This is a genomic window from Marinomonas polaris DSM 16579, from assembly GCF_900129155.1.
In the GTDB taxonomy this organism is placed as follows: Bacteria; Pseudomonadota; Gammaproteobacteria; order Pseudomonadales; family Marinomonadaceae; genus Marinomonas; species Marinomonas polaris.
Genome location: NZ_FQVF01000025.1, coordinates 1 through 56,137, shown reverse-complemented (window position 1 = coordinate 56,137; position 56,137 = coordinate 1). Strand labels below are relative to the sequence as shown.

The 56,137-nt window shown below is 44.7% G+C and carries 61 protein-coding genes (1 of these 61 cut by a window edge); 56 read left to right on the top strand and 5 right to left on the bottom strand.

All coding sequences use genetic code 11. The features are described from left to right. The 38 genes from rplK to rplQ all read left to right on the top strand — a co-directional run. Positions 1 to 184: the 3' end of a 50S ribosomal protein L11 gene (gene rplK / locus BUA59_RS21065; RefSeq protein WP_012071947.1), read on the top strand. The gene continues 251 nt to the left of window position 1, outside the view; the window shows 184 of its 435 coding nt (coding positions 252-435); its start codon lies off the left edge, out of view; it ends in the stop codon at positions 182 to 184. Beyond that, positions 184 to 885 (top strand): 50S ribosomal protein L1, encoded by a 702-nt coding sequence (gene rplA, locus BUA59_RS21060; RefSeq protein WP_072841847.1) that lies wholly within the window; start codon positions 184 to 186, stop codon positions 883 to 885. The genes rplK and rplA overlap by 1 nt, the downstream gene beginning before the upstream one ends. A gap of 231 nt (positions 886 to 1,116) precedes the next feature. Continuing rightward, positions 1,117 to 1,617: a 50S ribosomal protein L10 gene (gene rplJ, locus BUA59_RS21055; RefSeq protein ID WP_072841845.1), complete on the top strand. Its 501-nt coding sequence runs from the start codon at positions 1,117 to 1,119 to the stop codon at positions 1,615 to 1,617. Positions 1,618 to 1,698: 81 nt separating this feature from the next. Further along, positions 1,699 to 2,070, top strand: coding sequence for a 50S ribosomal protein L7/L12 (gene rplL / locus BUA59_RS21050; RefSeq protein ID WP_072841843.1), 372 nt, complete (start codon positions 1,699 to 1,701; stop codon positions 2,068 to 2,070). Between the two features lie 188 nt (positions 2,071 to 2,258). After that, positions 2,259 to 6,359, top strand: coding sequence for a DNA-directed RNA polymerase subunit beta (gene rpoB, locus BUA59_RS21045; protein ID WP_072841841.1), 4,101 nt, complete (start codon positions 2,259 to 2,261; stop codon positions 6,357 to 6,359). A gap of 65 nt (positions 6,360 to 6,424) precedes the next feature. Beyond that, on the top strand, positions 6,425 to 10,627 hold the full coding sequence (gene rpoC / locus BUA59_RS21040) for a DNA-directed RNA polymerase subunit beta' (protein WP_072841839.1): 4,203 nt from the start codon (positions 6,425 to 6,427) through the stop codon (positions 10,625 to 10,627). A 137-nt stretch (positions 10,628 to 10,764) separates the two neighbouring features. Next, positions 10,765 to 11,139, top strand: a complete 375-nt coding sequence (gene rpsL / locus BUA59_RS21035; protein WP_012071941.1) for a 30S ribosomal protein S12 — start codon at positions 10,765 to 10,767, stop codon at positions 11,137 to 11,139. A gap of 99 nt (positions 11,140 to 11,238) precedes the next feature. Further along, complete coding sequence (rpsG, locus tag BUA59_RS21030) at positions 11,239 to 11,712, top strand: 30S ribosomal protein S7 (protein ID WP_012071940.1); 474 nt, start codon at positions 11,239 to 11,241, stop codon at positions 11,710 to 11,712. 21 nt (positions 11,713 to 11,733) lie between these two features. Beyond that, complete coding sequence (fusA, locus tag BUA59_RS21025; RefSeq protein ID WP_072841837.1) at positions 11,734 to 13,827, top strand: elongation factor G; 2,094 nt, start codon at positions 11,734 to 11,736, stop codon at positions 13,825 to 13,827. A gap of 35 nt (positions 13,828 to 13,862) precedes the next feature. After that, on the top strand, positions 13,863 to 15,086 hold the full coding sequence (tuf, locus tag BUA59_RS21020; protein ID WP_072841835.1) for an elongation factor Tu: 1,224 nt from the start codon (positions 13,863 to 13,865) through the stop codon (positions 15,084 to 15,086). A gap of 207 nt (positions 15,087 to 15,293) precedes the next feature. Further along, positions 15,294 to 15,605, top strand: a complete 312-nt coding sequence (gene rpsJ, locus BUA59_RS21015) for a 30S ribosomal protein S10 (RefSeq protein ID WP_012071937.1) — start codon at positions 15,294 to 15,296, stop codon at positions 15,603 to 15,605. A 128-nt stretch (positions 15,606 to 15,733) separates the two neighbouring features. Continuing rightward, on the top strand, positions 15,734 to 16,372 hold the full coding sequence (gene rplC, locus BUA59_RS21010; RefSeq protein WP_072841833.1) for a 50S ribosomal protein L3: 639 nt from the start codon (positions 15,734 to 15,736) through the stop codon (positions 16,370 to 16,372). A 12-nt stretch (positions 16,373 to 16,384) separates the two neighbouring features. Then, positions 16,385 to 16,990, top strand: coding sequence for a 50S ribosomal protein L4 (gene rplD, locus BUA59_RS21005; RefSeq protein ID WP_072841832.1), 606 nt, complete (start codon positions 16,385 to 16,387; stop codon positions 16,988 to 16,990). Continuing rightward, entirely contained in the window at positions 16,987 to 17,283 is a 297-nt protein-coding gene (gene rplW, locus BUA59_RS21000) for a 50S ribosomal protein L23 (protein WP_012071934.1), read from the top strand. The genes rplD and rplW overlap by 4 nt, the downstream gene beginning before the upstream one ends. 14 nt (positions 17,284 to 17,297) lie before the next feature. Beyond that, the gene (gene rplB, locus BUA59_RS20995; RefSeq protein ID WP_012071933.1) at positions 17,298 to 18,122 is read left to right on the top strand and encodes a 50S ribosomal protein L2; all 825 of its coding nucleotides are present in this window, start codon (positions 17,298 to 17,300) and stop codon (positions 18,120 to 18,122) included. A 15-nt stretch (positions 18,123 to 18,137) separates the two neighbouring features. Further along, positions 18,138 to 18,413, top strand: coding sequence for a 30S ribosomal protein S19 (rpsS, locus tag BUA59_RS20990; protein WP_012071932.1), 276 nt, complete (start codon positions 18,138 to 18,140; stop codon positions 18,411 to 18,413). 14 nt (positions 18,414 to 18,427) lie between these two features. Next, positions 18,428 to 18,760 carry a 50S ribosomal protein L22 gene (gene rplV, locus BUA59_RS20985; protein ID WP_012071931.1) on the top strand — a complete coding sequence of 111 codons (333 nt, stop codon included), beginning with the start codon at positions 18,428 to 18,430 and terminating at the stop codon, positions 18,758 to 18,760. Between the two features lie 14 nt (positions 18,761 to 18,774). Continuing rightward, a complete protein-coding gene (rpsC, locus tag BUA59_RS20980) occupies positions 18,775 to 19,455 on the top strand; it encodes a 30S ribosomal protein S3 (RefSeq protein WP_012071930.1) in 681 nt (226 codons plus the stop codon). Positions 19,456 to 19,465: 10 nt separating this feature from the next. Further along, on the top strand, positions 19,466 to 19,879 hold the full coding sequence (rplP, locus tag BUA59_RS20975; RefSeq protein WP_012071929.1) for a 50S ribosomal protein L16: 414 nt from the start codon (positions 19,466 to 19,468) through the stop codon (positions 19,877 to 19,879). Further along, positions 19,880 to 20,071, top strand: a complete 192-nt coding sequence (gene rpmC / locus BUA59_RS20970; RefSeq protein WP_012071928.1) for a 50S ribosomal protein L29 — start codon at positions 19,880 to 19,882, stop codon at positions 20,069 to 20,071. It abuts the gene before it with no gap. A gap of 1 nt (position 20,072) precedes the next feature. After that, entirely contained in the window at positions 20,073 to 20,333 is a 261-nt protein-coding gene (gene rpsQ, locus BUA59_RS20965; RefSeq protein WP_012071927.1) for a 30S ribosomal protein S17, read from the top strand. Positions 20,334 to 20,384: 51 nt separating this feature from the next. After that, positions 20,385 to 20,753, top strand: a complete 369-nt coding sequence (rplN, locus tag BUA59_RS20960) for a 50S ribosomal protein L14 (protein ID WP_012071926.1) — start codon at positions 20,385 to 20,387, stop codon at positions 20,751 to 20,753. 17 nt (positions 20,754 to 20,770) lie between these two features. After that, positions 20,771 to 21,088 carry a 50S ribosomal protein L24 gene (rplX, locus tag BUA59_RS20955; protein ID WP_012071925.1) on the top strand — a complete coding sequence of 106 codons (318 nt, stop codon included), beginning with the start codon at positions 20,771 to 20,773 and terminating at the stop codon, positions 21,086 to 21,088. A 17-nt stretch (positions 21,089 to 21,105) separates the two neighbouring features. Further along, a complete protein-coding gene (gene rplE, locus BUA59_RS20950; protein ID WP_012071924.1) occupies positions 21,106 to 21,645 on the top strand; it encodes a 50S ribosomal protein L5 in 540 nt (179 codons plus the stop codon). Between the two features lie 12 nt (positions 21,646 to 21,657). Beyond that, positions 21,658 to 21,963 carry a 30S ribosomal protein S14 gene (rpsN, locus tag BUA59_RS20945; RefSeq protein WP_072841830.1) on the top strand — a complete coding sequence of 102 codons (306 nt, stop codon included), beginning with the start codon at positions 21,658 to 21,660 and terminating at the stop codon, positions 21,961 to 21,963. A gap of 129 nt (positions 21,964 to 22,092) precedes the next feature. Further along, positions 22,093 to 22,485, top strand: a complete 393-nt coding sequence (rpsH, locus tag BUA59_RS20940; RefSeq protein ID WP_072841828.1) for a 30S ribosomal protein S8 — start codon at positions 22,093 to 22,095, stop codon at positions 22,483 to 22,485. Positions 22,486 to 22,493: 8 nt separating this feature from the next. After that, positions 22,494 to 23,027: a 50S ribosomal protein L6 gene (rplF, locus tag BUA59_RS20935; RefSeq protein WP_012071921.1), complete on the top strand. Its 534-nt coding sequence runs from the start codon at positions 22,494 to 22,496 to the stop codon at positions 23,025 to 23,027. A gap of 10 nt (positions 23,028 to 23,037) precedes the next feature. Then, on the top strand, positions 23,038 to 23,388 hold the full coding sequence (rplR, locus tag BUA59_RS20930) for a 50S ribosomal protein L18 (protein ID WP_012071920.1): 351 nt from the start codon (positions 23,038 to 23,040) through the stop codon (positions 23,386 to 23,388). Between the two features lie 10 nt (positions 23,389 to 23,398). After that, positions 23,399 to 23,899, top strand: a complete 501-nt coding sequence (rpsE, locus tag BUA59_RS20925) for a 30S ribosomal protein S5 (RefSeq protein ID WP_072841826.1) — start codon at positions 23,399 to 23,401, stop codon at positions 23,897 to 23,899. Positions 23,900 to 23,905: 6 nt separating this feature from the next. Further along, positions 23,906 to 24,091 carry a 50S ribosomal protein L30 gene (gene rpmD / locus BUA59_RS20920; protein WP_012071918.1) on the top strand — a complete coding sequence of 62 codons (186 nt, stop codon included), beginning with the start codon at positions 23,906 to 23,908 and terminating at the stop codon, positions 24,089 to 24,091. Position 24,092: 1 nt separating this feature from the next. Then, a complete protein-coding gene (gene rplO / locus BUA59_RS20915) occupies positions 24,093 to 24,527 on the top strand; it encodes a 50S ribosomal protein L15 (RefSeq protein ID WP_072841824.1) in 435 nt (144 codons plus the stop codon). Further along, positions 24,528 to 25,859 (top strand): preprotein translocase subunit SecY, encoded by a 1,332-nt coding sequence (gene secY, locus BUA59_RS20910; RefSeq protein WP_072841822.1) that lies wholly within the window; start codon positions 24,528 to 24,530, stop codon positions 25,857 to 25,859. A gap of 19 nt (positions 25,860 to 25,878) precedes the next feature. Continuing rightward, complete coding sequence (rpmJ, locus tag BUA59_RS20905) at positions 25,879 to 25,992, top strand: 50S ribosomal protein L36 (protein WP_012071915.1); 114 nt, start codon at positions 25,879 to 25,881, stop codon at positions 25,990 to 25,992. A gap of 128 nt (positions 25,993 to 26,120) precedes the next feature. Then, a complete protein-coding gene (rpsM, locus tag BUA59_RS20900; RefSeq protein WP_013797821.1) occupies positions 26,121 to 26,477 on the top strand; it encodes a 30S ribosomal protein S13 in 357 nt (118 codons plus the stop codon). Between the two features lie 65 nt (positions 26,478 to 26,542). Continuing rightward, on the top strand, positions 26,543 to 26,935 hold the full coding sequence (rpsK, locus tag BUA59_RS20895) for a 30S ribosomal protein S11 (RefSeq protein ID WP_012071913.1): 393 nt from the start codon (positions 26,543 to 26,545) through the stop codon (positions 26,933 to 26,935). A gap of 16 nt (positions 26,936 to 26,951) precedes the next feature. Beyond that, entirely contained in the window at positions 26,952 to 27,572 is a 621-nt protein-coding gene (gene rpsD, locus BUA59_RS20890) for a 30S ribosomal protein S4 (RefSeq protein WP_012071912.1), read from the top strand. Positions 27,573 to 27,605: 33 nt separating this feature from the next. Next, positions 27,606 to 28,610 carry a DNA-directed RNA polymerase subunit alpha gene (locus tag BUA59_RS20885; protein ID WP_012071911.1) on the top strand — a complete coding sequence of 335 codons (1,005 nt, stop codon included), beginning with the start codon at positions 27,606 to 27,608 and terminating at the stop codon, positions 28,608 to 28,610. A gap of 42 nt (positions 28,611 to 28,652) precedes the next feature. Continuing rightward, on the top strand, positions 28,653 to 29,030 hold the full coding sequence (rplQ, locus tag BUA59_RS20880) for a 50S ribosomal protein L17 (protein WP_072841820.1): 378 nt from the start codon (positions 28,653 to 28,655) through the stop codon (positions 29,028 to 29,030). Between the two features lie 130 nt (positions 29,031 to 29,160). On the opposite strand, the gene uvrA is transcribed toward rplQ, so the two are convergent. Beyond that, positions 29,161 to 31,983, bottom strand: coding sequence for an excinuclease ABC subunit UvrA (gene uvrA / locus BUA59_RS20875; protein ID WP_072841818.1), 2,823 nt, complete (start codon positions 31,981 to 31,983; stop codon positions 29,161 to 29,163). A 157-nt stretch (positions 31,984 to 32,140) separates the two neighbouring features. Here uvrA and BUA59_RS20870 point away from each other — a divergent pair, with 157 nt between their 5' ends. From BUA59_RS20870 to BUA59_RS20845, 6 genes are all read left to right on the top strand, one after another. Next, on the top strand, positions 32,141 to 33,499 hold the full coding sequence (locus tag BUA59_RS20870) for an MFS transporter (RefSeq protein WP_072841816.1): 1,359 nt from the start codon (positions 32,141 to 32,143) through the stop codon (positions 33,497 to 33,499). Positions 33,500 to 33,538: 39 nt separating this feature from the next. Then, positions 33,539 to 34,285 (top strand): single-stranded DNA-binding protein, encoded by a 747-nt coding sequence (gene ssb / locus BUA59_RS20865; RefSeq protein ID WP_072841814.1) that lies wholly within the window; start codon positions 33,539 to 33,541, stop codon positions 34,283 to 34,285. Positions 34,286 to 34,405: 120 nt separating this feature from the next. Then, the gene (gene smrA, locus BUA59_RS20860) at positions 34,406 to 34,987 is read left to right on the top strand and encodes a DNA endonuclease SmrA (protein ID WP_072841812.1); all 582 of its coding nucleotides are present in this window, start codon (positions 34,406 to 34,408) and stop codon (positions 34,985 to 34,987) included. A gap of 168 nt (positions 34,988 to 35,155) precedes the next feature. Further along, a complete protein-coding gene (locus BUA59_RS20855; protein ID WP_072841810.1) occupies positions 35,156 to 38,077 on the top strand; it encodes an insulinase family protein in 2,922 nt (973 codons plus the stop codon). A 50-nt stretch (positions 38,078 to 38,127) separates the two neighbouring features. Continuing rightward, positions 38,128 to 39,234, top strand: a complete 1,107-nt coding sequence (locus BUA59_RS20850; protein WP_072841808.1) for a 1-acyl-sn-glycerol-3-phosphate acyltransferase — start codon at positions 38,128 to 38,130, stop codon at positions 39,232 to 39,234. Between the two features lie 20 nt (positions 39,235 to 39,254). Beyond that, a complete protein-coding gene (locus BUA59_RS20845) occupies positions 39,255 to 40,007 on the top strand; it encodes a lysophospholipid acyltransferase family protein (RefSeq protein WP_072841807.1) in 753 nt (250 codons plus the stop codon). A 73-nt stretch (positions 40,008 to 40,080) separates the two neighbouring features. On the opposite strand, the gene fabB is transcribed toward BUA59_RS20845, so the two are convergent. Further along, positions 40,081 to 41,295, bottom strand: coding sequence for a beta-ketoacyl-ACP synthase I (fabB, locus tag BUA59_RS20840; RefSeq protein ID WP_072841805.1), 1,215 nt, complete (start codon positions 41,293 to 41,295; stop codon positions 40,081 to 40,083). Between the two features lie 26 nt (positions 41,296 to 41,321). Beyond that, positions 41,322 to 41,837 carry a 3-hydroxyacyl-[acyl-carrier-protein] dehydratase FabA gene (gene fabA, locus BUA59_RS20835; RefSeq protein ID WP_012071901.1) on the bottom strand — a complete coding sequence of 172 codons (516 nt, stop codon included), beginning with the start codon at positions 41,835 to 41,837 and terminating at the stop codon, positions 41,322 to 41,324. Positions 41,838 to 42,135: 298 nt separating this feature from the next. Here fabA and BUA59_RS20830 point away from each other — a divergent pair, with 298 nt between their 5' ends. Then, positions 42,136 to 43,029, top strand: a complete 894-nt coding sequence (locus tag BUA59_RS20830) for an alpha/beta fold hydrolase (RefSeq protein WP_072841803.1) — start codon at positions 42,136 to 42,138, stop codon at positions 43,027 to 43,029. 79 nt (positions 43,030 to 43,108) lie between these two features. Here BUA59_RS20830 and ispB read toward each other — a convergent pair whose 3' ends face one another. Further along, positions 43,109 to 44,089: an octaprenyl diphosphate synthase gene (ispB, locus tag BUA59_RS20825; protein WP_072841801.1), complete on the bottom strand. Its 981-nt coding sequence runs from the start codon at positions 44,087 to 44,089 to the stop codon at positions 43,109 to 43,111. Positions 44,090 to 44,371: 282 nt separating this feature from the next. On the opposite strand from ispB, the gene rplU reads away from it, so the two are divergent. The 5 genes from rplU to BUA59_RS20800 all read left to right on the top strand — a co-directional run bounded on the left by rplU (position 44,372) and on the right by BUA59_RS20800 (position 47,796). Next, positions 44,372 to 44,680, top strand: coding sequence for a 50S ribosomal protein L21 (gene rplU / locus BUA59_RS20820; protein WP_072841799.1), 309 nt, complete (start codon positions 44,372 to 44,374; stop codon positions 44,678 to 44,680). Between the two features lie 31 nt (positions 44,681 to 44,711). Next, positions 44,712 to 44,969: a 50S ribosomal protein L27 gene (rpmA, locus tag BUA59_RS20815; protein ID WP_012071897.1), complete on the top strand. Its 258-nt coding sequence runs from the start codon at positions 44,712 to 44,714 to the stop codon at positions 44,967 to 44,969. 108 nt (positions 44,970 to 45,077) lie between these two features. Then, the gene (gene cgtA, locus BUA59_RS20810) at positions 45,078 to 46,268 is read left to right on the top strand and encodes an Obg family GTPase CgtA (RefSeq protein WP_072841796.1); all 1,191 of its coding nucleotides are present in this window, start codon (positions 45,078 to 45,080) and stop codon (positions 46,266 to 46,268) included. A gap of 26 nt (positions 46,269 to 46,294) precedes the next feature. Next, positions 46,295 to 47,419 carry a glutamate 5-kinase gene (gene proB, locus BUA59_RS20805; RefSeq protein WP_072841795.1) on the top strand — a complete coding sequence of 375 codons (1,125 nt, stop codon included), beginning with the start codon at positions 46,295 to 46,297 and terminating at the stop codon, positions 47,417 to 47,419. A gap of 14 nt (positions 47,420 to 47,433) precedes the next feature. Continuing rightward, positions 47,434 to 47,796 carry a diacylglycerol kinase gene (locus tag BUA59_RS20800; RefSeq protein WP_072841793.1) on the top strand — a complete coding sequence of 121 codons (363 nt, stop codon included), beginning with the start codon at positions 47,434 to 47,436 and terminating at the stop codon, positions 47,794 to 47,796. Positions 47,797 to 47,886: 90 nt separating this feature from the next. On the opposite strand, the gene rpsT is transcribed toward BUA59_RS20800, so the two are convergent. Beyond that, entirely contained in the window at positions 47,887 to 48,150 is a 264-nt protein-coding gene (gene rpsT, locus BUA59_RS20795) for a 30S ribosomal protein S20 (RefSeq protein ID WP_012071893.1), read from the bottom strand. A gap of 230 nt (positions 48,151 to 48,380) precedes the next feature. Between rpsT and murJ the strand changes: the two genes are divergently transcribed. From murJ to ispH, 6 genes are all read left to right on the top strand, one after another. Beyond that, positions 48,381 to 49,949, top strand: coding sequence for a murein biosynthesis integral membrane protein MurJ (gene murJ, locus BUA59_RS20790; RefSeq protein ID WP_072841791.1), 1,569 nt, complete (start codon positions 48,381 to 48,383; stop codon positions 49,947 to 49,949). Between the two features lie 138 nt (positions 49,950 to 50,087). Further along, positions 50,088 to 51,017 (top strand): bifunctional riboflavin kinase/FAD synthetase, encoded by a 930-nt coding sequence (gene ribF, locus BUA59_RS20785; RefSeq protein ID WP_072841789.1) that lies wholly within the window; start codon positions 50,088 to 50,090, stop codon positions 51,015 to 51,017. A gap of 32 nt (positions 51,018 to 51,049) precedes the next feature. Next, complete coding sequence (gene ileS / locus BUA59_RS20780) at positions 51,050 to 53,872, top strand: isoleucine--tRNA ligase (RefSeq protein WP_072841787.1); 2,823 nt, start codon at positions 51,050 to 51,052, stop codon at positions 53,870 to 53,872. Continuing rightward, positions 53,872 to 54,378, top strand: coding sequence for a signal peptidase II (gene lspA / locus BUA59_RS20775; RefSeq protein WP_072841785.1), 507 nt, complete (start codon positions 53,872 to 53,874; stop codon positions 54,376 to 54,378). Before ileS ends, lspA begins: the two co-directional genes overlap by 1 nt. Beyond that, complete coding sequence (locus BUA59_RS20770; protein WP_072841783.1) at positions 54,375 to 54,806, top strand: FKBP-type peptidyl-prolyl cis-trans isomerase; 432 nt, start codon at positions 54,375 to 54,377, stop codon at positions 54,804 to 54,806. Before lspA ends, BUA59_RS20770 begins: the two co-directional genes overlap by 4 nt. Beyond that, positions 54,803 to 55,753, top strand: a complete 951-nt coding sequence (ispH, locus tag BUA59_RS20765) for a 4-hydroxy-3-methylbut-2-enyl diphosphate reductase (RefSeq protein ID WP_072841781.1) — start codon at positions 54,803 to 54,805, stop codon at positions 55,751 to 55,753. The genes BUA59_RS20770 and ispH overlap by 4 nt, the downstream gene beginning before the upstream one ends. Positions 55,754 to 56,137: the final 384 nt, after the last annotated feature.

The following is a 56,137-nucleotide window of genomic DNA, read 5'->3' as shown; positions in this document are numbered from 1 at the left end:
TGGCTTGAAGAGTGGTTCTCCACGTCCAAACACTCAAAAAGTTGGTACGGTTACTCGTGCTCAACTAGAAGAGATTGTTGTTGCTAAGCAGGCTGATTTGACTGCTTCTAACATGGATGCAGCAGTTCGTACTATTGCTGGTAGCGCACGCGCTATGGGTCTAGAAGTTGAGGGTGTTAACTAATGGCTAAATTAACTAAACGCGCTCGCTTGATCGCTGAAAAAGTAGAAGCAACTAAATTTTACTCTGTAGAAGAAGCTGTTGCTCTATTGTCTGAGCTTTCTACTGTTAAGTTTAAAGAGTCTATCGACGTATCTGTTAACCTAGGCGTTGACCCACGTAAATCTGATCAGGTTGTTCGTGGCTCTACAGTATTGCCTCATGGTGCTGGTAAAGATGTTCGTGTTGCAGTATTTGCACAAGGTGCAAACGCTGAAGCTGCGAAAGAAGCTGGTGCAGATGTTGTTGGTTTCGACGATTTGGCTGAACAAGTTAAAGCTGGTAACCTTGATTTTGACGTAGTTATTGCATCACCTGATGCGATGCGTATCGTTGGTCAACTAGGTCAGATTTTAGGTCCACGTGGTCTAATGCCTAACCCTAAAGTTGGCACTGTAACGCCTGATGTTGCTACTGCAGTACGAAATGCAAAAGCAGGTCAAGCTCGTTACCGTACAGATAAAAATGGTATCATCCATGCTGCTGTTGGCTCTATTGAGTTCGCTGCTGATGCTATCAGAGGTAACTTGGAAGCGCTTTTAACCGATTTGCGTCGTGCTAAGCCTGCGTCTTCTAAAGGTGTTTACCTGAAAAAAGTGACCTTGTCCTCTACAATGGGACCTGGTCTACAAATTGATCTAGGCGCGCTTAACTCTACTAAGTAAGCATGTTTAGATCATGAGCTTTGGGGTCTGCCTTCATTTATTTGTTGAGTAGGCCGTCAAAGACCGCAGGAACCTAACGGTTTAATAACAACGTTGAAAAATGTTTGTCCTGCGCAGATGGTGTGGCCCGATTCAGATTAACTGGATCTAACTCACCAGCAAGTACTTCGAGTAATCGGAGAGTTGGTAAAAATAGGGGAATTTATTCCCTGCTAATCCAGGAGAAAACCAGTGGCATTAGGTCTAGAAGACAAAAAAGCCATTGTCGCCGAAGTTAGCGAAGCTGCTAAAACTGCATTGTCTGCGGTAGTTGCTGATTCTCGCGGTGTTACCGTGAGCAATATGACAGCACTACGTAAAGAAGCGCGCGAAGCAGGTGTTTATGTACGTGTAGTACGTAACACTTTGGCTCGCCGTGCAGTTGAAGGCACTGACTTCGAATGTCTAGCTGAAAGCTTTGTTGGTCCTACGCTAATTGCTTTTTCTAACGAACACCCGGGTGCGGCTGCTCGTTTGTTGAAAGCGTTTGCGAAAACTAACAGTAAGTTTGAAGTGAAGGCGTTGGCGTTCAACGGTGAGTTGATCCCAGCTGGCGACATTGATCGTTTGGCAACACTGCCTACATACGACGAAGCTATTGCGAAACTGATGAGTGTTATTCAGGGCGCAACAAGCAAGTTTGTACGTACTCTTGCAGCGGTTCGCGATCAAAAAGAGCAAGAAGCGGCTTAATACGGCTTGCCGTATCCCTTCTTGATAAATATTTGTTTTATCACCCTTGGGTGATTATAAAGAATGCTAGGAATCTGAGTCATGGCTCTAACTAAAGAAGATATCATCAATGCAGTAGCAGAAATGTCTGTGATGGACGTTGTTGAACTAATTTCTGCAATGGAAGAAAAATTCGGCGTATCTGCAGCAGCTGCTGTAGCTGCAGGTCCTGCTGCTGACGCTGGCGTTGCTGCTGAAGAACAAACTGAATTTGACGTTGTTCTTACTGCTGCAGGCGAGAAGAAAGTAAACGTAATCAAAGCTGTTCGTGCAGCGACTGGTCTTGGCTTGAAAGAAGCTAAAGCTATCGTTGACGGCGCTCCAATGACTGTTAAAGAAGCTGCTTCTAAAGAAGATGCTGCCGCTCTTAAAGCAGCTCTTGAAGAAGCTGGTGCATCTGTCGAAATCAAGTAATGATACTTGCATTTCCAGATTTCGACCAATAGTCGAAATGGCTGGTGACATTATTGTCACCGGCCTTTTTGGGTTTCTGAAACTCAAATAAAACTTAAAAGAATTTTCACATGGGAGATAATGCTCCCATATATGGTAAGGCCTGATTTGGGCCTTTTGCGTCAATGTGCACAAGCTGGGGAATGCTGATGGCTTACTCATACACTGAGAAAAAACGTATCCGTAAGGATTTCGGTAAACTGCCGCCCGTTTTGGATGTGCCATACTTGCTGGCAATTCAGCTTGAATCCTACCGTAATTTTCTGCAGGAAGGTAAAAGTCTTGCAGAGCGTGGGGAATTAGGTCTGCATGGGGCCTTTAAATCTGTCTTTCCAATGGTCAGCTTTTCCGGCAATGCGGCGCTAGAATACGTCGATTACCGTTTAGGCAAGCCAGTCTTTGATGTTAAAGAGTGTCAGTTGCGTGGTGTTACTTACGCGGCACCTTTACGTGTTCGTGTACGACTTATCATTTATGATAAAGAGTCGTCTAACAAGGCAATCAAAGACATTCGCGAGCAAGAAGTCTACATGGGCGAAATTCCGCTTATGACAGACAATGGTACCTTTGTAATCAACGGGACTGAGCGTGTTATTGTATCTCAATTACACCGTTCTCCTGGTGTGTTCTTCGACCACGATCGTGGTAAGACACACTCTTCAGGCAAGTTACTACATTCTGCTCGTATTATTCCTTACCGCGGTTCATGGTTGGACTTCGAGTTTGATCCAAAAGATTGCGTATTTGTTCGTATTGACCGTCGTCGTAAGTTGCCGGCAACTATTTTGTTGCGCGCTTTGGGCTACGGAACAGAGCAAATCCTAGATACTTTCTTTGACTCAACTCGTTTCTATTTAAAACGCGATGGTTTTGAAATGGATCTAGTTGCAAATCGCCTACGTGGCGAGACTGCACTGTTTAATATTGCTGATGCGAATGGCGAACTGATCGTAGAAGAAGGTCGTCGTATTACTGCTAAGCACATTCGTGTGATGGAAAAATCAGGTCTTGAGCGTCTATCTGTGCCGCTTGAGTACATGCTTGGTAAAGTAACGGCGAAAAACTTAGTTCACCCTGCGACGGGTGAGTTGATTGCGGAAGCAAACACTGAGTTGTCTGTTGATTTACTTGAAGCGTTGGTTTCTTCTGGTATTACTGAAGTTGATACGCTTTACACGAACGATTTGGATAACGGTCCATTTATTTCTGACACACTTCGTATTGATCCAACTAGTAATCAGTTGGAAGCTTTGGTTGAAATTTACCGCATGATGCGTCCTGGCGAGCCACCGACCAAAGAGTCGGCTGAAGGTTTGTTCCAAGGCTTGTTCTTCTCAGAAGATCGTTATGATCTATCTGGCGTTGGTCGAATGAAATTCAACCGTCGTTTAGGTCGTGAAGAAGATACTGGTGCAGGTGTTCTTGATAACGATGACATCGTTGCTGTTCTAAGAACTTTGCTTGATATCCGTAACGGTAACGGCATGGTTGATGACATCGACCACTTGGGTAACCGTCGAGTTCGTTCTGTTGGCGAAATGGCCGAGAACCAATTCCGTGTTGGCCTTGTGCGTGTTGAGCGTGCAGTGAAAGAACGTTTGTCTATGGCGGAAGCTGATGGCCTTATGCCGCAAGACCTTTTGAATGCGAAGCCTGTTGCTGCTGCTATTAAAGAGTTCTTCGGTTCAAGCCAGCTGTCTCAGTTTATGGACCAAAACAACCCGTTATCTGAAGTAACGCATAAGCGTCGTGTGTCAGCGTTAGGGCCTGGTGGTCTTACACGTGAACGCGCTGGCTTTGAAGTGCGTGACGTACACGCTACTCATTACGGTCGTGTTTGTCCTATCGAAACGCCAGAAGGTCCGAACATCGGTTTGATCAACTCGCTTTCTACTTATGCGCGCACTAACAGCTACGGCTTCTTAGAAACGCCATATCGTAAAATTGTAGATGGCAAGCAGACTGACGAAACTGTTTATGTTTCGGCGATTGATGAAGCGAAATATGTTATTGCCCAAGCGTCTGCAAACGTAGATGAAGAGGGTCGTTTGGTTGATGAGTTGGTTCAGGTGCGTCATATGCACGAAACCACTTTGATTCCAAAAGAAAAAGTAAACCTAATGGACGTGTCTCCTCGTCAGGTTGTTTCTGTGGCGGCGTCTTTGATTCCGTTCCTAGAGCACGATGATGCTAACCGAGCTTTGATGGGTTCGAACATGCAGCGTCAAGCCGTTCCAACGCTTAAGGCTGACAAGCCAGTTGTTGGTACTGGTATGGAGAAAAACGTAGCAAAAGACTCTGGTGTTTGTATTGTTGCAAATCGCGGCGGTGTGATTGAGTCTGTTGATGCAAGTCGAATCGTTGTTCGTGTGAATTCAGAAGAAACGATTGCTGGTGAAGCGGGTGTAGATATCTACAACCTGACTAAATACGTGCGTTCTAACCAGAACACTTGTATTAACCAACGTACTTTGGTTATGAAGGGTGAGAAGATAGCATCTGGCGATATTATGGCCGATGGTCCTTCTGTTGATATGGGTGAATTGGCGCTTGGCCAAAACATGCGTATCGCTTTCATGCCTTGGAATGGTTACAACTTCGAGGACTCGATCCTAGTTTCTGAGCGTGTTGTAGAAGAAGATCGATTCACGTCGATTCATATTCAAGAACTAACGTGTGTTGCTCGTGATACTAAGCTTGGACCTGAAGAGATTACTGCCGATATCCCTAACGTGGGTGAAGGTGCGCTTTCTAAGTTGGATCAGTCCGGTATCGTTTACATCGGAGCAGAAGTTGAGCCAGGCGATATTCTAGTTGGTAAAGTGACGCCTAAGGGTGAAACACAGCTAACGCCTGAAGAGAAACTTTTGCGAGCTATCTTCGGTGAAAAAGCATCTGACGTAAAAGATACGTCACAACGTGTTAAGACTGGCACACGCGGTACTGTTATCGACGTGCAAGTTTTCACTCGTGATGGCATTGAAAAAGATGACCGTGCTAAGTTCATTGAAAAATCGCAGCTTGATCAAGTTCGTAAAGACTTGAACGAAGAGTTCCGTATTGTTGAGAAAGCGACTTTCGAGCGTCTAGCAGAAGCCCTAATCGGCCAGCAGGCGGAAGGCGGTCCTGGTTTGGCTCGCAATGCGATTATTACGGAAGAGTACTTGGCGAATCTAGATCACCCTGAGTGGTTTAAAATTCGCGTTGCTAATGAAGAAGCGAGTGAGCAGCTTGAAAAAGCACAAGCCGCTTTGATTGAGCGCCGTAAAGAACTTGATGCGAAATTCGAAGATAAGAAACGCAAGCTACAAACAGGTGATGATCTAGCACCTGGCGTTCTTAAAATCGTTAAGGTTTATGTTGCCATCAAACGTCGCATCCAGCCAGGTGATAAAATGGCCGGTCGTCATGGTAACAAAGGTGTAATTTCTAAAATTATGCCAGTTGAAGACATGCCGTACGATGAAAACGGTGATCCAGTTGATATCGTATTGAACCCACTAGGTGTTCCTTCACGTATGAACGTTGGTCAGGTCTTGGAGACTCACTTAGGTGCAGCTTCTAAAGGCTTGGGTCGTAAGATCAACGAAATGCTTGTTGTAGAGCGTGAGAAGGCTGAAGCGGTTGCAGAACTGCGTAGCTTCCTTGACGAGATCTATAACGGCCACGAAGGTGATTTGAAGTGCGCGCGTACTGAAGATTTGGACAGCTTTACAGACGAAGAAATTTTGACCTTGGCATCCAACCTAACCGGTGGTGTTCCAATGGCGTCTGGTGCCTTTGATGGTGCAAAAGAGTCTGAGATTAAACGTATGTTGCGTTTAGCTGGAATCAACGAAAGCGGTCAGGTTAAATTGTTTAACGGCCGTACTGGTGATGCTTTTGAACGTCCTGTAACCGTTGGTTACATGTACATGCTTAAGTTGAACCACTTGGTTGACGACAAAATGCACGCACGTTCTACGGGTTCTTACAGCTTGGTTACTCAGCAGCCGCTGGGTGGTAAAGCTCAGTTCGGTGGCCAGCGTTTCGGAGAGATGGAGGTATGGGCACTAGAAGCATACGGTGCTGCTTACACGCTTCAAGAAATGTTGACTGTTAAATCCGATGACGTGAATGGCCGTACTAAGATGTATAAAAACATCGTAGATGGTGACCACCGTATGGAACCTGGCATGCCTGAGTCCTTCAACGTGTTGGTGAAAGAGATTCGTTCTCTTGGTATCGATATCGAGCTGGAAAACGAATAAGCACGAATCACATTTGACCTGCTGGGGAGCAAGACTCCCCGGCCTTACGAGTGGGGCGAATATCCATGAAAGACTTATTAGGTCTTCTAAAATCACAGGGACAATCTGACGAGTTTGATGCGATCCGCATTGGCTTGGCATCACCAGATATGATTCGTTCATGGTCTTACGGTGAAGTTAAAAAGCCAGAGACCATCAACTACCGTACGTTCAAACCAGAACGTGACGGCTTGTTCTGTGCAAAAATCTTTGGTCCTATTAAGGACTACGAATGCTTGTGTGGTAAATACAAGCGTTTGAAACACCGTGGTGTTATCTGTGAGAAGTGTGGCGTTGAAGTGGCTCTGTCTAAAGTGCGTCGTGAACGCATGGGTCACATTGAGCTTGCATCGCCTGTTGCACACATTTGGTTTTTGAAGTCTCTACCGTCTCGTATCGGCCTTATCTTAGATATGACGTTGCGTGACATTGAGCGTGTTTTGTATTTTGAATCTTTCATTGTGATCGATCCAGGTATGACGACGCTTGATAAAGGCCAATTGCTAAACGATGAGCAGTACTTTGAAGCGCTAGAAGAATTCGGTGACGAGTTTGATGCCCGTATGGGTGCGGAAGCGGTTCAGATGTTGCTTCGCGATTTAGATATGCCTGTAGAAATTAACAGCATGCGTGAAGAGCTAAGCAGCACGAATTCTGAAACTCGTATTAAGAAGCTTTCTAAGCGTCTTAAGTTGGTTGAAGCATTCTATCATTCTGGCAACAGCCCAGAGTGGATGGTGCTAGATGTATTGCCAGTTCTTCCGCCAGATCTTCGCCCATTGGTACCTCTTGAAGGTGGCCGTTTTGCGACGTCTGATTTGAACGACCTATACCGTCGTGTGATTAACCGTAACAACCGCCTAAAACGCCTGTTAGAGCTATCGGCTCCAGATATCATCGTACGTAACGAAAAGCGTATGTTGCAAGAATCTGTTGATGCTTTGCTTGATAACGGTCGTCGTGGTCGCGCGATTACTGGTTCTAACAAACGTCCTCTGAAATCTTTGGCTGATATGATCAAAGGTAAGCAAGGTCGTTTCCGTCAGAACTTGCTAGGTAAGCGTGTTGATTATTCTGGTCGTTCTGTAATCACAGTAGGTCCATCACTGCGTCTACATCAGTGTGGTCTACCTAAGAAAATGGCACTTGAGCTATTCAAGCCATTTATCTTCTCTAAACTTGAGCTTCGTGGTATGGCTACGACGATCAAGGCAGCGAAGAAGATGGTTGAGCGTGAGACGCCTGAAGTATGGGATATCCTTGATGAGGTTATCCGCGAACATCCAGTGATGTTGAACCGTGCGCCAACACTTCACCGTTTGGGTATCCAGGCGTTTGAACCAATGTTGATCGAAGGTAAAGCGATTCAGTTGCACCCACTAGTGTGTGCGGCATATAACGCCGACTTCGATGGTGACCAAATGGCGGTTCACGTTCCGTTGACTATCGAAGCGCAGCTTGAAGCTCGTGCCTTGATGATGTCTACGAACAACATCCTATCACCTGCAAACGGTGAACCGATCATCGTTCCTTCTCAGGACGTTGTATTGGGTCTGTACTATATGACTCGTGAGAAAATTAATGCCAAAGGCGAAGGCATGGCATTTTCTGACATCAAAGAAGTACACCGTGCGTATGGTGCTAAACAAGTTGAATTGCACGCGAAAGTAAAAGTACGTATCAGCCAAGTTGATACCACGCTTGATGGCGACAAAGTGCCATCTACTTTCATTGCAGATACAACAGTTGGTCGTGCCTTGTTGTTTGATATTGTTCCTGATGGCCTACCGTTCTCTGTGGTTAACCAAACCATGAAGAAGAAAGCGATCTCTAACTTGATCAACGAGTGTTACCGTAAAGTAGGCTTGAAAGAGAGCTGTATTTTTGCTGACCAATTGATGTACACAGGTTTTGCTTACGCAACGGCGTCTGGTTCTTCTGTTGGTGTTGATGACTTCGTTATTCCACCAGAGAAAGCGGCGATCATTGCTAAAGCAGAGGCAGAAGTTAAAGAAATCGAATACCAATATGCGGATGGTCTTGTTACGCAAGGCGAGAAGTACAACAAGGTAATCGATTTATGGTCTCGTACTAACGAAACTGTAACTGAAGCCATGATGAAAAACTTGGCAAAAGAGATGACTGTCAATAAAGCAGGTGAAACGGTTGAGCAGCAATCTTTCAACTCTGTATATATGATGGCCGACTCTGGTGCCCGTGGTAGTGTTGCGCAAATGCGTCAGTTGGGTGGTATGCGTGGTCTGATGGCGAAACCAGATGGTTCCATCATCGAAACACCAATCACTGCGAACTTCCGTGAAGGTCTGTCAGTACTTCAGTACTTTACTTCTACACACGGTGCTCGTAAGGGTCTAGCTGATACGGCATTGAAAACAGCAAACTCTGGTTACTTGACTCGTCGTCTAGTAGACGTAGCGCAGGATTTGGTTATCACTGAAGTAGATTGTGGTTCTACAAACGGTATTTCCGTTGCAGCCATGATTGAAGGTGGTGACGTAGTTGTGCCGCTAGGTCATCGCGTATTGGGTCGTGTAGTGGCTCAAGATGTTATTGACGGTAAAGGCGATTTCGTTCTTGCTGCTGGTACTTTGATTGACGAACATGATGTTCGTACTATTGAGGCGGCTGGTGTGGATGAAATGATCATTCGTTCTGTTATCACTTGTAATACACGTCATGGTGTATGTGCTAAGTGTTACGGCCGTGATCTTGCTCGTGGTCATCAGGTTAACATCGGTGAAGCGATTGGTGTTGTTGCAGCACAGTCTATCGGTGAACCAGGTACACAGTTGACAATGCGTACGTTCCACATTGGTGGTGCAGCATCTCGAGCTTCTGCGATCGATAGTGTTCAGGTGAAGAGTGCGGGTACGGTTCGTTTCAATAAAATGAAGAGTATCGAGCGTCACACTGGGCATCTAGTTGTTGCATCTCGTTCTTCTGAATTGGCAATTGCTGATGAAGCTGGTCGTGAGAAAGAGCGTTATAAGCTTCCTTACGGTGCGGTATTGAGCGTGCGTGAAGGTGATCAAGTTACTGCGGGTCAAATCGTCGCTAACTGGGATCCACATACACACCCAATCGTATCTGAGATGGAAGGTCGTCTTGAGTTCAGTGGTATGGAAGAGAACGTTACTATTCGTCGTCAATCTGACGAAATGACGGGCTTGACTACTATTGAAGTTATGGAGATGCGTGATCGTCCTTCTGCTGGTAAAGACATACGTCCGATGATTGCCGTAGTTGATGCACAGGGTAATCCTGTATTGATTCCAGGTACTGAGTCGCCAGTACAGTACATGCTTCCTGAAAAAGCATTGTTGAGCCTAGACCATGGTGCGACAGTGAAATCAGGTGAGGTTCTTGCACGTATTCCTCAAGAATCTATTGGTAACAAAGATATTACCGGTGGTTTGCCACGAGTGGCAGACCTATTCGAAGCGCGTCGTCCAAAAGATCCAGCTGTTATGGCGGAAACTAGCGGTGTGGTAAGCTTCGGTAAAGAAACAAAAGGTAAGATCCGTTTGGTTATCACTCCTCAAAACGGTGATGATCCAGTCGAGACTTTGATTCCTAAATGGCGTCAAATCAACATCTTTGATGGTGAAGAAGTGGCTAAAGGTGAGATTATTGCCGACGGTCCTTTGAGCCCTCATGACATTTTGCGTCTTCAAGGTGTAGAGGCTTTGGCTGATTACATTACGAATGAAGTGCAAGAAGTTTACCGCTTACAAGGCGTAGTAATTAACGATAAGCACATTGAAGTTATCGTTAACCAAATGTTGCGTAAAGTAGAAGTTGGTGAGTCTGGTGATACAGATCTTATTCAAGGTGATCAGGTTGAGTTTACTCATCTGCTAGATTCAAACGAAAAAGCCGAAGCTGAGGGCAAGTTCCCAGCTAAGTTTGAGCGTGTGCTTCTAGGTATCACGAAAGCTTCTTTGGCTACTGAGTCCTTTATATCAGCAGCATCTTTCCAAGAGACAACTCGAGTTCTTACGGAAGGTGCGGTAACTGGTAAGAAAGATCACTTACGTGGCTTGAAAGAAAACGTTGTTGTGGGTCGCTTGATACCAGCTGGTACAGGTTTGGCTTACCACAATGAGCGCAAGAGAAAGAAAGAGCTTGCGCTAGCAGCGAAGGAAGGAAGTTCGACAGTAAGTGCCTCTGATGTTGAAGAAGCATTGAGTGCTGCACTGAAAGACTAGTTATTTGCTGTTAAATCGTAAGGGAGGTGATTTTTTAGTCGCCTCCCTATTGACTGTTTTATAGGCGCAAATTAAACTTGCGCCTCCTTAATTTTGGCGATTTCCGTCATGAGAATTGGATTTGTGGAGCTTGTCTAATGGCAACCGTTAACCAGTTGGTTCGTAAACCACGTAAACGTAAAGTGGCAAAGAGTGACGTTCCTGCGTTACAAGCTTGTCCGCAACGCCGCGGTGTCTGCACTCGCGTATATACTACTACACCTAAAAAGCCTAACTCGGCTTTGCGTAAAGTATGTCGTGTTCGCTTGACTAACGGCTTCGAAGTTACTTCCTACATCGGTGGTGAAGGTCACAACCTGCAAGAACACAGCGTAGTGCTGATTCGCGGCGGTCGTGTAAAAGACCTTCCTGGTGTTCGTTACCACACAGTACGTGGTAGCTTGGATACTTCAGGCGTGCAAAATCGTAAGCAAGGCCGTTCTAAATACGGTACTAAACGTCCTAAGAAGTAAGCTAAAACGGCTTAATTCATCGTTTAGACATAATTTTTTAATACAGTAAGGCCGAGCAATAATTAAATTGTCTCGGGCGAACCTGAAGAGGATATAGATATGCCTAGAAGACGCGTCGTCGCTAAGCGTGAAATCCTTCCGGATCCTAAACACGGAAGCCAGATTCTCGCTAAATTTATCAACCATGTAATGGTTAGCGGTAAAAAATCTGTTGCAGAGAGCATCGTTTACAATGCGCTAAATACTGTAGCAGCTCGCGCTAAAACTGAAGAGCCGATGGCTATCTTCGAAAAAGCCTTGGAATCTATCCAGCCAATGGTTGAGGTTAAATCTCGCCGTGTTGGTGGTGCGACTTACCAAGTTCCTGTAGAAGTTCGTCCAGCTCGCCGCGCAGCTTTATCTATGCGTTGGTTGGTTGATGCTTCTCGTAAGCGTGGTGAAAAATCCATGGCTTTGCGTCTAGCTGGCGAAATCTTAGATGCTGCTGAAAACAAAGGTTCTGCTGTTAAGAAACGTGAAGACGTTCATCGCATGGCAGAAGCTAACAAAGCATTCTCTCACTACCGTTTCTAATCATCCGGAGAAGGATACACAGTGGCACGTAAAACACCTATCAACCGCTACCGTAATATCGGTATTTGTGCGCATGTTGATGCAGGTAAGACGACGACAACTGAGCGCGTTCTTTTCTATACAGGTCTGTCTCATAAAATTGGTGAAGTGCATGATGGTGCAGCAACAATGGATTGGATGGAGCAAGAGCAAGAGCGTGGTATCACGATAACTTCAGCAGCAACAACATGCTTCTGGAGTGGAATGAATAAGCAGTTTGAAGAGCACCGTGTCAATATTATAGACACACCTGGGCACGTAGATTTTACTATTGAAGTAGAACGTTCTTTACGTGTGTTAGATGGTGCTGTTGTTGTGCTTTGTGGTTCTTCGGGTGTGCAGCCTCAAACTGAGACGGTTTGGCGTCAAGCAAACAAGTATGAAGTTCCACGTATGGTTTTCGTCAATAAGATGGATCGTACTGGGGCTGATTTCTTTTCTGTTGTTCGTCAGTTAAAAACTCGTCTTGGGGCTAATGCTGTTCCAATACAGATCAATGTCGGCACTGAAGAAGATTTCAGAGGTGTGATCGATTTGGTTTTGATGAAGACTATAGTGTGGAGTGAAGAAGATCATGGGATGACTTTCTCTTTAGAGGATATTCCTGATGACTTGCTTGATGATGCTCTAGAGTGGCGTGAGCACATGGTTGAGGCGGCAGCTGAGGCAAATGATGAATTGATGGATAAATACCTTGAAGAGGGTGAGTTATCTGTTGATGAGATAAAAAGTGGTCTGCGAATTCGCACGCTATCCAATGAAATTGTCTTGGTGACGTGTGGTTCGGCCTTTAAAAATAAAGGCGTTCAGGCTGTTTTGGATGCTGTTGTTGAATATTTGCCTTCACCGCTTGAAGTAAAAGCGATTGAAGGTACGCTTGAAGATGGTGAGACTGTTGTAACACGAATTGCTAATGATGATGATCCGTTTTCATCGTTGGCTTTCAAGATAGCGACAGACCCATTTGTTGGTACATTAACATTTATTCGAGTGTATTCTGGAGTGTTGCGTTCAGGAGATGCGGTTTACAATTCTGTTAAGCAGAAGCGTGAGCGTATTGGTCGAATGGTTCAGATGCATGCTAATAATCGCGAAGAAATCAAAGAAGTATTGGCGGGTGATATTGCTGCTATCGTGGGTATGAAATACGTAACTACGGGTGATACGCTTTGTGATATGAATAATGTTGTTGTGCTTGAGCGTATGGAGTTTCCAGAGCCTGTTATATCTGTAGCTGTTGAGCCAAAATCTCAGGCTGATCAAGATAAAATGGGTGTTGCGCTGGGTAAATTAGCGCAAGAAGATCCTTCTTTTCGAGTGGAAACGCATGAAGAGACGGGTCAAACAATTATTTCCGGTATGGGTGAGCTGCACCTTGATATACTTGTTGATCGTATGCGTCGCGAGTTTAAGGTGGAGGCGAACATTGGTAAGCCTCAGGTTTCCTATCGGGAGAAAATTCGCAAAGAAGTGGTGGTTAATCACAAATTTGTGCGTCAATCCGGTGGTCGTGGTCAATACGGTCACGTCGTAATGAAGTTAATCCCTACTGATAAAGATGGGCTTGAATTTGTTAACGAGATTGTTGGTGGTGCTATTCCTAAAGAATACATCCCTGCAGTAGAAAAGGGTGTTTCAGAGCAAATGAAGAACGGTGTAATCGCTGGCTATCCATTGTTGGGTATCAAGGTTGTACTGATCGATGGTTCATTCCATGATGTTGACTCTAATGAAATGGCCTTTAAAATTGCAGCTTCTCAGGGGTTAAGAAAGGGAGCGGCTGATGCTGATCCTTGCGTTCTTGAACCTGTAATGAAAGTGGAAGTTGTAACTCCTGAAGAATACATGGGTGATGTGATGGGTGACCTGAATCGTCGTCGTGGTGTTGTTCAGGGGATGGACGATTCCCCGTCAGGGAAAATTATTCGTGCTGAAGTTCCTCTTGGGGAGATGTTCGGATATGCAACTGATGTGCGTAGCTTGTCGCAAGGGCGTGCAAGTTATGCAATGGAGTTTGAGAAATACGCTGAAGCACCGGCTAGTGTGGCAGACGCGATCATCAAAAATGAAGATTAATCATCATACTTACTAATTCTTAAGGTGTATGTATCATGGCAAAGAGTAAATTTGAACGTAATAAACCACACGTTAACGTTGGCACTATCGGTCACGTTGACCACGGTAAAACAACTCTAACTGCAGCATTGACTCGCGTATGTGCAGAAGTGTACGGCGGTACAGCTGTTGCTTTTGATGGTATCGACAATGCTCCAGAAGAGCGCGAGCGTGGTATCACTATCTCTACTTCTCACGTAGAGTATGATTCTCCAGTGCGTCACTACGCACACGTAGATTGTCCTGGACACGCCGATTATGTTAAAAACATGATCACTGGTGCTGCTCAAATGGACGGCGCAATCCTAGTTTGTGGTGCGACTGATGGCCCTATGCCTCAGACTCGTGAGCACATCCTTCTTTCTCGTCAAGTAGGCGTTCCTTACATCGTTGTTTTCTTGAACAAGTCTGACTTGTTGGCTGAAGACTGTGGTGGTGCGGATTCTGAAGAATACGCTGAAATGCTAGAATTGGTTGAGATGGAATTGCGTGACCTTCTTTCTGAATACGACTTCCCAGGTGATGACACTCCAATCATCCCAGGTTCTGCGCTAATGGCGTTGAAAGGCGAAGACGACAACGAAATGGGTACTACTGCAGTACGTAAACTAGTTGAAACACTAGATTCTTACATTCCTGAGCCAGAGCGTGCTATTGATGGTGCATTCTTGATGCCTATCGAGGATGTGTTCTCTATCCAGGGTCGTGGTACTGTTGTTACTGGTCGTGTTGAGCGTGGTATCATCAAAATCCAAGAAGAAGTTGAGATCGTTGGTATCGTTGATACTACTAAAACAACTTGTACTGGTGTAGAAATGTTCCGTAAGCTTCTAGACGAAGGTCGTGCTGGTGAGAACTGTGGTATTCTTCTACGTGGTACTAAGCGTGAAGATGTGCAACGTGGCCAAGTATTGGCTAAGCCTGGTTCAATCACTCCTCACACTGAGTTTGAAGCAGAAGTTTACGTATTGGGTAAAGATGAAGGTGGTCGCCACACTCCATTCTTCAAAGGTTACCGTCCACAGTTCTACTTCCGTACAACTGACGTAACTGGTGCGTGTTCTCTACCTGAAGGCGTAGAAATGGTTATGCCTGGTGATAACATTCAAATGACTGTTGAGCTAATTCACCCAATCGCGATGAACGAAGGTCTACGTTTCGCGATCCGTGAAGGTGGTCGTACAGTTGGTGCTGGTGTTGTAGCTAAAATCCTTAAGTAATTAGATATTAATATTTGATTACTTTGATTTAGAAAAGGCCATCCGCATATCGGATGGCCTTTTTATTTTTATGGTTTATTTTGTTTGTTCGAAATTGGTTACTTGACAACCAGTTTTTGAATGGCTAATATTCGCCGTCCTTAAAAAAGGATTGTGGCTTAATAAATGTACAATTAAGTCATTAAAACATTGTATTTGGAGTTGGAAATGCAAAGCCAAAAAATCCGTATTCGTCTGAAAGCGTTTGATCATCGTCTGATCGATGCTTCAACACAAGAAATTGTGGACACAGCGAAACGTACAGGTGCGCAAGTGCGTGGACCGATTCCACTTCCTACTCGCAAAGAGCGTTATACAGTATTGATTTCTCCACACGTAAACAAAGATGCGCGTGATCAGTATGAAATCCGTACACACAAACGTGTTCTAGATATCGTTGAGCCAACAGAAAAAACTGTTGATGCTCTTATGAAGCTAGATCTTGCGGCAGGCGTGGAAGTACAAATTTCTTTGGGTTAATAACTCAAGGTTTGGGGTGCGACAACCGGCTGGTTATCAGTCGGCTATATGCACAATAGTGGAATGATCTGGAATGATCAGCCGTAGCGGGTGATAGCCCCATACACAACTGGCAAGTGAGGTAAAAAATGGCTATTCAATTAGTCGGACGCAAAGCCGGTATGACACGTATCTTCACTGAAGATGGTGTATCCGTGCCAGTAACCGTCATCGAGGTTGAACCGAACCGCGTTACTCAGGTGAAAACAGCAGAAACTGATGGCTACCAAGCTATTCAAGTTACTGTAGGTTCTCGCCGTTCGAGCCGCGTTAACAAAGCTGCTGCGGGTCATTATGCAAAAGCGAATGTTGAAGCAGGTCGTGGTTTGTGGGAGTTCCGCCTGGCAGGTGACGAAAAAGAAATCAATGTTGGTGATGAGCTGACTGTTGCTGATTTCGAATCTATCCAAATGGTTGATGTAACTGGTCAATCAAAGGGTAAAGGGTTTCAAGGTGCCATCAAGCGTCATAATTTTAGTATGCAAGACGCTACTCATGGTAACTCGTTGTCTCACCGTGCACCTGGTTCTATCGGCCAATGTCAAACACCTGGTCGTGTTTGGAAAGGCAAGAAGATGGCTGGCCATATGGGTGCTGCACAAGTAACTACTCAATCACTAGAAGTGGTTCGTGTAGACACAGAACGTAACCTTATCCTAGTGAAAGGTGCCGTACCTGGTGCAGTAAATGGTGATGTTATTCTTCAATCAGCTGTTAAAGCTCGCTAAGAGGGGTAGACAATGAACTTGAATCTAACAGGCGCGGAAGGAACTGTAGAAGTTTCTGATGTAGCCTTTGCTCGTGAATATAACGAAGCGTTGGTTCACCAAGTAGTTACATCTTACTTGGCTGGCGCTCGTCAAGGCTCACGTGCACAAAAAACACGCTCTGAAGTAGCGGGTGGTGGACGCAAACCTTGGAAACAAAAAGGTTCTGGTCGTGCGCGCGCAGGTACTATCCGTAGCCCTTTATGGCGCTCAGGTGGTGTTACTTTCGCTGCGAAACCACAAGATCACTCTCAGAAAGTGAACAAGAAGATGTACCGTGCAGCAATGCGCACCATCTGGTCTGAACTTGTACGTCAAGACCGTCTTGTTGTTGTTGAAGATCTTAAATTGGAAGCTCCAAAAACTAAGCTCTTCATAGCAAAAATGGCAGAATTGAATATTGAGAACGCTTTGATTGTTTCCCATAATTTGGATGACAATTTATTCTTAGCGGCTCGCAACATTCCTAACGTAGATGTACGTGATGCAGCGTCTATCGACCCTGTTAGCTTGATTGCTTACGACAAAGTGTTGGTGACAGTTGGTGCTCTGAAACAAGTTGAGGAGGCACTAGCATGATCGGCGAACGTATTTATAAAGTTCTGTTGGGTCCACACATTTCCGAAAAAGCAACGATCGTAGCCGAAGGCAATGGTCAATATGTTTTTCGTGTAACTGGTGATGCAACGAAACCTGAAATCAAACAAGCTATCGAAGCGCTTTTTGAAGTCAAAGTTGAGTCTGTTCGCACGTTGAACCATAAAGGTAAAACAAAGCGTACAGTTCGTGGTCTAGGTAAGCGTAAAGACGTGAAAAAAGCGTATGTGCGTTTAGCTGAAGGTCAAGACATTGATTTCATGGTCGCTGAATAAGGGGAGATAGGTCAATGGCTGTTGTTAAAAGTAAGCCAACGTCTGCAGGCCGTCGTCACGTTGTTAAAGTTACCAACAACGATTTGCACAAAGGCGCACCATATGCACCTTTGCTAGACACAAAAAGCAAATCTGGTGGACGTAACAATAACGGACGCATCACTACGCGTCACGTAGGTGGTGGTCATAAGCAGCATTACCGTATGGTTGATTTTCGTCGTAATAAAGATGGAATTTCTGCGGTAGTTGAGCGTTTGGAATATGATCCAAACCGTTCTGCAAATATTGCATTGATTAGATATGCTGATGGTGAGCGTCGTTACATTATCGCTTCCAAAGGTATGGTCGCTGGCAATATCGTTTTTAGTGGTGCAGATGCGCCTATCAAAGCTGGTAATACTTTGCCTCTGCAAAACATACCAGTTGGTAGTACCGTACACTGTGTCGAGCTTAAGCCAGGTAAAGGTGCGCAAGTTGCACGTTCCGCTGGTGCTTCTGCTCAGCTAGTTGCTCGTGAAGGTCGTTACGTTACCCTTCGCCTACGTTCAGGTGAGATGCGTAAAGTATTGACGGAATGTCGCGCTACTTTAGGTGAAGTATCAAACTCTGAGCATAGCTTGCGAGTTCTTGGTAAAGCTGGTGCTACGCGTTGGCGTGGTGTTCGTCCTACCGTTCGCGGTGCGGCGATGAACCCAGTGGATCACCCACATGGTGGTGGTGAAGGTCGTAGCAAAGGTGGTCGCCACCCAGTTACGCCATGGGGTGTGCCTACTAAAGGTTACAAAACACGCAGCAACAAGCGTACTGACAAACTTATTGTACGTCGCCGTACTAAGTAATAAGAGGAAACGACTGTGCCACGTTCACTAAAAAAAGGTCCTTTTATCGACCTTCATTTGTTGAAAAAGGTAGAGGCTGCGGTAGAGAAAAATGATCGTCGTCCAATTAAAACTTGGTCACGCCGTTCTACTATCTTCCCTGATTTTGTAGGGTTGACTATCGCTGTCCATAATGGTCGCCAGCATGTTCCAGTTCTAGTAACTGAAGATATGGTCGGTCATAAATTGGGTGAGTTCGCTCCGACCCGTACATATCGTGGTCATGCTGCGGACAAGAAAGCCAAACGGTAATAAGGGGTATTAACATGAGTGAAGTAAAAGCTTCATTGAAGGGTGCTCGCCTCTCAGCGCAGAAGGCCCGTTTGGTTGTAGATCAAATCCGCGGCAAATCTGTTAGCGAAGCACTGAACATTTTAACGTTCAGTCCTAAGAAGGCGGCAGTAATTGTTAAGAAGGTACTAGAGTCTGCTATAGCTAACGCTGAGCATAACGAAGGTGCTGATGTAGATGACTTGCGAGTGTCTACGGCTTACGTTGATGAGGCTATGACTCTGAAGCGTATTATGCCACGTGCCAAAGGCCGTGCTGACCGTATTCTAAAACGCGGTTGCCATATCACAGTTAAAGTCGCTGACTAATTAGGAGAAACCCAATGGGTCAGAAGGTTCATCCAACTGGTATACGCCTAGGGATAGTTAAAGATCATACTTCTACTTGGTATGCGAATAACCAAAACTACTCTAAGCTGTTATTAAACGATCTTCAGGTTCGTGCGTTCCTGGAGAAAAAATTGGTCCAGGCTTCTGTTTCTCGTATCGAGATTCAGCGTCCTGCTCAGACAGCTCGTATTACAATTCACACTGCCCGTCCGGGTATCGTGATTGGTAAGAAAGGCGAAGATGTTGAGAAACTACGTAATGCAGTTTCTGAAATGATGGGCGTACCTGTCCACATCAACATCGAAGAAATTCGCAAGCCTGAAATGGATGCTAAATTGGTTGCGCAAAATATTGCTAGCCAACTTGAGCGTCGCGTAATGTTCCGTCGTGCTATGAAGCGCGCAGTACAAAATGCTATGCGTGCAGGCGCGAAAGGTATCAAGGTTCAGGTAAGTGGTCGTTTAGGCGGTGCAGAAATTGCACGTGCTGAGTGGTACCGTGAAGGCCGTGTGCCTCTGCACACTCTACGCGCTGACATTGACTACGCTACTTATGAAGCTGCTACAACTTACGGCATCATTGGCGTAAAAGTGTGGATCTTCAAAGGCGAAATCTTGGGCGGTATTGAACAAGTGCGAGCTGATAAAGGCGCACAAAAGAAGAAGTCTAAGTAGGGGGTAAGTCATGTTACAACCGAAACGTACTAAGTTCCGCAAAATGCAGAAAGGCCGTAACCGCGGTCTTGCTCTTCGCGGAAACCAAGTTAGCTTTGGTGAATTCGGATTGAAGTCCACAGAACGTGGTCGTCTTACAGCTCGTCAAATTGAAGCGGCGCGTCGTGCAATGACTCGTCACATCAAGCGTGGCGGCAGAATCTGGATTCGTGTGTTCCCTGATAAGCCGATTACTCAGAAACCTCTTGAGGTTCGTCAGGGTAAAGGTAAGGGTAGCGTAGAATACTGGGTTGCACAGATTCAACCTGGCAAGATGCTTTATGAAGTTGAGGGCGTTTCAGAACAGTTAGCACGCGAAGCGTTCGCGTTGGCTGCTGCTAAGCTTCCTCTGTCCACAACTTTCGTAACGCGTACGGTGATGTAGATGAAAGCAAAAGAAATGCAAGAAAAGTCTGTAGCTGAGCTACAAGCGACCTTGATTGAACTGCTACGTGAGCAATTTACTCTGCGCATGCAGAAAGCCACTGGTCAGTTAGCGCAAACTCATTTGCTCTCGCAAGTTCGCCGCAATATCGCACGTGTTAAAACCGTGCTAAATGATAAGGCAGGTAACTAAGATGGCAGAAACAAAAGCGCGTATAGCTACTGGTAAAGTAGTAAGCGATAAGATGGATAAAACCATCACGGTACTAGTTGAGCGTACAGAAAAACACCCTTTATACGGTAAGTTTATACGTCGTTCAACTAAACTACACGCTCACGATGAAAACAATGAGTGCCAAATCGGTGATTTAGTTAAGGTCGTAGAAACACGCCCTTACTCTAAGTCTAAGACTTGGAAACTGGTTCAAGTTGTAGAGAAAGCAGCAGCTGTATAAGCTGCTCCTTCCTTCGTGAGACTTGTTATCTAATTTGATTGGAGAGCAGTAATGATTCAAACAGAATCGATGCTTGATGTTGCAGATAACAGCGGCGCAAAGCGTGTTCAGTGTATTAAAGTACTGGGTGGCTCACATCGTCGTTATGCTGCTATCGGTGACATTATTAAGGTCACAGTGAAAGAAGCGATCCCACGTGGTCGTGTTAAAAAAGGGCAGGTTCTTAACGCAGTTGTCGTTAGAACTAGAAAAGGTGTTCGTCGTTCTGATGGTTCAGTGATCCGTTTTGATGTAAACTCAGCGGTTCTATTGAATGCTTCAGGGCAGCCTATTGGTACTCGTATCTTTGGCCCTGTAACACGTGAATTGCGTACTGAGCAGTTCATGAAAATTGTTTCTCTTGCGCCTGAAGTGCTGTAAGAGGGAGAGGGGACATTATGCGTAAAATCAAACGTAACGACGAAGTTATCGTGATTGCTGGGAAAGATAAAGGCAAACGCGGTAAAGTTGTTAAAGTAGTAGGCGAAAACCGAGTTCTAGTTTCTGGCGTTAATACTGTTAAGAAACACGAGAAACCAAACCCTATGAAGGGTTCAACTGGTGGTATCGTTGAACAAGAAGCACCTATCCAGGTTTCCAATGTAGCCATTTATAATAGTGCTACGGGTAAAGCGGATCGCGTCGGCTTTAAATTGAACGAAGACGGTACGAAAGTACGTGTTTTTAAATCAAATAGTGAAGCGATCGACGCCTAAGAGCGAGAATTATAGCCATGGCGAGACTTAAGCAAGTTTATAAAGATCAAGTTGTAGCAAAACTTACAGAAGAGTTTAGCTACAAAAACGTGATGGAAGTGCCTAAAATCACTAAAATCACTTTAAATATGGGTGTTGGTGAAGCTATCGCAGACAAGAAACTTCTTGAGCATGCGGTAAATGATCTTGAAGCACTTAGCGGCCAGAAAGTTGTAGTGACTAAGGCTCGTAAATCTGTAGCAGGCTTTAAAATCCGTGACGGTTACCCGATCGGTTGTAAAGTTACTCTGCGTGGCGAGCGTATGTGGGATTTCTTCGACCGTTTGGTAGATGTTGCCATTCCACGTATCCGTGACTTCCGTGGACTTAATCCTAAGTCTTTTGACGGTCGTGGTAACTACAGTATGGGTGTTAAAGAGCAAATCATCTTCCCAGAGATCGATTACGATAAAGTGGATCGTGTACGTGGTATGGATATTACCATTACAACGACTGCTCGTACCGATGAAGAAGGTCGTGCTTTGCTAGCAGCCTTTAGTTTCCCTTTCAAGAAATAAGAGGTAGGAATCATGGCTAAAGTATCAATGATTCAGCGCGAAGCAAAACGTACCAAATTAGTAGCTAAATTCGCTGAAAAGCGTGCGGCTCTAAAAGCGATCATTAGCGACGTTAATGCATCGGACGATGAAAAGTGGGATGCAACGCTTAAATTACAAGCGCTTCCACGCGATTCATCTTCTTCACGCCAACGTAACCGTTGCCAAATTACAGGTCGTCCGCACGGTGTATACCGTCGCTTCGGTCTGTCTCGTATCAAACTGCGTGAAGCAGCGATGCGTGGCGACGTACCTGGCTTGAAGAAAGCTAGTTGGTAAGCAAGTAGAGCGCGATCATAATACATGGCAGTGAGTGGAGTGTCTAAATACTGGACATTCTGCTCGCTGCTGTGTACTATGCGCGAGCTCTATTTGCTGCACAATGGTTTTTAAATTAGGAGCTCTTAAATGAGTATGCAAGATACCCTTGCGGATATGTTTACACGTATTCGTAATGCACAGATGGCTGCAAAGACCTCTGTGAGCATGCCTTCATCAAAAATGAAGACATCGATTGCTGCTGTTCTACGCGAAGAAGGTTACGTAGGTAACTTTTCTGTAGACGAGGCAATAAAACCGACGCTTACTATCGAGTTGAAATACTACGAAGGTAAGCCAGTTATCGAACAAATCAAACGCGCATCTCGCCCAAGTTTGCGTCAATACAAAGGCACTAGTGCTCTACCAAAAGTAGAAGCTGGCCTTGGTGTTGCAATCATCTCTACCTCTAAAGGTGTGATGACAGACCGTGCAGCTCGTGCTGCTGGTATCGGTGGCGAAGTAATCTGCACAGTATTCTAGGAGTTAGTATGTCTCGAGTTGCTAATAGTCCCGTGACGCTTCCTAGTGGTGTAGATTTAACCCTAAATGGACAAACTGTCGTTGTTAAAGGCGGTAAAGGTTCTTTAGAGTTTAATATTCACACAAGCGTACAAGTGTCTAAAGAAGAAAATGTTATTACCTTCGCTGCGCGCGATGGTGCAAAACAAAGCCGTGCCTTAGCTGGTACAACTCGTGCTTTGGTTAACAACATGGTTGTTGGTGTTAGTCAAGGTTTTGAGAAAAGATTGTTTCTTCAAGGTGTTGGTTACCGTGCTGCGCTTAAAGGCAATGTACTTAACCTGTCTCTGGGTTTTTCTCATCCAGTAGATTACGAACTTCCTGAAGGCGTAACAGCTGAATGTGCTTCTCAAACAGAAATTGTGATCCGTGGCATTGATAAACAAGCCGTTGGTCAAGTTGCTGCAGAAGTTCGCGGTTTCCGTCCGCCAGAGCCATATAAAGGCAAAGGTGTTCGCTATTCTGACGAAGTAATTCGTCGTAAAGAAGCTAAGAAGAAGTAGGTAGGCATTCATGAACACTAAAAAACAATCTCGGATTCGTCGTGCACGTCGTGCTCGCTTGCATATTCGTGACTTAGGTGCGAATCGTCTTACTGTACATCGCACACCACGCCATATGTATGCTCAAGTGATTTCTCCTTGTGGTAGTAAAGTGCTAGCTAGTGCTTCTACTCTTGAAGAAGCTCTTCGTGGCTCGGCGACTGGTAATAAAGTAGCGGCTAAAGAAGTCGGTACTTTGATTGCTACGCGCGCTAAAGCAGCAGGCGTCACTTCGGTCGCTTTTGACCGTTCTGGCTTTAAATACCATGGTCGCGTTCAAGTTCTTGCTGACGCTGCACGTGAAGCCGGTCTAGAGTTTTAAGGGGTAGCAAATGGCAGTTAATGATCAACAAACTAGCGATCTCCAAGAGAAGCTGGTTCAAGTAAACCGCGTTGCTAAAGTTGTAAAGGGTGGTCGTATCTTCTCTTTTACAGCTTTAACAGTTGTTGGTGACGGTAATGGTAAAGTTGGCTTTGGTCGTGGTAAAGCGCGCGAAGTTCCTCAAGCTATTCAAAAAGCAATGGAACAAGCTCGTCGTAACATGGTTTCTGTAAGACTTGATGGCGATACCCTTCAGTATCCTATTAAAGCAAGTCACGGAGCATCTAAAGTGTTTATGCAACCAGCGTCTCCAGGTACTGGTGTTATCGCCGGTGGTGCAATGCGTGCGGTTCTAGAAATCGTTGGCGTTCATAACGTTTTGGCGAAATGTTACGGCTCTACAAACCCAGTAAACGTAGTTCGTGCTACGATTAAAGGTTTGCAGGATATGAAAGCACCTGAACAAATCGCGGCAAAACGCGGTAAGTCAGTCGATCAAATTTTGGGGTAATGTGTCATGGCGAATAATACCATCACAGTTCAACTAACCCGCAGCCCGATCGGTCGTCTTCCAAAGCACCGTGAAACTGTTAAAGGCTTGGGTTTGCGTAAAGTTGGCCAAACACGTGAGTTGGAAGATACTCCTTCTGTACGTGGCATGGTTAATAAAGTTTATTATATGGTTAAAGTGGTAGGGGAATAACATGTTCTTAAATACACTTCGTCCTGGCGAAGGTAGCAAACATGCTCCTAAACGTGTTGGTCGCGGCATTGGTAGCGGCTTGGGTAAAACTGGCGGACGTGGCCATAAAGGTCTTAAGTCTCGTTCTGGTGGCTCAGTAAAACCTGGTTTTGAAGGTGGTCAAATGCCTTTGCAGCGTCGTCTGCCAAAATTCGGTTTTACTTCACGTCAGGCAAAGTATGTTGCTGAAGTTCGTTTAAACGAGCTTGCTGCTGTAAATGCTGAAGTTGTAGATTTGGCTGCTCTTAAAGGCGCCGACATTCTTGGTCATCAAATTAAGACTGCTCGTGTGATTTTGTCTGGTTCAATCGACAAAGCTATCACAGTTCGTGGTCTTAAGGTGACTAAAGGTGCTCGTGCCGCTATTGAAGCAGCTGGCGGAAAAGTCGAGGAATAAATGGCAAAGCGTGGCTCACTACCAGCTGGTATGCAAAACGGATTAAGCGAGCTTTGGGCTCGTATTCGTTTCGTATTTCTAGCAATTATTGTATACCGAATCGGTGCGCACATTCCTGTTCCAGGTATTAATCCTGACAGACTGTCTGCGTTGTTTGATCAAAATGAAGGCACTATTCTGAGTTTATTTAACGTATTCTCAGGGGGCGCGCTTGAGCGCATGAGTATTTTTGCGCTTGGGATTTTGCCCTATATTTCTGCCTCTATTATTATGCAGTTATTGACGGTTGTGAGCCCGCAGCTAGAGCAGCTAAAGAAAGAGGGTGAAGCGGGTCGTCGCAAGATTACTCAGTACACTCGTTACGGTACCGTGCTTCTTGCTCTTGTCCAATCTGCTAGTATGGCGGTTGGTTTGGCAAGTCAAGGGATCTCGTTCAGTAATGGTATGGAATTCTATGCTGTTGCAGTTGTGACTCTTGTTGCTGGTACTGTTTTCTTGATGTGGTTAGGTGAGCAAGTTACTGAAAAAGGGATTGGTAATGGTATATCCATTCTTATCTTCGCAGGTATCGTTGCAGGCTTGCCATCTGCTTTAGGTCGTTCGTTTGAGTCGGCTCGTCAAGGCGATATCAATATTTTAGCTTTGTTGCTAATTGGTATATTAGCCATTGCGACTATCGCATTCGTTGTTTTCATCGAACGCGGTCAACGTCGTATAACGGTTAATTATGCTAAGCGTCAGCAAGGCAAAAAAGTATTTGCTGCACAAAAGAGTCATTTGCCTCTTAAAGTGAATATGGCTGGTGTGATTCCACCTATTTTCGCTTCAAGTATCCTTTTGTTCCCAGCTTCGATTGGCCAATGGTTCGGTCAAGGTGAAGGAATGGAATGGTTGCAAAATATCTCTTTGGCTCTAGCTCCTGGGCAACCGCTCTATGTGCTGTTGTTTGCGATAGCAATTGTATTCTTTTGCTTCTTCTATACGGCGCTAGTGTTCAACCCTAAAGATGTGGCAGATAACTTGAAAAAATCCGGTGCTTTTTTGCCGGGTATTCGTCCAGGCGATCATACAGCTCGATATATTGACGGTGTAATGACTCGTTTGACACTGTTTGGTGCTTTATACATCACTCTAGTGTCTCTGATGCCTCAGTTCTTTGTTGTTGCGTGGAATGTTCCATTCTACTTTGGCGGTACTTCTATGTTAATCGTAGTGGTAGTTGTCATGGACTTTATGTCGCAAGTTCAAAGTCATTTGATGAGTCAGCAATACGAATCATTAATGAAGAAATCTAATCTGACTGGTTATGGTCCAAATGGCCTAATGCGTTAAGCGTAGGTTGGAGTTGAACATGAAAGTACGTGCATCTGTAAAGAAAATCTGTCGTAACTGCAAAATCGTTCGTCGTAACGGTTCAGTTCGAGTGATTTGCGTTGAGCCTCGTCACAAACAGCGTCAAGGTTAATAGCGAGTTCGCTCGATGATGGGAAAGGGTGGTTGATTTATGGCCTAAAGATAGGCATAATCAGCCGCCCTCATGATAGTAAAGTGATGAATTAACATATAATCATCAATAACAACGGAGTAAAGTGAATGGCTCGTATAGCCGGTGTCAATATTCCTGACAATAAACATGCGGTCATTTCTCTGACTTACATCTTCGGAATTGGTCGCACTCGTTCTCGCGCTATTTGCGCTGCTACGGGTGTTGCTGAAACTGCGAAAATTGGTTCATTAAGTGATGATATCCTTGATGAACTTCGTGGCGAAGTTGCTAAGTATACTGTAGAGGGTGACTTACGTCGTGAAGTCAGTATGTCTATCAAACGTTTGATGGACCTAGGTTGTAATCGCGGGATTCGTCATCGCCGCAGCCTACCAGTTCGTGGTCAACGTACCAAAACGAACGCTCGTACACGAAAAGGCCCTCGTAAGCCTATTCGTAAGTAATTTAAACGCGTTTCGCTCTAGCCACTAAGTTTGCTAGAGCTGAGCATTAAATAGGAAAGTGCAATATGGCTAAGCCAGCTACGCGCAACACCAAGAAAAAAGTCAAAAAGACGGTCGTCGACGGTGTTGCTCATGTACACGCGTCATTTAATAACACGATCGTGACTATCACTGACCGCCAAGGCAATGCTTTGTCTTGGGCTACTGCAGGTGGTTCTGGTTTTCGCGGATCTCGTAAAAGTACTCCTTTCGCAGCTCAAGTAGCAGCGGAACGTGCCGGTACTGTCGCACAAGAGTTCGGCCTTAAAAACGTTGACGTAATGATTAAGGGCCCAGGTCCTGGTCGTGAGTCCGCAGTTCGTGCATTAAATGCATTGGGCTTGCGTATCAATAACATCACAGATGTGACGCCAATTCCGCACAACGGTTGCCGTCCACCTAAGAAACGTCGCGTTTAATTGAGGAGACAGATACATGGCTCGTTATATAGGTCCAACTTGTAAGTTGTCTCGTCGTGAAGGTACCGACTTGCAATTGAAGAGCGGTTCACGCGCTCTTGAGTCGAAATGTAAAGTAGAAACGGTTCCAGGTGTGCACGGTGCACGTCGCGGTCGCCTTTCTGAATACGGCTTGCAACTACGTGAGAAACAAAAAGTACGTCGTATGTACGGTATTCTTGAAAAACAATTCCGTAATTACTATAAATCTGCTGCTCGTCTTAAAGGTGCTACTGGTGAAAACCTTCTGCAACTTTTGGAATCACGTTTAGATAACGTTGTATATCGCGCAGGTTTTGGTTCTACACGTGCAGAAGCTCGTCAACTAGTAGGCCATAAAGGTATTCTAGTTAATGGCGCTACGGTTAACATTCCGTCTTACCAAGTTAAAGCTGGTGACGTTGTGTCTATCCGTGAAAAAGCTAAGAAGCAATTGCGTGTACAAAGCGCACTAGAGCTATCTAAAGGTCGTGCACCGATCCATTGGATCGAAGTTGATTCAACTAAACTGGAAGCTACTTACAAAGCACTTCCAGAACGTGCCGATTTATCAGCTGAAATTAATGAGAACCTAATTGTCGAACTTTACTCTAAGTAAGTTGGTGATTAGGATTAAGAAATAGGTGGATCTATGCAGCGTTCAGTGAGCGAATTGTTAACCCCACGCAACATTGAAGTTCAGGAACTAGGCAACTGTCGCGCTAAAGTTACACTGCAACCGCTAGAACGTGGTTTTGGTCATACTTTGGGTAACGCACTGCGCCGTATCCTGCTTTCTTCAATGCCAGGTTGTGCGATTGTTGAAGTTGAAATCGACGGTGTATTACACGAATACAGCGCAATCGAAGGGGTTAAAGAAGATGTAATTGAAATTCTTCTTAACCTGAAAGGAGTTGCGATCGCTCTACACGGGCAAGATGAAGCAACTCTTACTCTAAGTAAAAAAGGTCCTGGTATCGTAACAGCTGGAGATATCCAGTTGGTTGCTGATGCAGAGATCGCTAACCCGGATCACATTATTGCGCACTTAGATGACACTGCTGAGTTAACTATGCAGATCAAAGTCGCACGTGGCCGTGGTTATGAGCCTGCTGATGCTCGTGTTGCTGGCGACGATGAGACTCGTCCAATCGGTCGCTTGCAACTGGATGCCTCATTCAGCCCTGTTCGCCGTGTTGCGTACAGTGTCGATAATGCTCGTGTAGAGCAGCGTACAGACTTAGATAAGTTAGTCTTAGACATCGAATCTAATGGTACTATCGATCCTGAAGAAGCAATTCGTCGTGCAGCGACTATTTTACAACAGCAAATCGCGGTTTTTGTCGCCCTTGAAAGCGAAAGCGAAGCACCTGTTGTAGAAGAAGAGGATGAGATTGATCCAATTTTGCTACGCCCGGTTGATGATCTTGAATTGACCGTTCGCAGTGCTAACTGTTTAAAAGCAGAGAACATTTATTACATCGGTGATTTGATTCAACGTACTGAGGTTGAGCTTCTTAAGACGCCTAACCTAGGTAAGAAGTCGTTAACTGAAATCAAAGATGTTTTAGCACAGCGTGGTTTGTCTTTGGGAATGCGTTTAGAGAATTGGCCACCGGCTAGTTTGAAAGACGATAGCAAAGTTCTAGCTCGCTAGGTCATTGTTCCCTGACCACCGTAGTTTGGTAAGGAATGTAAAATGCGTCATCGTAAGAGTGGACGTCACTTAAACCGTACTAGCTCACATCGTAAAGCGATGTTTAAAAACATGGCTGCTTCTTTGTTCGAACACGAAGTTATTAAAACTACGTTGCCGAAAGCTAAAGAACTACGTCGTGTTGCTGAGCCGTTGATAACATTGGCGAAAGTTGATTCTGTTGCGAATCGTCGCCTTGCCTTTGCTCGTACTCGTAGCAAAGATGCAGTAGGTAAATTGTTCACTGAACTTGGTCCTCGTTACCAAGCTCGTCCTGGTGGTTATGTTCGCATTCTTAAATGTGGCTTCCGCTCAGGTGACAACGCACCTATGGCTTATGTTGAATTGGTCGATCGTCCAGTTGCAGAAGCCGCTGAGTAATATCAGTTTGTAATAAAAAGCCGAGCTAATAGCTCGGCTTTTTTTGCTAAAAATTTAGCGGATATTTAGGCGCAAAAAAACACCCGATGAAGTATAGATTCATCGGGTGTTTTTATTTATCTATGAAATACTAGTTAAGCATTTGTTTTAAGAATCGCCCAGTATGAGACTTCTCTGCTTTAGCGATATCCTCAGGTGTACCTTCAGCGACTATGTATCCTCCGCCGCTACCACCTTCGGGACCTAAATCTACGATCCAGTCGGCGGTTTTTATCACATCAAGGTTATGCTCAATAACAACGACGGTATTTCCATGATCTCTTAGGCGATGAAGAACTTTTAGTAGCTGTTCTATATCGGCAAAGTGCAGGCCTGTTGTCGGCTCATCAAGAATGTATAGCGTTGTACCTGTGTCACGTTTAGACAGCTCTTTCGCTAATTTAACTCGTTGTGCTTCGCCGCCAGAAAGCGTTGTGGCTGCTTGTCCAAGCCGAATATAACCCAAACCAACATCGATTAGAGTTTGTAGTTTTCTTGCGATAGATGGGACTGGATCAAAGAACTCTCGAGCGTCTTCAATCGTCATTTCTAGACATTGGTGAATGTTTTTGCCTTTGTAATGGATCTCTAACGTCTCGCGATTGTAGCGTTTGCCTTTACAGGTATCACAAGGTACGTAGATATCTGGAAGAAAGTGCATTTCTACCTTGATTACGCCATCACCTTGGCAGGCTTCACAGCGTCCACCTTTCACATTAAAGCTGAATCGACCTGGTTTATAGCCTCGTGAGCGAGATTCTTGTGTTGCTGAGAATAGCTCTCTCATCGGAGTGAAAATACCCGTGTAGGTTGCAGGGTTTGATCTTGGCGTACGACCGATAGGGCTTTGATCGATATCCACACACTTATCAAATAAATCTAAACCTTCAATACGTTCATGGGGTGCCGCTTTAAGTGTGGTTGCGCCATTAAGTGCTGTAGCGGCAAGTGGGTACAAAGTACCGTTAATTAATGTCGATTTACCAGATCCAGAGACGCCAGTGATACAAGTCATTACGCCGACAGGGATCTTAAGGTCAACAGTATTTAGATTGTTGCCTGTTGCGCCTATTAACTTAAGGAATTGTTTGTCCTTGGCTTGATGGCGAATGGCTGGGATTTCAATTTTTCGTTTGCCCGTTAGAAACTGTCCTGTAATGGATTCAGGGCAATCCATTATGTCTTGTGGTGTGCCGCTGGCGATAATTTCGCCACCGTGAATGCCGGCGCCAGGGCCAATGTCGACAACAAAGTCGGCGATACGAATGGCGTCTTCATCGTGTTCAACGACAATGACAGTATTGCCTAGGTCTCTTAGTCTGGTCAGTGTTGCTATCAGTCTTTCGTTATCGCGTTGATGCAAACCAATAGACGGCTCATCAAGGATATACATAACCCCTACTAAACCGGCACCAATTTGACTAGCAAGTCGGATTCGTTGTGCCTCGCCTCCAGATAGCGAGTCGGCTTTTCGGTCGAGTGTCAGATACTCCAAGCCAACGTTTACCAAGAAGGTTAATCGGTCACGAATCTCTTTAAGAATTTTAGAGGCGATCTCTCCACGTGACCCGGGAAGTTCAAGTGTTTCAAAGTACTTCAAACATTCAGCGATTGGATAGGTCACAACTTCTGGCAATGTTTGCTCAGCTATAAAGACGTTGCGAGCGGATCGATTGAGTCGAGAGCCATGACAGTCTGGGCAAGGTTGGATGCTGATGTACTGTGAGAGGTCATCACGCACGCTGTCAGATTCTGTTTCGTGATAGCGACGTTGTAAATTTGGGATGACACCTTCAAATGAATGAGAGCGTGTCATTTTATCGCCACGTTCATTGATGTAGATGAAATCTATCTTGTCTTTACCTGAGCCTTGCAAGATGCGTTTTTTGAAATCGCTAGGGATATCTTTATATTTCGATTCTATGTCGAAGCCATAGTGTTTCGCCAAGGCACTAAGTTGCTGGTAGTAAAAAATACTACGTCGACCCCAGCCTCGGATTGCACCTTCAGCAAGCGTCAGAGTTTCATCTTGAATGATTCGATCAGGATCAAACATCTGATGAGTGCCCAATCCGTCACATGTCTGACAAGCGCCATTTGGGTTGTTAAAGGAGAAAAGGCGTGGCTCTAATTCCGTTAAGCTGTAACCACAAACCGGACAGGCGAATTTACTTGAGAAAATGTACTCTTCTTGCTCGTCATCCATATTGATGACTTTGGCGATCCCGTCGGATAAACCAAGGCATGTTTCAAAGGATTCTGCCAAGCGAAGCTGTAGATCAGAACGAACTTTAAAACGGTCAATGACCACTTCGATTGTGTGCTTCTTGTTTTTTTCTAATGCTGGAGCATCATCTAGGTCGACGACGATGCCATCGATTCGCGCGCGAATAAAGCCTTTTGAAAGTAAGTCACTGATGGTATGTAAGTGCTCACCTTTTCGATCCTTGACGATCGGTGCAAGCAGCATCATCTTAGTTTCTTCTGGTAGCGATATAACTTTATCGACCATTTGTGATATGGTTTGCGCCTCTAGTGGCTCACCATGATCTGGGCAGCGAGGTTGTCCTGCACGGGCAAATAACAATCGTAGATAATCGTAGATTTCTGTTATTGTACCGACTGTTGATCGTGGGTTGTGAGAGGTTGATTTTTGCTCGATAGAGATAGCAGGAGAAAGGCCTTCAATGTGGTCTATGTCTGGCTTTTCCATCATGGACAAAAATTGTCTAGCGTATGTCGAAAGGGATTCTACATAGCGTCGTTGTCCTTCGGCGTACAAAGTATCAAAAGCGAGAGAGGATTTACCTGAGCCGGATAGGCCAGTAATCACCACAAGTTTGTCTCTTGGGATGTCTAGGTCCACATTTTTTAGATTGTGTGTGCGGGCCCCGCGTATGGTAATGGTATCCATGATTCTCCAATGTGAAGTCGATCAACAGAAAGAAATCTGCCAGTAAATTAAATAACTGTCTATTTTTACAGTAGTTGAAATGGAGCTTCAACGGTATTTTTTGTAAAATTGACAATCTTTTTCTTAACCACCTAAGTTAAACGGTTGAAACCTCCTTATGGATCTACTCGAACGTCGTTCAGTTCTTGCTTTAGCGCTGATCTATTTATTTAGAATGTTAGGCTTATTCCTTATTATGCCTGTCATCAGCGTGGCCGCTGATGGGTTGACCGGAGCGGACGCCGCGTTGATTGGTACTGCTATCGGTATTTATGGTCTGACTCAGGCGAGCTTACAGATTCCGATGGGCATGTGGTCAGATAAGATTGGCCGTAAACGCGTCATTGTTATTGGGCTGCTATTGTTTGCTGTAGGTAGTTTGATCTGTGCCAATGCGGGCGATATCAATACATTGATTGTTGGGCGCGCGGTTCAGGGCGCTGGTGCTATTGCCAGTACCTTGATGGCGCTATTGAGTGATGTAACTAGAGAGCAAAATCGAACTAAAGCCATGGCGATTGTTGGTATTAGTATTGGTGCCTCGTTTATGCTGTCTTTGGTATTAGGTCCTTGGATTTTTGCCTTAGTCGGGCTTTCAGGTCTGTTTTATCTATCCTTTGCGCTATCTTTACTGGGAATAGTCTTGATCATTTTTGCTGTGCCGAATATCGTCCAGCACACTTTTCGGCGCGATACGACACCGAGTCTTTTGGCGTTAGGCTTGGTCTTAAAAGATTCAAGACTGCGGTTCTTGAATGTGAGTGTTTTGTTGTTGCACGCGAGCCTAACTGCTTTGTTTGTTACCGTGCCGAATTTGTTGATTCAGCAGTTTGATTTACCCTTGTCACAACATAGCTGGCTATACTTAGCCATCATGGGTTTTGCCTTCGCAGGTATGTTACCATTGGTGATTATTGCCGAATCAAAAGGTAAGACAAAAGGTGTGTTAATCGCCGTGATGATTTTGTTGGGTTTAAGCTCGATATTGCTGCAATGGGCTCCTTACCTTTGGGTGTTTGGGGTGTTGTTATGGGCTTATTTTGTAGGCTTTAACTCACTGGAAGCTGTGTTGCCATCTCTTATTAGCAAGTTAGCGCCAGTTGGTTATCGCGGCACAGCGATGGGCGTGTTTTCTACCCATCAATTTATGGGATCGTTTTTGGGTGGCGTTGGTGGCGGTTGGCTGCTCCAGCATCATTCAAGCAGTGGCGTCTTTTGGGTTGTCGGCGTGGTGTTTTTGGCTTGGTCACTTGTTTGTGCCATCCAGCCTGCACCTCGTCAGTTAAGTAGTCTGGCGTTTAGCCTGCCCAATATGACAGATGAAGAAGTAACGAAGTTGGCGGATCAACTTGCAGAAATCCAAGGAGTGGAAGGTATGCAAATTTTTAAAGATGAGCAAACCGCTTATCTGAAAGTCGATAAAAAAATATTAGACAAAGATGCTCTGGTGCGTCTGGCACCGCAAGTGCGTCTTTAAGTAAAACACTATTCTATCTTTTAGTTGGAGAAGAACGTCATGGCACGTGGAATAAACAAAGTAATTTTGATTGGTAACGCAGGCAACGATGCCGAAGTGCGTTTCATGCCATCTGGTGCAGCGGTTGCAAACGTTAACTTAGCGACAACAGAAAGCTGGCGCGACAAGCAAACTGGTCAAATGCAAGAGCGTACGGAATGGCACCGTGTGGCTTTTATGGATCGTGGTAATTTCCGTCTTGGTCAAATCGCAGGCGATTTTATTAAGAAAGGTTCTAAAGTTTACGTAGAAGGTTCATTGCGTACTCGTGAGTGGGAAAAAGACGGCATCAAACGCTACACGACTGAAATCGTAGCGAACGAAATGCAATTGCTGGATGGCCGTGGCGATAATGCTGGGCAGCAAGGCGGTGGTTACGACTCAATGCAAGGTGGTCAAGGCGGCGGTTATGGCAGTGCGCCACAACAGTCTGCTCCTCAACAAGGCGGATATGGCCAAGCGCCAGCGCAACAGGCTCCACAGCAGCATGCACCTCAAGGTGGCTTTAATCAACCTCAAGGTGGCTACCAAGCGCCAGCGCATCAAGCAGCGCCTCAGCAGGCCGCTCCACAACAAGCAGCACCACAGTCTTTTGGAAGCTGGGGTAATGCACCACAGCAAGCTCCGGCTCAAGCAGCACCACAACAACGTGCGCCACAGCCAGCTCCTCAACGTGCACCAGCGCCAGAGCCAAAGCCTCAACAAGCGCCAAACTTTGACGATTTCGACGACGATATTCCGTTCTAAGAAATGCGTAGGACCTTTGGTCTGTCTGTGTTGAAATAAGTAAAGGCTCCTGTTTAGGGGCCTTTATTGTTCTATAGTGGTGTGCTAAATAAGATGAGTAAGTCATAGAGGGTTTAGGCTGTGAACGACGAAGATGAAACGTCTTTGTTCGCTCAAGAGGTGGCGGGTATTAAGCCACTTAAAAAAAGCGAAGTGTATCTGGGCAAGAAAGGTCCTCAGGTCGATTTTTTGGTTCGCCAAAAGGCGGCATTGATCGCTAAAGAGGCGGACAGAAATCATTTGTCGCAAGACTATGTTGAAAAAGTTGAGCCCAATGATGTGCTCGAATATAAGCGCTCTGGCGTGCAAGACGGTGTTTTTAAGCGCCTGAGACAAGGTAAGTATGGCATTGATGCACGTTTAGATCTGCATAGGCATACCGTGGCTCAAGCGCGAGAGCAGGTGTATCAATTTGTTGATGACTGCATGCGTAACGATATTCGAGTCGCTATTGTTGTGCATGGTAAAGGGGATCGCACGCCAGACCCTGATAGCCAAGCTATGATTAAAAGCCATATTAATAAATGGTTGAGAGAGCTTGATGCTGTTATGGCGTTTCATAGCGCGCAGCGACACCATGGTGGTTTGGGTGCTGTGTATGTGTTGTTTAAAAAGACGGAAAAAGTACGCTTGGACGATTGGGAAAAACATCAAAAGCGTTAATGCTTTGTTTCGTCTTAGATGGGAGTATTCACGTTAGTTCGTGCAGTAAAAGCCATGTTTTTGCTATAATTCCGCAACTTTGCTGTCTTGGACTTATGTTGTCTTGAATGTATCCAAGCTGCCCCAAAACATTGTAATTATCGTATTCTAATTTTATCGAGGTAGAGAATGGCAAATAGCACCGCGCACCATCCTGCGTTTACGTTTCTTCGCAGTGAGTTTATCGATGCTCTGAATGTTACTGTTCAAGAGTTTGAGCACACAGTCACGGGAGCTAAACATTTTCATATCGCGTCTGAGAATGACGAAAATGTATTCTTAGTCGGCCTAAAAACCGTTCCGACGGATTCTTGTGGCGTCGCGCATATCCTTGAACACACGGTATTGTGTGGTTCCGAGCGTTTCCCTGTGCGTGACCCTTTCTTCATGATGATTCGTCGTTCGTTGAATACCTTTATGAACGCGTTTACGTCTTCTGATTGGACGGCTTATCCATTTGCCAGTAAGAATAAGAAAGACTTCCATAACCTTTTAGGCGTGTATTTGGATGCAGTGTTTTTCTCGCGTCTTGATGAATTGGATTTTTCTCAGGAAGGTCATCGCTTAGAATTCGCCGAGCCAGATAATGCTGAGTCAGAATTGACGTTCAAAGGCGTTGTATTCAATGAGATGAAAGGTGCGATGAGTTCAACGACGTCGGTGTTGTGGCAAACGCTAACTAAATATCTGTTCCCAAACAATACCTATCATTTCAATTCCGGTGGCGAGCCCACGGATATCCCAGATTTATCTTACCAAGATTTATTGGCGTTTTATCGCACGCATTACCATCCTTCGAATGCAGTATTTATGACGTTTGGCGATATCCCTGCTGAAACATTACAAGCTGAATTCGAAGAGAAAGTACTAAGTCGTTTTGAGCGCTTAGAAGAGCAAGTTAGTGTGCCGAACGCCAAGCGTTATTTCTCGCCAGTACGAGTGGAAGAAGGCTACGCGGCAGATGAAGTGAAAGAAGATGGCAGCCACGTGGTTGTCGGTTGGTTGTTAGGTGAAAGTACCGATCTAAATCAACAGTTCGAAGCGCAATTGCTGTCTAGCGTTTTGCTAGATAACAGCGCATCGCCTTTATTACGAGTATTAGAAAACAGTGATCTTGGTCGTGCGCCATCGCCAATGTGTGGCCTTGAAGACAGCAATAAAGAAATGAGCTTCATGTGCGGATTGGAAGGTGTAAAACGAGAAGACGCATCGAAAGTTGAAGCTTTAGTCTTGTCGACTCTAGAGAGCATTGCTGAAAAAGGCGTGCCACAAGATATGGTTGATGCCATGTTGCACCAATTGGAATTGAGCCAGCGTGAAGTCGGCGGCGGCAGCTACCCTTATGGTTTGCAGTTGATTTTGGCTGGCTTGTCGACAGCGGTTCATGCGGGTGATGTGATCGCTCAGCTTGATCTTGATCCTGTTATCAATGCAATGCGTGAGAAAGTTCAGGATCAGCAATATATTCCTAACTTGATCAAAAACTTGCTGCTAACGAATGCGCACAGAGTAACGCTAACATTAAGTCCTGATGATGCACTTGAAGCGCGTCGTAATCAGGCGGAAAAAGACCGATTGAGTCAGATCAAAGCGGCCTTGTCCGATGCCGAGAAGCAACAGATCATTGCTCGCAGCGCGGCCTTGAAAACGCGTCAATCCCAAGTTGACGACATGAGCATTTTGCCAAAAGTTGGCTTAGAAGATGTGCCTGCACGTTTGCCAGAATATGAAAATGAAAAAGTGGCAGGTAATTTACCGATTACTTTTTACCCGCAAGGCACAAATGGCTTGGTTTATCAGCAGTTGGTGATTGATCTACCAGAGCTAGACGAAGAGGAAATCGAGTACTTGCCTTTGTTTTCTTCAATGATGACTGAGCTAGGTATTGGTGAAAACGATTACCTTGTTGTTCAGGAGCGTCAAGCCCAAGTTTGTGGTGGATTAGGTGCTTCTAATTCGATTCGCGCTACGATTGAAGATCGCCAAGAACTAAATGGCTACTTCATCTTGTCCTCTAAAGCCTTGGTGCCAAATGTTAAAGCCATGAGCGAACTTTTGAAAGACACTATGCTTAATGTACGCTTTGATGAAGCAAATCGAGTGAAAGAGCTGGTGGCTCAACGTCGTGCTCGTCGCGAACAATCTATTACTGGTCAAGGTCACTCGCTTGCTATGACGGCGGCTTCAAGTGCGATTTCTGGTCTTGCGGCGCAGCAAGAAAAATGGAGTGGCATGTCAGGCATTCGTTCAGCTATTGCATTGGACGATGCCATGAAAGCAGATAGTAAAACAGCCGAAAATGTCTTGGCTATTTTTAAACGTTTGCATGAAAAATTACTACAAGCGAACAAGCAGCTTTTATTGGTGGCAGAGCCTCAGCATGAAGCAAGTGTATTGAACGAGGTTCAGGCTGTTTTTGCCGACTTGTCTGCTGGCGGTGTGCAAACTAAGTTTTCTATGGCGCCAGTTGACTCGAAAGTGAATGTTGCTTGGTTGACATCAACTCAGGTGAGTTTCTGCAGTAAAGCCTTCCGTACGGTATTTGGCGAACATCCTGATGTTGCTGCCTTGACTGTGTTGGGTGGCTTCTTACGTAATGGTTTCTTACATCGTGTGATTCGCGAGCAAGGCGGTGCTTACGGTGGCGGTGCGACGTTTGATGGTAGCACGGGCTCGTTCCGCTTCTACTCTTATCGTGATCCTCGTTTGACTGAAACCTTGTCCGATTTTGATGCTTCAATTGAGTGGATGCTAAATGAAGCACACACTGATGATGCGCTAGAAGAAGCCATTTTGGGTGTGATTGGTTCGATGGATAAACCCGGTTCTCCTGCAGGAGAAGCACAAAGCGATTTCTATGTGCATCTGCACGGTCGTAGTTTGGCCTATAGAGAAGCATTTCGCGCGAAGATCTTGGCGGTAACACTTGAGCAGTTGAAGCAAGTCGCTAAGACTTATCTAACGAAAGAAAACGAAAATGTTGCTGTGGTAACGTCAACGTCAAAACGTGCGGAACTAGAAGCGTTAGGGTTTGATATTCAAAGCCTTTAAAAATATTTTTATAATAAAAATCAAAACAGTTTTTACTGACGGAAAATTAAATGGATCAGTTTCACGATATACGCCCCTACAACGACGATGAGGTCGCCGAGGTGTTGAACAATCTGGTCGAAATGCCAGATTTTATTAATACTATTATTGGTTTTCGCTTTGCTCAATGGCCTAAATTTCTTAAGGTGCCATTGGCGTTTTGTGTCAAGCTGGCGCTGAAACGTCAAATTACTAATATTTCGAATGTTCATGAGTTCCAAATGCGTGTCGCAAGCTACATGGAGCGTATGATAAAAACCACGACAACGAATGTTGAATACCGAGGGATCGAAAAGTTAGAAAAAGGTGTTGGCTATTTGTTTTTGTCGAATCATAGAGATATCGCCATGGACCCAGCTTTTGTTAACTATGGCTTGTATTTGGCAGAATTGAATACGGTGCGAATCGCTATAGGGGACAATTTATTGCGTCGACCTTTTGTGTCTGATCTCATGCGCCTTAATAAAAGCTTTATTGTGAAGCGCTCAGCAAATGGTATTCGAGAAATGATGGCGGCTTTTGGTCAACTGTCTGCTTATATCACTGAATCATTGACGAAGGACCAAGCTAATATCTGGATAGCTCAAAAAGAAGGGCGTGCGAAAGATGGCTTGGATCAGACAGATCCTGCGATCATAAAAATGTTCTTTATGAGTCAGAAAAAAGAAAAAGTACCTTTCTCTTATGCCATGGCGAACTTGAAAATTGTACCTGTCTCAATTGCTTATGAATATGATCCTTGTGCTTTTGATAAGGCCCGTGAGCTGCATCAGAAATCAACAACAGGCAATTATGAAAAAGCTGAATTTGAAGACATCGACAGTATTAAAAATGGCATTGTTGGTCAGAAAGGCAAGGTTGTAGTGACTTTTGGTGATGTAATAAAAGATGGTTTTGAAACGCCTGAAGAATTTGTAGCGGAAGTAGATCGTCAGATCATTACTAACTATGCTATTCAGTCTACCAATGAAGCTGCGCTTGCGTTGCAGCAGGGCTTGCCTTCAACCGATAGCGCATTCTCAAGTTATCTTGAGCGTTGTCCTGAAAACTTAAAAGAAACTGTGTTGGCAATGTATGCAAATCCATTGAAGCAACAGCAAAAATATCTGAATAAATAGTCATGGGGAGTAAGCTGTCAATGAGCATGTGGGCGTCATTAAGATCTTGGATCGGCTCAACAATATTCGCCATTTACTATACGGTATCCACCATTATATTTGGTATTCTTGCGCCTTTTGCAACGATTCTGTTGCCAAAGAATTATCGTCAGCCAGTCTTGAACCTACATAACAAAGGTTTGTTATTTGTCTTTCGTATTTTTTGTGGTGTGAAGGTTGAGATTGTTGGTTTAGAACATATCAATAAAAATCGTCCTGTTGTGCTGGTGGCAAACCATCAGAGCGAATGGGAAACCTACGTACTGCAAGTGTTGATGGCACCTGTTTCAACGGTATTGAAGAAAGAACTGCTGTCAGTGCCTTTCTTTGGCTGGGGATTGCGTATGGTGCAGCCTATAGCAATTGACCGCTCTCAGCGGACTAATGCTCTGAAGCAAATTATCAGTCAGGGTAAAGAGCGTTTAGACGATGGCCGTTCGGTGCTGATTTTTCCTGAAGGCACGCGAATCGCGCCTAATGAAGAGCAAGCCTTCAACAAAGGCGCTGCTATGTTAGCAACATCTGCAGGTGTGCCTATTCTGCCTGTGGTACACAATGCTGGTTATACTTGGCCTGGTAAGCGCTGGCGCAAGTTTCCGGGATCTATCCGCGTTGTTATCGGTCCTATCATTGAATCTGAAGGTAAAAAAACCTCAGCATTACATGAGGAAATGGATGTTTGGATGCGAGCTGAAATGGCAAAACTTCCGAAAGGAAATGATTTTCTGTTTTAGCTCGGTTGCATGGCAAATTGAAAGCATAAAAAAGCCGCATCATTTATGCGGCTTTTTTGTCGCTAAAGATTATTTACGCTGTGTATTTTTTGAATACTAAGCTGGCGTTAGTGCCACCAAATCCAAAGCTATTAGACATGATCATGTTTAGATCTACATTGTCTTTACGAGTTGTTACCACTGGAATGTTTCCTGCGGCTGGATCAAGCTCATCAATGTTTGCAGACGCAGCGATGAAGTTATTCTCCATCATTAGCAAGCAGTAGATCGCTTCATGAACACCCGCAGCACCCAAAGAGTGACCTGAAAGGGATTTTGTAGAGCTAATCAATGGGATGTTGTCACCGAAAGTCTCGTTGACAGCTTGTAGCTCTTTCATATCACCAGCAGGTGTACTTGTGCCATGAGTGTTGATGTAATCAATATCGCCATCAATTGTGCTCATAGCCATCTGCATGCAGCGCACTGCGCCCTCACCAGAAGGGGCTACCATGTCGTAGCCATCAGATGTTGCACCGTAACCTACTAGTTCAGCGTAGATTTTTGCACCACGAGCTTTAGCGTGTTCTAGTTCTTCTATAACTAGCATACCGCCACCGCCAGCAATAACAAAACCATCACGGTTGGCATCGTAAGCACGAGAAGCCTTCTCAGGAGTTTCATTGTACTTAGAAGATAGAGCGCCCATTGCGTCAAACATACAAGTTTGAGTCCAGCTTTCTTCTTCGCCGCCACCTGCAAAAACGATATCTTGTTTGCCAAGTTGGATTAGCTCCATGGCATTACCGATACAGTGGGCACTGGTAGAGCATGCAGACGTGATGGAATAGTTAACACCTTTAATTTTAAAAGGGGTTGCTAAACAAGCAGAAACCGTGCTGCCCATAGTTTGGGTTACTCGGTATGGTCCAACACGTTTAACACCTTTCTCGCGAAGTGTATCTGCTGAATCAACAAGATTTTTAGCTGATGCGCCACCAGATCCTGCAACTAGGCCTGTGCGAATATTGGATACTTGGTCTTCTGTTAAACCTGAATCTAAAATAGCTTGTTGCATAGAGACGTAAGCGTAAGTTGCGGCATCGCCCATGAAGCGGCGGATCTTACGATCAATACTTTCTGCATCTAAATCAATACGACCACAAACGTGGCTACGAAAGCCGTGCTCTTTGTAATCTTCAGCGAAACGAATACCAGATTGGCCCTCGCGCAAGGAGTTTAGAACGCTCTCTTTGTCATTACCTAGGCAGCTGACAATGCCAAGACCTGTTACTACTACACGACGCATAAATGTGCCTCTTTCATTCTTAATCTTTAGAAGTTATCAGTTGAAGTGAATAAGCCTACACGCAAATCTTTTGCGGTGTAAATTTCACGACCATCAACTTTAACACTTCCGTCTGCAATCCCCATCACTAACTTACGTTCAATTACACGCTTAAGGTTAATATGGAAGGTAACTTTTTTCGCTGTTGGAAGGATTTGTCCAGTGAATTTCACCTCGCCAGAACCGAGTGCTCGCCCGCGACCTTTATTTCCTTTCCAACCTAGAAAAAATCCTACTAGCTGCCACATCGCGTCTAAGCCAAGGCAACCAGGCATAACTGGATCGCCAGGAAAGTGACACTCGAAAAACCATAGGTCAGGATTGATGTCTAGCTCAGCAATAATTTCGCCTTTGCCATATACCCCGCCTTCAGTCGAGATGTGAGTAATGCGATCCATCATAAGCATATTGCCGACAGGAAGCTGGGCATTGCCTGCACCAAACATTTCACCGTGGCCGCATTTTAATAGTTCGTCTTTTTCAAAAGATGAAGCTGTAGTCATTATAGTCCTATATCCACATCCAGCCGATGACTTAAAATAGTCTGGCGGATTGTCGTGGTCCAGTTTGCAGTAGAAAATCCAGCTGATTATATCGGTTTGGAACTCTAATATGAATGTTTGAACGGAAAAAAACCAAATTACCTGCATGAAAAGTGATCATTTTTACGTTATTACAAGAATTTAATGGCTATGGAAGTTGTAAAAACAGGTTTTTAAGCGATTTGCGAATACCGTTCAGTATTATTTTTTCTGTTAATATATTTCTTCTAGTAATGTCTTGGTTGTTTTGAGTGCCTTTATGAGTTCAAAAAGAAGTATAAATCTAGCTGCTTGGCAGCATCAATTTGACGATGGTCATATTCAGGGATACTTGGGGCAAATTGAAGAGAGTCAACCGACAATTCATTTTCTGCATGGTAATGGCTTTTCAGTAAAGACTTACATGTGCTTTTTGGAAAAGCTCGAAGGCTACAATTTGATTATGCAAGATGCGGCAGGTCATGGTGAGTCAACAGCTGGAAAGCGGTTTGTTGGTTGGAATATTACTGCCGCTCGTTTTGCTGAGTCGTTAAATGCGCAGCAATCGGTACTACCGAAAACAGAATTGATTGGTATCGGACACAGCTTTGGAGGCTGTATGACGGCGTTAATGAGTGCGCAAACGCCAACTCTTTTTGATCGTTTGGTTTTATTGGATCCTGCGCTTTTTCCTCCGCGTTTAATTTGGATGATGCGCGGCGTTAAGTTAACAGGCTTAAAGAGTCAGGTTCCTTTGGTAAAACAGGCTCGTCGTCGTCGCACTCAATGGGAAAATCTTACTCAAGTGAAAAGTAGCTTTTTTGAGCGAGGAACATTTAAGGGGTGGGAGCCTGCTTGCTTAGAGGATTATATCGCTTCTTCTATTAAGCACGATGAAAAAGGGCGCTATAAATTAGGTTGCCCATCTTGGATGGAGGCTGCGATCTTTTCGAGTTATCCCAAGCGGCTCTGGAGCGCGATTGCTAATATTTCTGTGCCTACTTGCATTATTCAAGGTAAAGATACCTTTGACTATTTCAAAGAGGCCTACCGCCTAGCGGCAAAACTGAATCCGAATATTAAGGTGATTGAGGTTGACGGAGGTCATTGTTTCATGCAGCAACATACAACTATGGCTGCTCAGGCAGTAATGGATGTGTTGAGAAAAAAATAGCATGAGAAAGTCAATGAAAAAGCCAAACACAGTTTAAATACAATGTTTGGCTTTTTTGTATGATGGGTTTTACCTTCGATTAGTTGCGACGCTTCACTGACGCGTTGGCTAGTGCGACAAGTGCCTTTTTATAGTCAGACTCTGGCAATGGTGCAATAGATCTTATTGCTAGGTCTGCTTGCTCTTGTGCTTTTTGCTGAGTGTATTCAATGGCTCCGCAGTTTTGCACGTCATTTATAATTGACTCTAACTGGTCAAGTCCACCGGTTAATATAGCTTGCCTGACTCGCTCCACTGCGTCTTTAGGGCCATGCTTCATAGTAAAAATAAGCGGTAAGGTGGGTTTGCCTTCTGCAAGGTCATCGCCAACACTTTTGCCCATTTCTTCAGCGGTACTGGTGTAATCCATTACGTCGTCAATTAACTGAAAAGCTGTCCCAACGTACATGCCAAAATGTCTTAAAGCTTCTTGATGTTCTGTACTTGCACCCGCAATAACGGCACCACAAAGGGCGGCGCCTTCAAACAGTTTTGCTGTTTTGTATTGGATGACTTTTAAATAGCTTTCTTCGGTTGTATCGGGGTCGCCGCAGTTAATGAGCTGCTGAACTTCGCCTTCGGCAATGATATTGGTTGTTTTAGCAAGAACGCTCATGCATTGCATGCTGCCAACCTCCACCATAATTTGGAAGGCGCGAGAATAAAGGAAATCGCCAACTAGAACGCTCGGGGCATTGCCCCATTCTTCATTGGCCGTTTTTTTCCCACGGCGCATATCTGATTCATCAACAACATCGTCATGTAATAGTGTCGATGTATGAATAAACTCTATGATGGTTGCCATTTGAATGGCTTGATCTAGTTTTGGTTTATCTAGTTCAGCGCTCGCTTTAGCTGCTAATAACACCAATAGAGGTCGCAATCGTTTTCCACCATTGCTTATGATGTAGTAGCCGATTTGCTCGATTAGAGGGATGTCACTACTAAGTTGTGACACAATATAGTCATTCACTTGGCCAAATTCATTGGCCACAACATCGTGTATTTGTATAGGTTGCATGCAATTTCCGAAGCTAAATAGTCCCAAGCTGATCAGCAAGTGTGCCTCATGCTAGGTAAGGCTTGTGTCAGGGTCAACCCAAAATACGAAAAATGTATAAAGACATTGCTTTTCACTTGTATTGGGTGGTGTGATTTTGTACAATCTCGCGTCCGATTTACCCACATTTTGCTCCCTATCATATGGTTAGTGATTTTTGTCCGATTTGGTCAGGAACTTATTGCCACTAGAAGTAGGTCAAATTCAATTTCAGTAGCCGGGTAAATCTCATTGGAGAAGAACATGTTTGCAGTGATCAAAACTGGCGGTAAGCAATACCGTGTAGAAGAAGGCCAAACCCTTAAGGTTGAGAAATTAGCTGTTGAAGAAGGCGGTTCGATTCAATTCGATGACGTTCTTCTTGTATGCAACGGCGACGACGTTAAAGTTGGTGCACCAGTTGTAGAAGGCGCTAAAGTAACAGCTGAAGTTGTTGCTCATGGTCGCGGAGACAAAGTGAAAATTTTGAAATTCCGTCGTCGTAAGCATTCTATGAAGCGTATGGGTCATCGTCAGTGGTTCACGGAAGTGAAAATAACTGGTATTAACTAAGCGCTAACTATTCAAATTTAAGGAGTAAGTCATGGCTCATAAAAAGGCGGGTGGTAGTACTCGTAACGGTCGCGATTCCGAGTCGAAACGATTAGGTGTCAAACGTTTTGGTGGTCAAGTTGTGATCCCAGGTAACATCCTTGTTCGTCAGCGTGGTACTCAGTTCCACCCTGGAGTTGGTGTTCAAATTGGTAAAGATCACACTTTGTTCGCTGTTGTTGAAGGCCAAGTGAAGTTTGAAGTGAAAGGTAAGTTGAAGCGTCGTACAGTTTCTGTCGTAGCTGCTTAATCGCTTACTAAAAACTTAAAAAAAGCTCCGCGACGCGGGGCTTTTTTTTTGGAAGAATTCTATAATCAGGGTTTGTTGATTCTGATAATCCACCGAAGAGGTGTTATTGTGAAATTTGTTGATGAAGCCAGTATCTATGTAAGAGCGGGTAAAGGTGGAAATGGAGCGTTGAGCTTTTGGCGTGAAAAATTTGTCGCTAAAGGTGGCCCCGATGGCGGCGATGGTGGTAATGGCGGCAGCGTTGTGTTGGTTGCTGATGAGGCGCTAAACACCTTGATCGATTTTCGTTTTACGAAAAAATACATCGCTGAAAGTGGTGAGGGTGGTCAAGGTCGAGATATGACCGGCTCGAAAGGACCTGATCTTGAAATTAAAGTGCCTGTTGGTACGACGGTTATTGATGATGATACCGGCGAGACGCTTGGTGATCTTGTTCGTGACGGTCAAAAGTTAAAAGTGGCCCAAGGCGGTCATCATGGTCTGGGGAATACTCGATTTAAATCAAGTACCAACCGTGCACCAAGACAGACTACGAAAGGTACGGTAGGTGAAGAGCGTACGCTGAAGCTAGAGATGAAAGTCTTGGCCGATGTAGGGTTGCTTGGTCTTCCTAACGCAGGTAAATCGACGTTTATTCGTGCGGTTTCTTCTGCTAAGCCAAAAGTGGCTGATTATCCTTTTACAACCTTGGTGCCGAACCTTGGTGTGGTAAAAGTGAAGAAACACCAGAGCTTCGTAATCGCCGATATTCCTGGAATTATCGAGGGTGCATCTGAAGGTGCAGGTCTTGGTATTCGTTTCTTGAAGCACTTGGTGCGCAACCGCATTTTGTTGCACATCGTCGATTTGGCGCCTTGGGATGAAATTACCCCGGCAGAAGCTGCGGTTATTGCGGTAAACGAATTGCATCAGTTCAGCCCTGCTTTGGCAGAGCGTGACCGTTGGTTGGTTTTAAATAAAACCGACATGGTGCCAGAAGATGAGTTGGAAGAGCGTTGTCAGAGTGTTATTGACGCACTTGGATGGGAAGGTAAGGCTTACCGTATTTCGGCGATATCAGGTGAAGGCACAGAGGTGTTGTGTTTAGACCTGATGACGGCGCTTGATGAAAAGCGTGAGTTGTTGCTAGAAAGCCCAGAAGCTCGTGAGAAAGAAAAAGCAATGCGCGCCTTGATTGATGAAGAAGGTCGAAACCGTATTATGTCATTACGTGAAAAACGTCGTAAAGCAGGCTTGTTGCTTGATGATGACGATTTTGATGAAGATGACTACGATGTTGAAGTGGAATACGTTAGCTAACTTGATTGGTGAGAATAAGTAGTATCATGGAAATGCGAGAAAAAATAGCTAAGGCGCAGCGTGTCGTTGTTAAAATTGGCAGTGCGCTACTGACAAACGATGGTCAGGGGTTGGATGTTGCCCGAATTGGTCTTTGGGTTGCTCAAATTGCTGAGTTACGAGCGCAAGGAAAGGAAGTCGTTTTAGTGTCTTCTGGTTCTATTGCTGCAGGTATGAAGCGTCTTGGTTTTTCTTCTCGCCCCACTCAAGTAAATGAGCTGCAAGCTGCTGCGGCAGTTGGGCAGATGGAATTGGTTGGGGTTTATGAGTCTCACTTTGAGAAGCATGGTTTGTGTACTGCGCAAATTTTGCTTACCCATGATGATTTGTCGAACCGTCGACGCTATTTAAATGCTCGATCTTCGTTGCGAACTCTGCTTGGTTTCGGTGTTGTACCTATAATTAACGAAAATGACACAGTTGTAACCGACGAAATACGGTTTGGTGACAATGATACGCTGGGTGCTTTGGTTGCTAATCTTATTGAGGCGGATTTGTTAATCATCCTTACAGATCAGCAAGGGCTGTTCGATAAAAATCCACGTGATCATAAAGATGCAACTTTAATCTCTCATATATCAGCATCGGACAATCGTCTTGAGTCTATGGCGAGTGGCGGGGCTGGTGTACTAGGTAGTGGCGGAATGTTAACGAAGGTGCGAGCTGCGCTTTTGGCTGCACGCTCTGGTGCGGATACCTTGATAGCTTCAGGTCGCGAAGAAAATGTAATTGTTCGTGTTGCGTCAGGCGAAATGTTAGGAACTTGGTTGCAGCCGGAACACGGAAGGGTAGCGGCGCGTAAGCAATGGTTAGCTGGGCATTTGAAGAGTCGCGGCGCCCTAATTTTAGATGATGGTGCCGTAAAGGCGTTGCGAAAAGCGGGTACGAGTCTTTTGGCTGTCGGAGTGAAAGATGCGCAGGGTACTTTTTCGCGCGGAGACATGGTTATTTGTGTCGATTTGCAAGGTGGTCTGGTTGCTCGCGGCTTAGTGAACTACAGTGTGGCTGAAACGTTGAAGCTGCTTGGTCAGCCTTCGTCTAATATTGGAGCGATTTTGGGTTACAAGGGTGAACCAGAGTTAATTCATCGCGATGATTTGGTTATTATTTAAGAGGTAGTGGTGTCATGGCAAAGCCAGGTAAAGTAGGTTTAGATCGCGTATTGAGTGCTTCGAAATATTCTTATCAAGGTTTGCGAGCTCAATGGAAACATGAAGCGGCTTTTCGTCAAGAGGCTGTTTTGTTTTTGATTTCTTTGCCTTTTGCTATCTGGCTTGGTGATACTGGTCTTGAGCGTGCGGTGCTGATTTTTTCTGTAGGCTTGGTGTTGATTGTTGAAACGCTGAATTCAAGTGTTGAGGCTGTGGTTGATCGAATTAGTAGTGAGCATCATGAATTGTCTGGTCGTGCGAAAGATTTAGGCTCGGCGGCAGTGATGTTGGCTTTGGTCTTGGCGGCAGTGGTTTGGCTGGTGGTTTTGTTTGGCTGATGCTGTTTGGGCGGAAAAGTCGAGGTGTATTTTTAGGTGTATAAATAAAAGACATAAAAAAACCGGCATTTGCCGGTTTTTTTATAGGTATTAGGCCAGTGCTTTGATTTTAGCACTCAAGCGGCTCTTATGGCGAGCTGCTTTGTTTTTGTGATATAGGCCTTTGTCAGCGGCTTTGTCTAGCTTAGAAGTTGCTAGAACGTAAGCTGCTTGTGCGTCAGCTTGATTGCCTGCTTCGATAGCTGCATCTACTTTTTTCAAGTATGTGCGAACCATTGAACGAAGGCTACCATTGTGAGCGCGGCTTTTTACTGCTTGGCGCGCGCGTTTTTTTGAACCGGCGGAATTTGCCACGGTCTGGCTCCTTTAAATTGGAATAAGTAATGACCCAGCACTCTGCTGTGTCATGAAATTAATGTCAAGTTTTAACTTTGAAATCTCGCGGCGGATTTTACCAGTTTTTAGCGTTGCCACAACCCTATTATACAAAAATTAGTCAAATGAGCTTATATATTTGGCTGCGCTCTGGTAGTACCTGGTGTTATTCTTTGTAGATCTGTCTATTGCATACGTCGTAAATTTTTATGTCCGAAAAAAAATCCCTCCTCGATAAAGAGTCTAAGTCTTTGTCTTTGTTACGTTCTGGTGTCTTGGTTTCTATTTGTACATTCCTTTCTCGTATTCTTGGTTTGGTGAGAGACGCTGCTTTGGCGTATGTATTGGGCGCAAGCGGCAGTGCGGATGCATTTTATGTTGCTTTTAAAATCCCTAACTTTTTTCGTAGATTATTTGCCGAAGGAGCGTTTGCTCAAGCTTTTGTCCCAGTATTGAGTGACTACCGAGTAAAAGAAGGCAAGGACGAGGTTCGAGCACTTATCTCTGCTGTGTCAGGATCGCTGGCTTTGATCTTGTTGTGTATTACTGTGCTTTTCATGGTGTGTGCTCCTTGGGTGGTGTATGTATTTGCACCTGGTTTTGCTGCGGATGATGGTCAGACTAAATTGGCTTCTGAGCTGTTAGTCATTACTTTTCCATATCTGTTATTTATTTCATTAACGGCATTGGCCGGCGGTATTTTAAACGCGCATGGTGAATATGCGGTTCCGGCTATTACGCCGATTTTTCTGAACATCTCTCTTATTGTTGCGACGGTGTTTTTTGCTCGCACTGCGGCCCAAGCCGAAACTGCTGTTGCTTGGGGGGTGTTCTTTGCGGGGCTGATTCAGTTGATGTTTCAAGTGCCGTTTTTGGCGAGGTTGCGATTGCTACCGATGCCGACGTTGGGTTTTCGTCATCCTGGGGTAAAAAGAATTCTTCTTTTGATGGGGCCTGCATTGTTTGGTGTGTCTGTCAGTCAGATTAATTTGCTTCTTGATACGGTGCTGGCTTCTTTTCTGCAAACGGGCAGTATTACTTGGTTGTACTTGTCGGATCGCTTGTATGAGTTGCCGTTGGGTATTTTTGCTATTGCCATCAGTACTGTTATTTTGCCTTCTTTGTCGCGTAGTTTTTCTGGTGGCGAAGCGTCGAAGTTTTCTGAAACACTCGATTGGGCGCTGCGAATACTTTTGCTGATTGCTATTCCGTCTTCTCTTGCTTTGTTTATGTTGGCTGAGCCTTTGATTGCGACGATTTTTTATCGTGGTGAGTTAACGGTGAATGATGTTCATATGGCTGCTCAGAGTCTGCAGGCTTACTCACTGGGTTTGGTGTTTATGATGCTGATTAAGGTGCTGGCGCCGGGGTACTATGCGAGACAAGATACGAGAACGCCTGTGCGTATTGGCATCATTGCGATGATATCGAATATGGTGCTGAACTTGATTTTGGTGTGGCCATTGGGGCATGTGGGATTAGCACTGGCGACAAGTCTGTCTGCTGGTTTAAATGCTTTCTTGTTGTGGCGCGGTCTGTATAAAAAACAATATCACGTGTTTTCGGCTCAATGGGGACGTTTGCTGCGTATATTGGTGAGTGCTACCGTTGCGCTTGGTGTGTGCTTATATTTGTTTCTTCTTCAGGGTTGGCAATGGACCCAGATGGATGACTTGTATCGGGTAGGTTGTACCTTGTTGGTTGTTGTTTGCGGTGTGCTGGTGTACGTTCTTGTCGCGGTAGCGGCGGGCTTGCGTCCTTCCATTTTAAAGCATTAGGTGTATTGAAGTGTTTTTTGCTTTGATTATTGGTTTGCACAGCTTGTTCAAGTTCTGGCCTACCTTCATCTGGTTAACTGCTATATAATCCATGATATTTTTTTCGACGCTGGATTTAATTGTTTTGTACGGGGTTCTATGGAGTTAATTCGCGGTATTCATAATATCCGTTCAAAGCATAAAGAATGCGTGCTGACGATAGGGAATTTTGACGGTGTTCATTTAGGGCATGGCGCTATATTAGCGCGAGTCAAAGCTTTAGCTAAACAATACAATTCGCCTGCTGCTATCATGATCTTTGAACCTCAGCCGAGAGAGTTCTTTTCACCGGATACGGCCCCAGGTCGTATTGGTCGTCTGCGGGACAAAGTGAAATTGTTGGAAGGGCAGGGTATCGATTATGTTCTTTGCATGCCATTCAACCCTAAACTTCAACAACTAGATGCACAGGCATTCTGTCAGCAAATTTTGCTGGATGGCTTGTCTGTAAAGCATTTGGTGGTGGGTGACGATTTTCGCTTTGGCTGTGATCGACAAGGTGATTTTTATTATCTGCAAGAATTTGGTGGTCAGCATGGCTTTGATGTTGAAAATACACCGTCAGTGTTAAACACTTTGAATGAGCGAGTGAGTAGTACTCTGGTTAGGGATGCTCTAGAGCGCGGCGATATTACTGCCGCACAGATGAACATGGGGCACTTGGTTACCTTAAGTGGTCGTGTGATACATGGACAGCAACTTGGTCGAAAACTGGGTTTTCCAACGGCTAATGTGCACCTTAAAGGTATTAAGTCTGCGTTGTCTGGTGTATACGCTGTGACCTTTATGGTTGATGGCGTCTCCTATAACGGTGTTGCGAATATTGGTGTGCGTCCTACCGTTCAAGGCAAGACGCCGATACTGGAAGTGCACTTATTAGATTTTAACGGTGATCTGTATGACAAATATGTGCAGGTTACTTTCTGTCATTTTATTAGGGCAGAGCGAAAAATGGCCAGCTTAGATGCGCTGGAAAAACAAATTCAATGTGATAAAGAAGAAGCATTACGCTTCTTTGCTAATCAGTGAAAAGATGATCTTTGAGGATGAATCGATAAACCATGAGTGATTATAAACCGACACTGAATTTGCCAGATACAGACTTCCCAATGCGTGGAGATTTGGCAAAACGTGAACCTGCAATGCTTAAGCGTTGGCAGGATATGGACCTATATCAAAAAGTACGTGATGTAAGTAAAGGCCGTAAATCTTTTATTCTTCATGATGGCCCTCCGTACGCAAATGGCAGTATTCACATTGGTCACGCGGTTAACAAAATCCTCAAAGATATTATTGTTAAGTCTAAAACCGTTAGTGGCTTTGATGCGCCTTATATTCCTGGTTGGGATTGTCACGGCTTGCCAATTGAGCACAAAGTTGAGCAATTGATCGGTAAAGCGGGGACGAAAGTTTCTTATAAAGAGTTTCGCGCGAAATGTCGCGAATACGCTTATACGCAAATAGAAGAACAGAAAAAAGACTTTATTCGTTTGGGTGTGATGGGCGATTGGGAAAATCCTTATCTGACAATGAACTTCCAAACAGAAGCCAATATTGTTCGTGCTTTAGGCAAAATCGCTGAGAACGGTCATTTGGTAAAAGGCTTTAAGCCAGTTTACTGGAGTGTTGTTGGTGGTTCTGCTTTGGCGGAAGCGGAAGTGGAATATCAAGATAAAACGTCTTTGTCTTTGGATGTGCGTTATGCGCCACAAGACGAAGCTGCTTTACTTGTTAAATTCTCTGATGTCGAGGGTGAAGGTAAGGTTTCTGTTGTTATCTGGACAACCACTCCTTGGACGCTTCCAGCGAGCCAAGCTGTTTCTGTTCATCCAGACTTCAACTATGCGCTAGTTGAAGTCGATATGGGCTTGGGCAAAGAGCGTTTAATTGTTGCTGAAGACATGGTCGCAAGTGTGATGTCTCGCTACGGTGTTGCTGATTTCCGCATTGTTGGTCGTACCGTTGGTGCTGAACTGGCAGGCACTGTGTTGGATCATCCGTTCCTAGAGCGCGATATTCCTGTCATCTTGGGTGAGCACGTAACAACGGAAGCGGGTACTGGCTGCGTGCATACTGCACCTGACCACGGCGTGGATGACTTTAACGTCGGTCGTGAAAATGGCATTGGCACTATCAACCTTGTTCAAGACAATGGTGTTTACTCTGATGCTGCAGGCGAGTTTGCTGGTTTGCATGTTTATAAAGTAGATGATGCTGTGCTTGAGGCGTTGAATCGCAATAACGCTTTGGTGTTTGAGTCGAAGATCTTCCACAGTTATCCACATTGCTGGCGTACTAAAACGCCACTCATCTTCCGTGCGACGCCTCAGTGGTTTATCAGTATGACCAAAGAAGGTTTGCTGGATTCTGCAAAGCATGCTGTTGAAGGTGTGAAGTGGGTACCAAGCTGGGGACAAAACCGTATGGAAGGGATGTTGAATAACAGCCCTGATTGGTGTGTGTCTCGTCAGCGTACTTGGGGTGTGCCGATTGCTTTGTTTATCAACAAAGAGACTCAAGAGCTTCATCCTGAAACGCCACGTTTGATCGAGGAAGTCGCTAAGCGCATCGAAGTTGAAGGAATCGACGCTTGGTTTGAAATGGAAGCAGAGGAGTTGTTGGGTGCTGATGCTGAAAAATACAGCAAAGTAACTGACACGTTAGATGTATGGTTTGACTCCGGTGTGACCCATTATTCTGTTATCGATCAACGTGATGAATTGAGCTTTCCTGCCGATTTGTACCTAGAAGGTTCAGATCAGCATCGTGGTTGGTTCCAGTCTTCGTTGAAAACCTCAATCGCGATTCGTGGTGTGCCGCCATACAAGCAAGTATTGACTCACGGTTTTACCGTTGATGGCGATGGCCGCAAAATGTCGAAGTCTTTGGGTAACGTACTGTCACCACAGAAAGTCATGGATACCTTGGGTGCCGATATTATCCGTTTGTGGGTAGCAGCGACCGACTACACCACTGAAATGACTGTCTCTGATGAAATTCTTAAGCGTGTAGCGGATTCTTATCGTCGTATCCGTAATACTGCGCGTTTCATGATGGCAAACTTAAATGGTTTTAATCCAGCGGCTGATATGGTGCCTTCTAGCGAGATGATTGCATTGGATCGTTGGATTGTGGATCGTGCTGCCATGTTGCAAAAAGAATTGAATGCCGCTTACAACGAATATCAATTCCATACAGTGAACCAGAAAATCCAGAACTTCTGTTCTGTAGATTTGGGTGGTTTTTATCTGGATGTCATCAAAGATCGCCAATACACAACACAAGAAGACAGCCTGGCGCGTCGTTCTGCGCAGACTGCGCTTTACCATGTGATGGAAGCTTTCTCTCGTTGGATTGCACCGATCTTGAGCTTCACTGCTGACGAAATCTGGCAAACACTTCCTGGGGAACGCGGTGAGTCTGTTTTCTTAGAAACATGGTATGAAGGCCTTGAAGAGTTGTCTGGTGATGAGCCAATGGGTCGTGAATTCTGGAAGCAGGTTCTTGAAGCGAAAGTAGCAACGAATAAAGTATTAGAAGCAGCGCGTAGTGAAGGCAAGATGAAAGCGAGCTTAAGTGCTGATATAACACTTTATTGTGATGATGCTTTGCAAGCAACATTGAATCGCTTAGGTGAAGAGTTGCGCTTTGTCTTAATTGCTTCTGACGTTAAAGTGTTGCCTTTGTCTCAAGCGGATGATGACGCGGTTGCTACCGATCTTGATTGTCTGAAAGTTCACGTTGAGTTGAGTAAATATACTAAGTGTGTACGTTGTTGGCATCACCGTGAAGAAGTTGGTAAGCGAGCAGCGCATCCTGAGTTGTGCGATCGTTGTATCTCTAACTTGCCAGATGGGGAAGGTGAACAGCGCCTTTACGCCTAATGACTGCTTTGATTGTGTGGAAACGAGTCCAGCGCTGGTGGGCGCTGGCTCTTATTCTTTTTGTTTTAGATTGGGTAACAAAACAAGCGGTTGTGTCCAACTTATTTTATGGACAAGAAATTGCCGTTTTTCCATTCTTTGACCTGACATTGAGATACAACACTGGTGCTGCATTTAGCTTCCTTGCGCAAGCTGGTGGCTGGCAACGCTGGTTTTTCTCTTTGATCGCATTGGCTGTGGTTGTTGGTATTAGTTGGCGTCTTGTTAAGATCGCAGAAACAAATCGATTAGAATCACTGGCACTGACTTTTGTGTTGGGTGGAGCGATTGGTAACCTTTATGATCGATTGGTTTATGGCCATGTTGTAGATTTTCTACAATTTCATTGGCAGCAGTCGTGGTATTTCCCTGCGTTTAACCTTGCTGACAGTGCTATTACTATTGGTGTTATTTTAATGTTGCTTGAAAGTTTCGTGACGAAAAAGCAGGAAGGTACAAAAGAATGAGCGTAATTACAGCGGCAAGCAGAGTAACTCTGCACTTTGAGTTGTCACTTGAAGATGGTCAAATCGTTGATTCTAACTTTTCTCGATCTCCAGCTAGCTTTATATTTGGTGATGGGAGTTTATTGCCAGATTTTGAGTCTGCTTTACTAGGTATGTCTGTAGGGCAAGAAGCTTCTTTCATTATGTCGCCAGAAAAAGCCTTTGGCGTACACAATGAAAGCAATATTCAGCGTATGCCTCGTTCTCAGTTCTCTATGGATCTAGAAGAAGGGATGGTGGTTTCTTTTGCTGATATGAGCAAAAACGAGTTGCCGGGCGTCATTGCTGAGATTGGTGAGAAAGAAGTGGTTGTCGATTTTAATCACCCTCTTGCTAGTCGGTCACTTACTTTTCGGGTGCAAATCATAGCTATTGAGGATGCCGCATGAGTTTTGCTATTCAACTTGCTAACCCTCGTGGCTTTTGTGCTGGTGTTGATAGGGCGATAGATATTGTTAATCGCTGCTTAGATCTTTTTGAAGCACCAATCTATGTTCGTCATGAAGTGGTACATAATAAATTTGTCGTCGAGTCTTTGAAGTCTCGCGGTGCAGTTTTTGTTGATGAACTTGATCAAGTACCAGATGACAACATTGTTATCTTTAGTGCGCATGGTGTTTCAAAAGCCGTTCGAGATGAAGCGACAGATCGAGGTTTAAAAGTATTTGATGCGACTTGTCCACTAGTGACAAAAGTGCATTTGGAGGTGTTGCGTTATTCTCGTGATGGCATGGAATGTATTTTGATTGGTCATGATGGCCATCCAGAAGTCGAAGGTACGATGGGTCAGTACGATGATCGTCAGGGTGGTGCTATCTATCTAGTAGAGAGTCCTGCTGATGTAGAGAGACTTAAGGTTAAGAATCCTGAGCGTCTTGCTTTTGTCACTCAAACGACGTTGTCTATGGATGATACCTCGGTTGTTATTGATGCACTTCGAAAACACTTTCCGATGATTTGTGGTCCAAAGAAAGATGACATTTGTTACGCCACACAGAATCGTCAGGATGCTGTGAAGACGCTAGCAGAAGAATCTGAATTAGTTCTTGTTGTTGGTTCAGTGAATAGCTCTAATTCAAACCGTCTTCGGGAATTGGCTGAAAGAATGGGGGCGAAAGCCTATTTGATCGATAATGCCAGTGAGATTCAGTGTGATTGGTTGAAAGGTATTCGTAGTATTGGCGTAACTGCTGGAGCATCTGCGCCTGAAGTACTTGTTAATGAGGTGATTGATCGTCTTGTTAAGGAAGGTGGTAGCGCACCTCAAGAGTTAAAAGGTAGAGAAGAGAATGTGTCTTTCTCTATGCCTAAAGAACTACGTATCGTAGAAGTTTGATCGAATTTTAATTAATTTAAATTTTATTCAAAAAAGGGTTGCACAAAATCTGTAGATCCTTAATATACGCCCTCGCTGACACGGACAAGGCCTCAGAGCAACGAAGACCAAGTTCAACTTTACTAGATTAAAATCTGGTTGAGTATTCAAGTCAGCCCGCTCTTTAAAATAGATAATCAGATAATTTGTGTGGGCGCTCGCTGGAGGCTTCAGAAGATCATCGCAGACCGGTTTTACCGAGATGTAGTTGATCAAAAAAATTGAAGTCTTGCGAAACGTCTAACACGTCAATTCGCTTTATGTTGGCTTGTTGTTCTTCGGGATGATGAGTCGATTAAGTTATTGTTAGTGTAATAGATTTTGAGTAAGCAAACTTTTTAACTG

Excerpts from the sequence above, each read along its gene's own strand:
- rplA (WP_072841847.1), top strand. The coding sequence starts at position 184 with ATGGCTAAATTAACTAAACGCGCTCGCTTGATCGCTGAAAAAGTAGAA.
- rplL (WP_072841843.1), top strand. The coding sequence starts at position 1,699 with ATGGCTCTAACTAAAGAAGATATCATCAATGCAGTAGCAGAAATGTCT.
- rpoB (WP_072841841.1), top strand. The coding sequence starts at position 2,259 with ATGGCTTACTCATACACTGAGAAAAAACGTATCCGTAAGGATTTCGGT.
- rpoC (WP_072841839.1), top strand. The coding sequence starts at position 6,425 with ATGAAAGACTTATTAGGTCTTCTAAAATCACAGGGACAATCTGACGAG.
- rpsL (WP_012071941.1), top strand. The coding sequence starts at position 10,765 with ATGGCAACCGTTAACCAGTTGGTTCGTAAACCACGTAAACGTAAAGTG.
- rpsG (WP_012071940.1), top strand. The coding sequence starts at position 11,239 with ATGCCTAGAAGACGCGTCGTCGCTAAGCGTGAAATCCTTCCGGATCCT.
- tuf (WP_072841835.1), top strand. The coding sequence starts at position 13,863 with ATGGCAAAGAGTAAATTTGAACGTAATAAACCACACGTTAACGTTGGC.
- rpsJ (WP_012071937.1), top strand. The coding sequence starts at position 15,294 with ATGCAAAGCCAAAAAATCCGTATTCGTCTGAAAGCGTTTGATCATCGT.
- rplC (WP_072841833.1), top strand. The coding sequence starts at position 15,734 with ATGGCTATTCAATTAGTCGGACGCAAAGCCGGTATGACACGTATCTTC.
- rplD (WP_072841832.1), top strand. The coding sequence starts at position 16,385 with ATGAACTTGAATCTAACAGGCGCGGAAGGAACTGTAGAAGTTTCTGAT.
- rplW (WP_012071934.1), top strand. The coding sequence starts at position 16,987 with ATGATCGGCGAACGTATTTATAAAGTTCTGTTGGGTCCACACATTTCC.
- rplB (WP_012071933.1), top strand. The coding sequence starts at position 17,298 with ATGGCTGTTGTTAAAAGTAAGCCAACGTCTGCAGGCCGTCGTCACGTT.
- rplV (WP_012071931.1), top strand. The coding sequence starts at position 18,428 with ATGAGTGAAGTAAAAGCTTCATTGAAGGGTGCTCGCCTCTCAGCGCAG.
- rpsC (WP_012071930.1), top strand. The coding sequence starts at position 18,775 with ATGGGTCAGAAGGTTCATCCAACTGGTATACGCCTAGGGATAGTTAAA.
- rplP (WP_012071929.1), top strand. The coding sequence starts at position 19,466 with ATGTTACAACCGAAACGTACTAAGTTCCGCAAAATGCAGAAAGGCCGT.
- rpmC (WP_012071928.1), top strand. The coding sequence starts at position 19,880 with ATGAAAGCAAAAGAAATGCAAGAAAAGTCTGTAGCTGAGCTACAAGCG.
- rpsQ (WP_012071927.1), top strand. The coding sequence starts at position 20,073 with ATGGCAGAAACAAAAGCGCGTATAGCTACTGGTAAAGTAGTAAGCGAT.
- rplN (WP_012071926.1), top strand. The coding sequence starts at position 20,385 with ATGATTCAAACAGAATCGATGCTTGATGTTGCAGATAACAGCGGCGCA.
- rplX (WP_012071925.1), top strand. The coding sequence starts at position 20,771 with ATGCGTAAAATCAAACGTAACGACGAAGTTATCGTGATTGCTGGGAAA.
- rplE (WP_012071924.1), top strand. The coding sequence starts at position 21,106 with ATGGCGAGACTTAAGCAAGTTTATAAAGATCAAGTTGTAGCAAAACTT.
- rpsN (WP_072841830.1), top strand. The coding sequence starts at position 21,658 with ATGGCTAAAGTATCAATGATTCAGCGCGAAGCAAAACGTACCAAATTA.
- rpsH (WP_072841828.1), top strand. The coding sequence starts at position 22,093 with ATGAGTATGCAAGATACCCTTGCGGATATGTTTACACGTATTCGTAAT.
- rplF (WP_012071921.1), top strand. The coding sequence starts at position 22,494 with ATGTCTCGAGTTGCTAATAGTCCCGTGACGCTTCCTAGTGGTGTAGAT.
- rplR (WP_012071920.1), top strand. The coding sequence starts at position 23,038 with ATGAACACTAAAAAACAATCTCGGATTCGTCGTGCACGTCGTGCTCGC.
- rpsE (WP_072841826.1), top strand. The coding sequence starts at position 23,399 with ATGGCAGTTAATGATCAACAAACTAGCGATCTCCAAGAGAAGCTGGTT.
- rpmD (WP_012071918.1), top strand. The coding sequence starts at position 23,906 with ATGGCGAATAATACCATCACAGTTCAACTAACCCGCAGCCCGATCGGT.
- rplO (WP_072841824.1), top strand. The coding sequence starts at position 24,093 with ATGTTCTTAAATACACTTCGTCCTGGCGAAGGTAGCAAACATGCTCCT.
- secY (WP_072841822.1), top strand. The coding sequence starts at position 24,528 with ATGGCAAAGCGTGGCTCACTACCAGCTGGTATGCAAAACGGATTAAGC.
- rpmJ (WP_012071915.1), top strand. The coding sequence starts at position 25,879 with ATGAAAGTACGTGCATCTGTAAAGAAAATCTGTCGTAACTGCAAAATC.
- rpsM (WP_013797821.1), top strand. The coding sequence starts at position 26,121 with ATGGCTCGTATAGCCGGTGTCAATATTCCTGACAATAAACATGCGGTC.
- rpsK (WP_012071913.1), top strand. The coding sequence starts at position 26,543 with ATGGCTAAGCCAGCTACGCGCAACACCAAGAAAAAAGTCAAAAAGACG.
- rpsD (WP_012071912.1), top strand. The coding sequence starts at position 26,952 with ATGGCTCGTTATATAGGTCCAACTTGTAAGTTGTCTCGTCGTGAAGGT.
- BUA59_RS20885 (WP_012071911.1), top strand. The coding sequence starts at position 27,606 with ATGCAGCGTTCAGTGAGCGAATTGTTAACCCCACGCAACATTGAAGTT.
- rplQ (WP_072841820.1), top strand. The coding sequence starts at position 28,653 with ATGCGTCATCGTAAGAGTGGACGTCACTTAAACCGTACTAGCTCACAT.
- uvrA (WP_072841818.1), bottom strand. The coding sequence starts at position 31,983 with ATGGATACCATTACCATACGCGGGGCCCGCACACACAATCTAAAAAAT.
- BUA59_RS20870 (WP_072841816.1), top strand. The coding sequence starts at position 32,141 with ATGGATCTACTCGAACGTCGTTCAGTTCTTGCTTTAGCGCTGATCTAT.
- ssb (WP_072841814.1), top strand. The coding sequence starts at position 33,539 with ATGGCACGTGGAATAAACAAAGTAATTTTGATTGGTAACGCAGGCAAC.
- BUA59_RS20855 (WP_072841810.1), top strand. The coding sequence starts at position 35,156 with ATGGCAAATAGCACCGCGCACCATCCTGCGTTTACGTTTCTTCGCAGT.
- BUA59_RS20850 (WP_072841808.1), top strand. The coding sequence starts at position 38,128 with ATGGATCAGTTTCACGATATACGCCCCTACAACGACGATGAGGTCGCC.
- BUA59_RS20845 (WP_072841807.1), top strand. The coding sequence starts at position 39,255 with ATGAGCATGTGGGCGTCATTAAGATCTTGGATCGGCTCAACAATATTC.
- fabB (WP_072841805.1), bottom strand. The coding sequence starts at position 41,295 with ATGCGTCGTGTAGTAGTAACAGGTCTTGGCATTGTCAGCTGCCTAGGT.
- fabA (WP_012071901.1), bottom strand. The coding sequence starts at position 41,837 with ATGACTACAGCTTCATCTTTTGAAAAAGACGAACTATTAAAATGCGGC.
- BUA59_RS20830 (WP_072841803.1), top strand. The coding sequence starts at position 42,136 with ATGAGTTCAAAAAGAAGTATAAATCTAGCTGCTTGGCAGCATCAATTT.
- ispB (WP_072841801.1), bottom strand. The coding sequence starts at position 44,089 with ATGCAACCTATACAAATACACGATGTTGTGGCCAATGAATTTGGCCAA.
- rplU (WP_072841799.1), top strand. The coding sequence starts at position 44,372 with ATGTTTGCAGTGATCAAAACTGGCGGTAAGCAATACCGTGTAGAAGAA.
- rpmA (WP_012071897.1), top strand. The coding sequence starts at position 44,712 with ATGGCTCATAAAAAGGCGGGTGGTAGTACTCGTAACGGTCGCGATTCC.
- proB (WP_072841795.1), top strand. The coding sequence starts at position 46,295 with ATGGAAATGCGAGAAAAAATAGCTAAGGCGCAGCGTGTCGTTGTTAAA.
- BUA59_RS20800 (WP_072841793.1), top strand. The coding sequence starts at position 47,434 with ATGGCAAAGCCAGGTAAAGTAGGTTTAGATCGCGTATTGAGTGCTTCG.
- murJ (WP_072841791.1), top strand. The coding sequence starts at position 48,381 with ATGTCCGAAAAAAAATCCCTCCTCGATAAAGAGTCTAAGTCTTTGTCT.
- ribF (WP_072841789.1), top strand. The coding sequence starts at position 50,088 with ATGGAGTTAATTCGCGGTATTCATAATATCCGTTCAAAGCATAAAGAA.
- ileS (WP_072841787.1), top strand. The coding sequence starts at position 51,050 with ATGAGTGATTATAAACCGACACTGAATTTGCCAGATACAGACTTCCCA.
- lspA (WP_072841785.1), top strand. The coding sequence starts at position 53,872 with ATGACTGCTTTGATTGTGTGGAAACGAGTCCAGCGCTGGTGGGCGCTG.
- BUA59_RS20770 (WP_072841783.1), top strand. The coding sequence starts at position 54,375 with ATGAGCGTAATTACAGCGGCAAGCAGAGTAACTCTGCACTTTGAGTTG.
- ispH (WP_072841781.1), top strand. The coding sequence starts at position 54,803 with ATGAGTTTTGCTATTCAACTTGCTAACCCTCGTGGCTTTTGTGCTGGT.